General features: G+C 57.2%; 53 protein-coding genes (2 of these 53 running past the window's edge). 34 read left to right on the forward strand and 19 right to left on the reverse strand.

Annotated elements, in window-relative coordinates; all coding sequences use genetic code 11:
* A protein-coding gene (locus tag ACR0DU_RS06330) for an I78 family peptidase inhibitor (protein ID WP_319545604.1) crosses the window boundary here: on the reverse strand, positions 1-25 show its beginning. It extends 263 nt beyond the left edge of the window; 25 of the gene's 288 nt are visible here — the first part of the coding sequence; it begins with the start codon at positions 23-25; the stop codon falls past the left edge of the window.
* A 128-nt stretch (positions 26-153) separates the two neighbouring features.
* Between ACR0DU_RS06330 and ACR0DU_RS06335 the strand changes: the two genes are divergently transcribed.
* Positions 154-1266, forward strand: a complete 1113-nt coding sequence (locus ACR0DU_RS06335) for an S-(hydroxymethyl)glutathione dehydrogenase/class III alcohol dehydrogenase (protein WP_480873111.1) — start codon at positions 154-156, stop codon at positions 1264-1266.
* Positions 1267-1319: 53 nt separating this feature from the next.
* On the opposite strand, the gene ACR0DU_RS06340 is transcribed toward ACR0DU_RS06335, so the two are convergent.
* The gene (locus ACR0DU_RS06340; protein ID WP_010438376.1) at positions 1320-2258 is read right to left on the reverse strand and encodes a DMT family transporter; all 939 of its coding nucleotides are present in this window, start codon (positions 2256-2258) and stop codon (positions 1320-1322) included.
* A gap of 197 nt (positions 2259-2455) precedes the next feature.
* Between ACR0DU_RS06340 and ACR0DU_RS06345 the strand changes: the two genes are divergently transcribed.
* On the forward strand, positions 2456-2923 hold the full coding sequence (locus ACR0DU_RS06345) for a DUF1203 domain-containing protein (RefSeq protein WP_480873112.1): 468 nt from the start codon (positions 2456-2458) through the stop codon (positions 2921-2923).
* Here ACR0DU_RS06345 and ACR0DU_RS06350 read toward each other — a convergent pair.
* Positions 2920-3912, reverse strand: a complete 993-nt coding sequence (locus tag ACR0DU_RS06350) for an ABC transporter ATP-binding protein (protein WP_170780359.1) — start codon at positions 3910-3912, stop codon at positions 2920-2922. The genes ACR0DU_RS06345 and ACR0DU_RS06350 overlap by 4 nt on opposite strands.
* Positions 3913-3999: 87 nt before the next feature.
* Between ACR0DU_RS06350 and ACR0DU_RS06355 the strand changes: the two genes are divergently transcribed.
* The 3 genes from ACR0DU_RS06355 (at position 4000) to polA (ending at position 7797) form a co-directional block, all read left to right on the forward strand.
* A complete protein-coding gene (locus tag ACR0DU_RS06355) occupies positions 4000-4185 on the forward strand; it encodes a zinc-finger domain-containing protein (RefSeq protein WP_010438384.1) in 186 nt (61 codons plus the stop codon).
* A gap of 43 nt (positions 4186-4228) precedes the next feature.
* On the forward strand, positions 4229-4891 hold the full coding sequence (locus ACR0DU_RS06360; protein WP_480873114.1) for a YrbL family protein: 663 nt from the start codon (positions 4229-4231) through the stop codon (positions 4889-4891).
* A 104-nt stretch (positions 4892-4995) separates the two neighbouring features.
* Positions 4996-7797, forward strand: coding sequence for a DNA polymerase I (gene polA, locus ACR0DU_RS06365; protein ID WP_480873116.1), 2802 nt, complete (start codon positions 4996-4998; stop codon positions 7795-7797).
* A 36-nt stretch (positions 7798-7833) separates the two neighbouring features.
* Here polA and ACR0DU_RS06370 read toward each other — a convergent pair whose 3' ends face one another.
* Positions 7834-8064, reverse strand: coding sequence for a DUF2798 domain-containing protein (locus ACR0DU_RS06370; RefSeq protein ID WP_010438389.1), 231 nt, complete (start codon positions 8062-8064; stop codon positions 7834-7836).
* 71 nt (positions 8065-8135) lie between these two features.
* Positions 8136-8891 carry a hydroxypyruvate isomerase family protein gene (locus tag ACR0DU_RS06375; RefSeq protein WP_480873117.1) on the reverse strand — a complete coding sequence of 252 codons (756 nt, stop codon included), beginning with the start codon at positions 8889-8891 and terminating at the stop codon, positions 8136-8138.
* Positions 8892-8986: 95 nt separating this feature from the next.
* On the opposite strand from ACR0DU_RS06375, the gene ACR0DU_RS06380 reads away from it, so the two are divergent.
* Positions 8987-10045, forward strand: a complete 1059-nt coding sequence (locus tag ACR0DU_RS06380) for a DMT family transporter (RefSeq protein ID WP_480873119.1) — start codon at positions 8987-8989, stop codon at positions 10043-10045.
* Here ACR0DU_RS06380 and ACR0DU_RS06385 read toward each other — a convergent pair.
* Positions 10003-10581: a DUF1285 domain-containing protein gene (locus tag ACR0DU_RS06385; RefSeq protein WP_480873121.1), complete on the reverse strand. Its 579-nt coding sequence runs from the start codon at positions 10579-10581 to the stop codon at positions 10003-10005. The two genes, ACR0DU_RS06380 and ACR0DU_RS06385, sit on opposite strands and share 43 nt — an antisense overlap.
* Before the next feature lie 64 nt (positions 10582-10645).
* Between ACR0DU_RS06385 and ACR0DU_RS06390 the strand changes: the two genes are divergently transcribed.
* From ACR0DU_RS06390 to ACR0DU_RS06415, 6 genes are all read left to right on the forward strand, one after another.
* The gene (locus ACR0DU_RS06390; protein ID WP_170774624.1) at positions 10646-11653 is read left to right on the forward strand and encodes an AAA family ATPase; all 1008 of its coding nucleotides are present in this window, start codon (positions 10646-10648) and stop codon (positions 11651-11653) included.
* Positions 11650-12525, forward strand: coding sequence for a DUF58 domain-containing protein (locus tag ACR0DU_RS06395; RefSeq protein WP_480873123.1), 876 nt, complete (start codon positions 11650-11652; stop codon positions 12523-12525). The genes ACR0DU_RS06390 and ACR0DU_RS06395 overlap by 4 nt, the downstream gene beginning before the upstream one ends.
* A complete protein-coding gene (locus ACR0DU_RS06400; RefSeq protein WP_480873125.1) occupies positions 12522-15284 on the forward strand; it encodes a DUF4159 domain-containing protein in 2763 nt (920 codons plus the stop codon). The genes ACR0DU_RS06395 and ACR0DU_RS06400 overlap by 4 nt, the downstream gene beginning before the upstream one ends.
* Positions 15281-17323 carry a hypothetical protein gene (locus tag ACR0DU_RS06405; protein WP_480873127.1) on the forward strand — a complete coding sequence of 681 codons (2043 nt, stop codon included), beginning with the start codon at positions 15281-15283 and terminating at the stop codon, positions 17321-17323. The genes ACR0DU_RS06400 and ACR0DU_RS06405 overlap by 4 nt, the downstream gene beginning before the upstream one ends.
* A gap of 67 nt (positions 17324-17390) precedes the next feature.
* On the forward strand, positions 17391-19604 hold the full coding sequence (locus ACR0DU_RS06410) for a response regulator (RefSeq protein ID WP_480873129.1): 2214 nt from the start codon (positions 17391-17393) through the stop codon (positions 19602-19604).
* Between the two features lie 9 nt (positions 19605-19613).
* On the forward strand, positions 19614-20075 hold the full coding sequence (locus ACR0DU_RS06415; RefSeq protein WP_480873131.1) for a VOC family protein: 462 nt from the start codon (positions 19614-19616) through the stop codon (positions 20073-20075).
* Here ACR0DU_RS06415 and yaaA read toward each other — a convergent pair.
* The 3 genes from yaaA to ACR0DU_RS06430 all read right to left on the reverse strand — a co-directional run bounded on the left by yaaA (position 20066) and on the right by ACR0DU_RS06430 (position 23275).
* A complete protein-coding gene (gene yaaA / locus ACR0DU_RS06420; RefSeq protein ID WP_480873133.1) occupies positions 20066-20836 on the reverse strand; it encodes a peroxide stress protein YaaA in 771 nt (256 codons plus the stop codon). The genes ACR0DU_RS06415 and yaaA overlap by 10 nt on opposite strands.
* A 33-nt stretch (positions 20837-20869) precedes the next feature.
* Positions 20870-22909, reverse strand: coding sequence for a DNA helicase RecQ (recQ, locus tag ACR0DU_RS06425; RefSeq protein ID WP_480873135.1), 2040 nt, complete (start codon positions 22907-22909; stop codon positions 20870-20872).
* A gap of 78 nt (positions 22910-22987) precedes the next feature.
* Complete coding sequence (locus ACR0DU_RS06430) at positions 22988-23275, reverse strand: YggT family protein (RefSeq protein ID WP_010438415.1); 288 nt, start codon at positions 23273-23275, stop codon at positions 22988-22990.
* Positions 23276-23404: 129 nt separating this feature from the next.
* Here ACR0DU_RS06430 and ACR0DU_RS06435 point away from each other — a divergent pair, with 129 nt between their 5' ends.
* The 10 genes from ACR0DU_RS06435 to smpB all read left to right on the forward strand — a co-directional run bounded on the left by ACR0DU_RS06435 (position 23405) and on the right by smpB (position 31561).
* Positions 23405-24772: an MFS transporter gene (locus ACR0DU_RS06435; RefSeq protein ID WP_480873137.1), complete on the forward strand. Its 1368-nt coding sequence runs from the start codon at positions 23405-23407 to the stop codon at positions 24770-24772.
* Positions 24769-25632, forward strand: a complete 864-nt coding sequence (gene mepA / locus ACR0DU_RS06440; RefSeq protein WP_480873139.1) for a penicillin-insensitive murein endopeptidase — start codon at positions 24769-24771, stop codon at positions 25630-25632. Before ACR0DU_RS06435 ends, mepA begins: the two co-directional genes overlap by 4 nt.
* A complete protein-coding gene (locus tag ACR0DU_RS06445) occupies positions 25605-26492 on the forward strand; it encodes an esterase-like activity of phytase family protein (RefSeq protein WP_480873141.1) in 888 nt (295 codons plus the stop codon). Before mepA ends, ACR0DU_RS06445 begins: the two co-directional genes overlap by 28 nt.
* A gap of 91 nt (positions 26493-26583) precedes the next feature.
* Positions 26584-27231: a queuosine precursor transporter gene (locus tag ACR0DU_RS06450; protein WP_010438419.1), complete on the forward strand. Its 648-nt coding sequence runs from the start codon at positions 26584-26586 to the stop codon at positions 27229-27231.
* A gap of 263 nt (positions 27232-27494) precedes the next feature.
* A complete protein-coding gene (arfB, locus tag ACR0DU_RS06455; RefSeq protein ID WP_170471545.1) occupies positions 27495-27914 on the forward strand; it encodes an alternative ribosome rescue aminoacyl-tRNA hydrolase ArfB in 420 nt (139 codons plus the stop codon).
* Between the two features lie 60 nt (positions 27915-27974).
* Entirely contained in the window at positions 27975-28721 is a 747-nt protein-coding gene (locus ACR0DU_RS06460) for an SDR family oxidoreductase (protein ID WP_480873143.1), read from the forward strand.
* Between the two features lie 82 nt (positions 28722-28803).
* Positions 28804-29817 (forward strand): P1 family peptidase, encoded by a 1014-nt coding sequence (locus ACR0DU_RS06465; protein ID WP_480873144.1) that lies wholly within the window; start codon positions 28804-28806, stop codon positions 29815-29817.
* Positions 29818-29930: 113 nt separating this feature from the next.
* Positions 29931-30344 (forward strand): c-type cytochrome, encoded by a 414-nt coding sequence (locus ACR0DU_RS06470; protein ID WP_010438429.1) that lies wholly within the window; start codon positions 29931-29933, stop codon positions 30342-30344.
* 147 nt (positions 30345-30491) lie between these two features.
* Positions 30492-31034 carry an isopentenyl-diphosphate Delta-isomerase gene (idi, locus tag ACR0DU_RS06475; RefSeq protein ID WP_010438432.1) on the forward strand — a complete coding sequence of 181 codons (543 nt, stop codon included), beginning with the start codon at positions 30492-30494 and terminating at the stop codon, positions 31032-31034.
* Positions 31035-31078: 44 nt separating this feature from the next.
* Positions 31079-31561 (forward strand): SsrA-binding protein SmpB, encoded by a 483-nt coding sequence (gene smpB, locus ACR0DU_RS06480; protein WP_480873145.1) that lies wholly within the window; start codon positions 31079-31081, stop codon positions 31559-31561.
* On the opposite strand, the gene glpK is transcribed toward smpB, so the two are convergent.
* The 3 genes from glpK to panB form a co-directional block, all read right to left on the reverse strand.
* Positions 31558-33036: a glycerol kinase GlpK gene (gene glpK / locus ACR0DU_RS06485; protein ID WP_480873147.1), complete on the reverse strand. Its 1479-nt coding sequence runs from the start codon at positions 33034-33036 to the stop codon at positions 31558-31560. The two genes, smpB and glpK, sit on opposite strands and share 4 nt — an antisense overlap.
* A 70-nt stretch (positions 33037-33106) precedes the next feature.
* Positions 33107-33958 carry a pantoate--beta-alanine ligase gene (panC, locus tag ACR0DU_RS06490; protein WP_480873149.1) on the reverse strand — a complete coding sequence of 284 codons (852 nt, stop codon included), beginning with the start codon at positions 33956-33958 and terminating at the stop codon, positions 33107-33109.
* Complete coding sequence (panB, locus tag ACR0DU_RS06495; protein WP_480873150.1) at positions 33955-34809, reverse strand: 3-methyl-2-oxobutanoate hydroxymethyltransferase; 855 nt, start codon at positions 34807-34809, stop codon at positions 33955-33957. Before panB ends, panC begins: the two co-directional genes overlap by 4 nt.
* A gap of 170 nt (positions 34810-34979) precedes the next feature.
* Here panB and ACR0DU_RS06500 point away from each other — a divergent pair, with 170 nt between their 5' ends.
* The 6 genes from ACR0DU_RS06500 to ACR0DU_RS06525 are packed head-to-tail and all read left to right on the forward strand — an operon-like array spanning position 34980 to position 42392.
* On the forward strand, positions 34980-36467 hold the full coding sequence (locus ACR0DU_RS06500) for an ABC transporter substrate-binding protein (RefSeq protein WP_480873152.1): 1488 nt from the start codon (positions 34980-34982) through the stop codon (positions 36465-36467).
* Positions 36468-36485: 18 nt separating this feature from the next.
* Complete coding sequence (locus ACR0DU_RS06505) at positions 36486-37505, forward strand: hypothetical protein (RefSeq protein WP_480873154.1); 1020 nt, start codon at positions 36486-36488, stop codon at positions 37503-37505.
* Between the two features lie 40 nt (positions 37506-37545).
* Complete coding sequence (locus ACR0DU_RS06510; RefSeq protein ID WP_170471567.1) at positions 37546-38493, forward strand: ABC transporter permease; 948 nt, start codon at positions 37546-37548, stop codon at positions 38491-38493.
* A complete protein-coding gene (locus tag ACR0DU_RS06515; RefSeq protein WP_170541983.1) occupies positions 38490-39305 on the forward strand; it encodes an ABC transporter permease in 816 nt (271 codons plus the stop codon). The genes ACR0DU_RS06510 and ACR0DU_RS06515 overlap by 4 nt, the downstream gene beginning before the upstream one ends.
* A complete protein-coding gene (locus ACR0DU_RS06520; RefSeq protein ID WP_480873155.1) occupies positions 39302-40900 on the forward strand; it encodes an ABC transporter ATP-binding protein in 1599 nt (532 codons plus the stop codon). The genes ACR0DU_RS06515 and ACR0DU_RS06520 overlap by 4 nt, the downstream gene beginning before the upstream one ends.
* A gap of 40 nt (positions 40901-40940) precedes the next feature.
* Positions 40941-42392: an aldehyde dehydrogenase family protein gene (locus ACR0DU_RS06525; RefSeq protein ID WP_480873156.1), complete on the forward strand. Its 1452-nt coding sequence runs from the start codon at positions 40941-40943 to the stop codon at positions 42390-42392.
* Here the strand turns inward: ACR0DU_RS06525 and pncB are convergent.
* Complete coding sequence (gene pncB / locus ACR0DU_RS06530) at positions 42389-43681, reverse strand: nicotinate phosphoribosyltransferase (RefSeq protein WP_480873158.1); 1293 nt, start codon at positions 43679-43681, stop codon at positions 42389-42391. The genes ACR0DU_RS06525 and pncB overlap by 4 nt on opposite strands.
* A 164-nt stretch (positions 43682-43845) precedes the next feature.
* Between pncB and ACR0DU_RS06535 the strand changes: the two genes are divergently transcribed.
* Entirely contained in the window at positions 43846-44376 is a 531-nt protein-coding gene (locus tag ACR0DU_RS06535) for a hypothetical protein (protein ID WP_010438464.1), read from the forward strand.
* Between the two features lie 3 nt (positions 44377-44379).
* On the opposite strand, the gene pncA is transcribed toward ACR0DU_RS06535, so the two are convergent.
* Positions 44380-44973, reverse strand: a complete 594-nt coding sequence (gene pncA, locus ACR0DU_RS06540) for a bifunctional nicotinamidase/pyrazinamidase (RefSeq protein ID WP_480873161.1) — start codon at positions 44971-44973, stop codon at positions 44380-44382.
* A 96-nt stretch (positions 44974-45069) separates the two neighbouring features.
* Here pncA and trhO point away from each other — a divergent pair, with 96 nt between their 5' ends.
* Positions 45070-45975, forward strand: a complete 906-nt coding sequence (trhO, locus tag ACR0DU_RS06545; protein ID WP_480873162.1) for an oxygen-dependent tRNA uridine(34) hydroxylase TrhO — start codon at positions 45070-45072, stop codon at positions 45973-45975.
* 63 nt (positions 45976-46038) lie between these two features.
* Entirely contained in the window at positions 46039-46539 is a 501-nt protein-coding gene (locus tag ACR0DU_RS06550) for a potassium channel family protein (protein WP_120981283.1), read from the forward strand.
* A gap of 6 nt (positions 46540-46545) precedes the next feature.
* Here the strand turns inward: ACR0DU_RS06550 and ACR0DU_RS06555 are convergent, their stop codons facing one another.
* The gene (locus tag ACR0DU_RS06555) at positions 46546-46875 is read right to left on the reverse strand and encodes a hypothetical protein (protein ID WP_170780267.1); all 330 of its coding nucleotides are present in this window, start codon (positions 46873-46875) and stop codon (positions 46546-46548) included.
* Positions 46876-47065: 190 nt separating this feature from the next.
* Between ACR0DU_RS06555 and betB the strand changes: the two genes are divergently transcribed.
* The 3 genes from betB (at position 47066) to ACR0DU_RS06570 (ending at position 52431) form a co-directional block, all read left to right on the forward strand.
* Positions 47066-48520 (forward strand): betaine-aldehyde dehydrogenase, encoded by a 1455-nt coding sequence (gene betB, locus ACR0DU_RS06560; RefSeq protein ID WP_480873165.1) that lies wholly within the window; start codon positions 47066-47068, stop codon positions 48518-48520.
* A 120-nt stretch (positions 48521-48640) separates the two neighbouring features.
* On the forward strand, positions 48641-51082 hold the full coding sequence (locus ACR0DU_RS06565; protein ID WP_480873167.1) for a GcvT family protein: 2442 nt from the start codon (positions 48641-48643) through the stop codon (positions 51080-51082).
* Complete coding sequence (locus tag ACR0DU_RS06570; RefSeq protein ID WP_480873168.1) at positions 51079-52431, forward strand: MmgE/PrpD family protein; 1353 nt, start codon at positions 51079-51081, stop codon at positions 52429-52431. The genes ACR0DU_RS06565 and ACR0DU_RS06570 overlap by 4 nt, the downstream gene beginning before the upstream one ends.
* Positions 52432-52550: 119 nt before the next feature.
* Here ACR0DU_RS06570 and ACR0DU_RS06575 read toward each other — a convergent pair whose 3' ends face one another.
* The 4 genes in view from ACR0DU_RS06575 to ACR0DU_RS06590 are tightly spaced (at most 46 nt apart) and all read right to left on the reverse strand, a layout consistent with a single transcriptional unit that may run on beyond the window.
* Positions 52551-54671 carry a hypothetical protein gene (locus tag ACR0DU_RS06575; protein ID WP_480873170.1) on the reverse strand — a complete coding sequence of 707 codons (2121 nt, stop codon included), beginning with the start codon at positions 54669-54671 and terminating at the stop codon, positions 52551-52553.
* Between the two features lie 23 nt (positions 54672-54694).
* Positions 54695-55564 carry a flagellar motor stator protein MotA gene (gene motA, locus ACR0DU_RS06580; protein ID WP_170541948.1) on the reverse strand — a complete coding sequence of 290 codons (870 nt, stop codon included), beginning with the start codon at positions 55562-55564 and terminating at the stop codon, positions 54695-54697.
* A 46-nt stretch (positions 55565-55610) separates the two neighbouring features.
* Entirely contained in the window at positions 55611-56204 is a 594-nt protein-coding gene (locus ACR0DU_RS06585) for a MotE family protein (protein ID WP_170780273.1), read from the reverse strand.
* On the reverse strand, positions 56201-56511 hold the 3' portion of the coding sequence (locus ACR0DU_RS06590) for a hypothetical protein (RefSeq protein ID WP_170780274.1). Its footprint extends 151 nt past the window's final position; only the last 311 of its 462 coding nucleotides appear in the window; the start codon falls outside the window, past its right edge; its stop codon occupies positions 56201-56203. The genes ACR0DU_RS06585 and ACR0DU_RS06590 overlap by 4 nt, the downstream gene beginning before the upstream one ends.

Here is a 56511-nt window from a genome sequence, read left to right on the forward strand (position 1 = left end):
TCAGGATCGGAAAAAAACGGTACATTGGCGCAGGACTTTCTGGTGGTGTCGTTTCTGAAATATCAAAGATTTAGCCAACCTGTCACGAAAGTGCAGTTGAAAAAACCCTGCAATTGACGCAGGGTCGGGCAAAATGACAGGGAGATATGCACCATGCGAACCCGTGCAGCCGTTGCCGTTCAGGCAGGCCAACCTTTGGAAGTGATGGACGTGAACCTTGAAGGCCCCAAAACGGGTGAGGTTCTGGTCGAGATCAAGGCGACAGGCATCTGTCACACCGATGAATTCACCCTGTCTGGGGCGGATCCTGAGGGCCTGTTTCCCGCCATTCTGGGCCACGAAGGAGCAGGTGTGGTGGTCGAGGTTGGTCCGGGCGTGACCAGCCTAAAGCCGGGTGACCACGTCATTCCGCTTTACACTCCTGAATGTCGTGAGTGTGAATACTGCCTGCACCCAAAGACCAATCTGTGCCAGGCAATCCGTGAGACGCAGGGCCAAGGTCTCATGCCCGATGGCACTTCGCGTTTTTCGACGCTGGATGGTGATCCGATCCTGCACTACATGGGCTGCTCGACATTCTCGAACCACACGGTTCTGCCTGAAATCGCACTTGCCAAAGTGCGCGAGGACGCGCCGTTCGACAAGATTTGCTATATCGGCTGCGGTGTGACCACCGGTATCGGTGCGGTGATCAATACTGCCAAGGTGGAAATCGGCAGCCGTGCCATCGTGTTCGGATTGGGCGGTATCGGCTTGAACGTCATTCAGGGTCTGCGTCTTGCCGGAGCTGATCAGATCGTCGGTGTCGACCTCAACCCGGCCAAGGTGGAAATGGCCACCAAGTTTGGCATGACTGATTTCGTGAATCCGTCTGAAGTGGAAGGCGATCTGGTGCCTTATCTGGTTAACCTAACCAAGGGCGGCGCGGATTATACCTTTGACGCCACCGGTAATGTTGGCGTGATGCGCGCTGCACTTGAGTCGGCCCACAAAGGCTGGGGTGAATCGATCATCATCGGCGTGGCGCCTGCAGGTGCCGAAATCTCGACCCGTCCGTTCCAACTGGTCACCGGTCGTTCTTGGCGTGGTACCGCATTTGGCGGCGCGCGTGGCCGGACCGACGTTCCGAAGATCGTCGATTGGTACATGGACGGAAAAATCGAGATTGATCCAATGATCACACACACCATGGGCCTGGATGACATCAACCACGGCTTTGACCTGATGCATAAGGGTGAGAGCATCCGATCGGTCGTCGTTTACTAAGGCTTTAAACCAATCGAACAAGCAGATGCGGCGCGCTTTCGGGCGCGCCGCTTTCATTCTCCCGGTCGTGTTGCGCCTGTGTCCGAGCGTGGGGATCGCACGCGCAATACCGGCGTATTGGCCGAAGTCGTGTTCGCCCGGCTTTCACGCCAAACCACAAAAACACCAGAAGCGATGATGATGCTTGCGCCGACCGCGACCCAGATATCCGGGTGTTCGCCAAAGAATATTACGCCGAAAATCGTAGCCCAGATGATTTGGCTGTACTGACTGGGGGCAACGGCCCCTGCCGGAGCGGCTCGGTAGGCGAGGATGATCAGGTGTTGTGCAATCACTGAGAGCACGCCGACCAATGCCATCATCGCCAGATGCAGCAGTGAGGGTGGTTGATACACTGCTGGTTGGGCGATGCTCATGACCACAATGGCGAGCAGCATCGGGTAGAGGATCAGAACAGCCGACCGCTCTTCATTGCCGATCTTGCGGACCAGAACCGAGGCGAACGCGCTGCAGAAGGCTGCGGACAGGGCGGCAAGATGGCCCAATGTAATATCAGTTGCGCCTGGGCGCAGGACGATCAGGACACCGATCAGGCCGACACCGACTGCAGCCCATCTCTGAGCGCGGACCACTTCGCCAAGAATTGGGATCGAGAGGACGGTAACGATCAGAGGGAAGGAAAACAGCAGCGAATAGACCTCGGCCAACGGCAGGACCGAAAAGGCGTAGAACGCGCAGGACATCGCAGTGACCATCAAGGCGGATCGCAGCAACACCAGCCAAGGGTGGTGCGGCAAGAAGTTGCCAGTTGTTCTGTCAGCCAGAATAGTCACTGCCATCGGAACGAACGAAAACAAAGTGGCAAAGAAAATAATCTGCAATACCGAATAGGTACCGCCCAACACTTTGATGAACACATCATGGGTGGCAAAGACGGCAAAGCCCAGGAACGCAAAGGCTAGCCCACGAAGGGTGGAGTTCTGAGCGCTCATGTCAGAGGCCTCAATCACGGAAGAATTCGTTTGGGGTGTTTGTTGGTTGCTTAGACTCAATTTGCCGCGACGGGTAGCCCTAATATTACCGCTAACATCTCTTGGCAAGCTGCATTGCAAAATTTGCAATGCGCAGGAAACGGGTCGAACCAGCGGTAAGCGATGGTCATGATCTCTCAAAATCAAGGAGATACATCATGTACAGGATTTCAGCGTTACCGACCGAACAGGTTCAAGCCTACCGTTTCGGCAGGCCTGATGGTTATGGAAACCCGCCAGAGCGCGCAATTTCTGACGGTGGGGGAAATCCTTGCCGTCATTGCTTGAAATACATACCAGAGGGCAAAGAGATGCTAGTACTAGCGTATAGGCCCTTTGCGGATACTCAGCCCTATGCGGAAACCGGCCCGATCTTTCTATGTGCCGAACCTTGCGCGCGCCACGAGGATGAAGATGGGGTTCCCGAAACGCTGATCAGCTCGCCGAACTACTTGATCAAAGGGTATGGATCGGACGATCGTATCGTCTATGGTACCGGCATCATTGCGCCTCAAGCGCAGTTTCAGGAAGCGGTAGCGAACATATTTGATCGTGCCGACGTTGCATACATCCATGTCCGATCAGCGCTGAACAACTGCTATCACGCGCGGATCGATCGTGCCTAAAGTTTGACGCGGTGCATCCCGCGACGCGGTTGGTTCGGGTCGTCGACTGGCAGGTCGTCGGCCCGGCTGGACGTGAGAGCGAGGAACACATCCTCAAGATCGGCCTCTTCGGTTCGCACATCCTGAATGCGGATACCGGCCTGACGTACTGCCTCCAGTACCTGCTCAGCCGTGGTCAGATTGCTGTGATACTGTAGCACAAGATCGCCATTCTCACGTTGTGCCGCAGTCACGTTTTCTGCCGTTGGAAGAGCCTGAATAGGGCGATCCGGCACAATCACCATTGTCCTGCTGTCCATGCGGCCCAACAGATTGGCGGTGCTGTCCTGCGCGATCTTTTCGCCGTGATTGATGATGGCGATCTCATCACACATCTCCTGCGCTTCTTCCAAGTAATGCGTGGTCAGGATGATGGTCATGCCCTGTTCGTTCAACTTGCGCACATTGGCCCACAGCATCTGTCTCAGTTCTATGTCCACGCCAGCGGTGGGCTCATCCAACACTAGAATCTTCGGATGATGCACCAACGCCTTCGCCAGCAGCAGACGCCGCCGCATGCCTCCCGACAGCGTGCGGGCATAGGCTTCGGCCTTATCGGCAAGCCCTACGAGGTCAAGGATTTGGTCGCTGCGCCGGTCTGCCTTGGGAATACCGTACAGTCCGGCCTGAACCTCCAATGCGCCGCGCGGTGTGAAAAACGGATCCAGGTTCAATTCTTGCGGCATCACGCCAATGGCGGCGCGGGATTGGCGCGGGTTCCGATCCTGATCAAAGCCCCAGATCGAGACGCTGCCCGAGGTTTTGACCACCAGCCCCGCCAGAATGTTGATAAGAGTCGATTTACCGGCGCCGTTAGGGCCAAGCAGGCCGAACACTGATCCCCGGGGCACTGTCAGATCGATACCTTTCAGCGCCTGTTTCTCGGGCTGGCCCTTGCTGCCGCGATAGGTCTTGCGCAGTGATTTGATTGTGATTGCCGCATCGGACATGTGGCCCTTGCCCCCGGATTGCTCATCGCTCATAAACGCACCTAATACATGCCCGCGAGGCCGACAACCAAAGAAGGATCGCCAGCCGTGACCATCGAAGCGCCGGAAACCAAAATCGTGGAAACCACCCGCGTCGCCTGTGATGGCGGCGAGGGCGCGCTCGGCCATCCGCGTGTCTGGCTGCAGATTCCTGAAGACACTGGTTGGGTCGAGTGCCCTTATTGCGATTGCAAATACCTGCTGCGCGGTGCGATCTCTGGCCAGGACGCTTAAGGGCGGCCAGACGGCAGGCGGTCGTAATTGGCGAGGATAGATGATGCTGTTCACAGCCAAAACGATTGACCTTTCCGAGAGCCAGCCAATTGCCAACGGGACCGTACGCAGTGTCTTTGATTTTCCCGGACAACCCAACCTTCTGATCAAGGTTTTCACCCGATCTCAAGACCGCGTTTCGCACAGGCTTGGCAAGCGACTGGTGTGGGGACTTTTCCCCGAGGCGCAATATCGCAGCACCCTGAAAGAACTGGAATGCGAGCTTCGCGTGTCGCTCAAACTCGGGGTGGATATTGAACGCTCCCCCCTGTCCAGAATGTTGGGCGTGGTTCAGACCACGCGCGGGGCGGGCGTGGTTGTGGAGCGCATCGCAGGCCTTGATGGCGGGCTTGCGCCCAAGCTTAGTGAAGTCAGTCGCGGCGGGTTGGACGCCACGGCGTTGGAGGCGCTAAATGTCTTTGTCGGGCAGATGTTCGACCTTCATATTGTCGCGCGCGACATTAAACGCTCGAATATCGTATTCGGGACGCGGGGCGCCGGCCCAGCCTGTTTTCTGATCGACGGATATGGGGAGCGGAACCTCATCCCGCTGCGCAGCTTGTCCCGACATCTAAATGATCGCTCGCTGAACAAACAGTTTGCGATGATTGCGCAAAAAGCAGGTTTGACGTGGAATGCGGATAAGCGCAATTTTTCGAATAGCTAAGGCCAGATTTCGGGCAAATTAGGTCGCAACGAATTGGCCAAGCGGCCTCGTCTTTCGTTCAGCCCTTCTGTACAACTTGGCGCAACCCAGCGCAGGAGCCTCATATGACTAGCACCCAATTCGGAAAAGGCTGCCATCTGCATCTCATTGATGGATCAGCTTTTATCTTCCGCGCCTATCATGCGCTGCCGCCTTTGACGCGGAAATCGGATGGGTTGCCGATTGGGGCCGTGTCGGGATTCTGCAATATGCTGCAGAAATATGTCGAAGGAAATTCCGGTCCTGATGCGCCGACTCATGTGGCAGTGATTTTTGACAAAGGCTCGCACACGTTTCGGAACGATCTGTACGACCTTTACAAAGCCAATCGTGAGTCGATGCCCGAGGATTTGCGCCCGCAGATGCCCCTGACTCGCGAAGCCACGAAGGCCTTCAATATCGCCTGCAAAGAGCTTGAGGGGTACGAGGCCGATGACATCATCGCCACCCTCGCCGTTCAGGCGCGTGAGGCCGGTGGGCGGGTGACCATTGTCAGCTCTGACAAGGACCTTATGCAGCTGGTGGGCGGCGGTGTTGAGATGCTGGATGCGATGAAGAACAAGCGCATTGATCGCGATGGAGTCGTCGAGAAGTTCGGCGTCGGACCCGAACGAGTTGTGGATGTGCAGGCTTTGGCCGGGGATTCGGTGGATAACGTGCCGGGTGCCCCGGGCATTGGCGTGAAAACGGCGGCGCTGTTGATCAATGAATATGGGGATCTCGAAACCCTGCTTGATCGCGCTGAAGAGATCAAACAGCCCAAGCGTCGTCAGACCCTGATCGAAAAGCGCGACCAGATCGAGCTGTCGAAGAAGCTGGTGCAGTTGGACGAAAACACCCCACTAGATTTCACGCTGGATGATTTGGAGGTGAAAGATCCCGATGCAGAGACCCTGCTGGGTTTTCTCGCTGAGATGGAGTTCCGCACCCTCACCAAGCGCATCGCCGACAAGCTGGGGGCCGAAGCCCCGGTGATCGCAGATGCCCCAGCGCCTGTTGAAGCGGAAGAGGCCGAGGCCCTGCCGTTTGACGCCTCGAAATACGAATGCGTGCGCGATGCTGCTGCTTTGCAGAAATGGATCGATCAGACCTATGAGCGTGGCTGGATCGCGGTAGATACAGAGACCACCGGCCTGAATGAAATGATCGCCGATCTGGTGGGTATCTCGCTATGTGTAGAGGCCGGTGAGGCCTGCTACATCCCGTTGACCCATCGCGAAAGCGCGACCGATGATCTGTTTGGCTCGGATGCGCTGGCCGATGGACAGATGCCGATGGATGAGGCTTTAAACCTGCTGAAACCGATGTTTGAGGATCCAACGATCCTGAAGATCGGACAAAACATGAAATACGACGCCAAGATCTTTAAGCGATACGGCGTCGACGTTGCCCCCATCGATGACACGATGCTGATGTCATACGCCATGCACGGTGGTGAGCATGGGCATGGCATGGATACGCTGTCGGAACGCTATCTGAGCCACACGCCGATCCCGATCAAGCCATTGCTGGGGTCCGGCAAGTCGGCGATCACCTTCGACAAGGTTCCGATTGACGAGGCTACGGCCTATGCCGCCGAAGACGCGGACATCACGCTGCGCCTGTGGAAGCTGTTCAAGCCTCAATTGCATCAGGTGCAGGTGACCACGGTTTACGAAACCCTCGAACGTCCATTGGTGCCGGTTCTCAAAGAAATGGAGATGCATGGCATCAAGGTCGACCGCGATGTTCTCAGCCGGATGTCAAACGCATTTGCGCAGAAAATGGCCGGGTTAGAGGCTGAAATTCACGAATTGGCTGGTGAGAGCTTTAACGTTGGTTCGCCTGCGCAGCTGGGCGAGATTTTGTTCGACAAGATGGGGCTTGAGGGAGGTAAGAAAGGCAAAACCGGGAAATATTCGACCGGGGCCGATATCCTGGAGGATCTTGCCACCGAACATGAACTTCCCCGTCGGGTGTTGGACTGGAGGCAGCTCTCCAAGCTGAAGTCAACCTATACCGACGCGCTGCAAACACATATCAACCCGGATACAGGCCGGGTGCACACGTCTTATTCGATCACCGGGGCGAACACTGGCCGTCTGGCCTCAACTGATCCCAACCTACAGAACATCCCGGTACGGACGGAAGAAGGGCGTCGCATTCGTGAGGCGTTTATTGCCGAGCCGGGCAATGTGATGGTCAGTTTGGACTACAGCCAGATCGAGCTGAGGATATTGGCTCATATTGCGGATATTTCGACCCTGAAGCAGGCGTTTTCGGATGGTTTGGATATTCATGCCATGACCGCATCCGAGATGTTCGATGTGCCATTGGATGAGATGACGCCTGATATCCGCCGTCAGGCAAAGGCGATCAACTTTGGCGTGATCTATGGCATCTCAGGTTTTGGCCTGGCCCGTAATCTGCGCATACCGCGCGCCGAGGCGCAGGGGTTCATTGATCGCTATTTCGAACGTTTCCCAGGCATTCGGACCTATATGGAAGACACTGTCGCATTCGCCAAAGAGCATGGCTATGTGCAGACTCTGTTCGGGCGGAAGATCCATACGCCAGAAATAAACGCAAAAGGCCCGCATGCAGGCTTTTCACGCAGGGCCGCGATCAACGCTCCAATTCAGGGTACGGCGGCGGACGTGATCCGCCGCGCGATGGTGCGGATGCCTGATGCGATCAACGGATTGCCCGCCAAAATGTTGCTGCAGGTTCATGACGAACTGTTGTTCGAGGTGGCTGAGGATGCCGTGGATCAAACGATCTCAATCGCGCGCGATGTGATGGAGGGGGCGTCGGACCCAGCTGTCAAACTGGACGTTAATCTGTCTGTCGACGCCGGTCAGGGTGCAAACTGGGCCGAAGCGCACTAAGGGCGGCGCTGCTTATCAGGCCCTCTTTGCAGCGGGTCAGGCCTCGGGCCTGACCAGGCGCGCGATTAGTCGTTTTACGGATGGTCCCAGCGTCAGGATTACTGTGAAGGCGATTGGCCAGCAAAATGCCCATGAACCCATCCAATCCGCGAAAGTCGACGGACCGAAGCCAATAGCCTTGACCGTTGCGATTCCCGTGACGACGCAAGACATCAGGCCCGACATGATCAGGGCGAACAAAGCATTGGCAAATCGGGCGGGGATCATGAGTGCTGTCCTTGGGTGTCGACGTTTTAATTGCGACATTTCAGGAAGAAAATCCAGCCTTCTTCATGGCTCTACTGACGTAACCAGATCAAAGTGTCTTCGGTTCGCCGAGTTGAGGGCGTGTATTCGGCGCTGACCCAACCCTGATAATCTGATTGATCCATCGCCCGGAACAGGGCTGCGAAATCTATTTCACCTCGTCCGGGTTCCGAACGATCTGGCGCGGCCCCTATCTGGGCGTGGAAAACCCGAGCCTTGAAGCGGTCCCAGATTGTAAGTGCGTCGCCGTGGATCATTTGCGCGTGAAAGCTGTCATATTGCAGGCCAACATTTGGCCGTACAACGTGATCGAGAACGTCTGCGGCAAGCTCATAGTCATTCAGGAAGTAGTCAGGTTGTGAAACGGGATTGAGCGGCTCGATCGTGAACATTTGGTCGGGCGCGAAATCTGCGGCCCATCGCAGGTTTTCAACAAAGCACGCAAGTGCTTCTTCTCCCGAGGCGTATCCCGCCATTATATGGATATATTGAGGCTTTAGAACTTTGGCATAGCGTAGAACGCGTCGGATGTCGGATTGAAACCGGGCTGTGCCACCGGGAACGGCCGCATATCCCGGCTCGCCACCGGCATAGTTTGGCGGTGGAGCGTTGATCAGCACCAGATCAAGCCCGTTTGCCAATAGCGCCCTGCGGGTTTCCTTGGCGGCCAGATCGTAAGGAAACAGAATTTCAACCGCCGTAAACCCGGCCTGTGCGGCGGCTGAAAACCGGTCGAGATAGGGCAACTCTGTAAATAACAGCGAAAGATTGGCGGCAAATTTGGGCATTGGGTGCGCGGTCTCCTGAGTGTCTGAGCATATCGACCAAGTTAGGCGGCTAAAAGAGACGGAAAACGACAGTTTGTCGAAAATCGGCCAGATCAATGGCTTCGAATCAGAAAACCTTTGGTTCAAGCGGTGCCTCGGTGCAGGGGGCTGCGTCAACAAAAGGTCTGAATACGATGGCAATGAGCCCTGAACCCGCGCGCGGGAACACCCTTGCTGTATCCGATAACAGTCAAGCCGCGTTTGCCGGGAACACGTTAGCGGTTGCATCAATGTTGACCTGGGCGGCGGGGTTTCCAGCCGCCGAAGTTTTACTGCAAACCTGGCCGCCAATAACGCTGTTTGCGGCGCGTATGATACTTGCGGTTCTGGTGATGATGCCGATCTGGATACTGTTGGATGGGCCAGCGCGCGTTCTGCGCGCCCGCTGGGGGCATGCTTTTTTTGTTGGCGGTTTGGGGATTGGAACAGGGATGCTTCTAATCCTGGTCGCGCAAAAGCTGACCGACCCGGTCACGGTTGCTATCATCGCTTCTTGCGCACCTCTGATCGCGACGCTGTTGGAACTGGCAGCAGGGACACGACGATTGAGGTGGAAGTTTGCGCTAGGCATGGGAATTTCGATCATAGGCGGATTGATTGCGACCAGCGCCGTCGCTCCTGCGCAGTTGGGGATCGGTGCGGTTTGCGCAGTGGTGTCGACCGCGATGTTTTGTTGGGCCAGCATGGCAACGGCGCGCGATTTCCCCGAGCTCAGCCAGCTGGGCCGTTGCACAATAACGCTTGTCGGAGGGTTGCTGACCGCGGTCGTACTGTTGCCGGTAGCCGGTTTTCTGGGGTTTGAAGTCATGCCCACACGGTCGGTCGACGCAGCACAGATGGGAATGTTGGTTTTCTATGCACTGTTCTCACTGGGCCTGAGCCAATTTTTCTTCATCGCATCTGTTGGGAAATTGGGAGTGGCGCTGGCCTCATTCCATATCAACATCGCGCCATTTTACGTGATGGTGATCATGATGGCGTTGGGAGAAGAGTGGAACTGGACCCGTGCGCTGGGTGCAGCGATCGTGGCGCTGGCGGTGGTGTTGGCACAAGACCGAAAGCCGCGACCGGTTCAATCTTCAAGTGCAGCAGAGGCGATCAGCGGGAAAAACTGACCTTCGGACCAGACCCCGAACCAACCGTCATGATGGTTGCCGATCTCAACCAATCGGTAAAAGCTCTTGCGATCGATGCGCGCCTCCAGGTTGTCGCGAACCAATAAGTAGGGTGACGGCTCATCTGTTTCCGCATCAAATACAATGCGGATTGGGTGATTGGGCCCGGCAGTGGCTGTATCGCCCACCTGCGTGGTAAACGTCAGGCGCTGGGCGTCGCTCTCACCATCCTGATCGAAATCGACGGCGACGAACGGCGCATCCTCGACGGTGATTCCCACCTTTTCGACCGGGGTAACCAGAAAATACTTGCCCTCTTCTTTCTTAAGAATTGAGGAAAATAGCTTCACAAGCTCGAACCGGGTGATGGGTGACCCTAGATAACTCCAAGAGCCATCTTTTGCGATCCGGATGTCCAGATCGCCGCAAAACGGAGGATTCCATAGGTGAACGGGCGGTAAACCCCGTGTTTTGGCCGCTTTGACCGAAGCCGCCAGGCCGTCTGGCGAAGGGGTCACGGGTTTTTGTCCGCTCATTGCTTTTGCCATTTCCTCTCAGCGCGATACACTTCAATCATAACAGTCCACGGAAGGGAACCTCATGTCCGAACCTGCCGACCTCGTGTCCGAGATCGAAGCGCTGGAAAACAAGCTGCAAGAGGCCAAAGCCTCGATCACCCGCCGCTTTATCGGGCAGGAAAAGGTCGTCGATTTGACCTTGACCGCCTTGTTGTGCGGCGGTCACGCGTTGTTGATCGGATTGCCGGGGCTTGGCAAGACACGGCTGGTCGAGACGCTATCGACGGTCATGGGCCTTCATGGCAATCGCATCCAGTTCACCCCGGACCTTATGCCAGCGGATATTCTGGGATCCGAAGTATTGGACACAGCCGAGGATGGCAGCCGCCATTTCCGGTTCATTTCCGGCCCGATCTTCTGCCAGCTGCTGATGGCGGATGAGATCAACCGCGCCAGCCCCCGGACCCAATCGGCGCTGCTGCAGGCGATGCAGGAACGCACGGTGACCGTTGCAGGAGAGGATAGGGACTTGGGCGTGCCATTCCATGTGCTGGCCACGCAGAACCCGATTGAGCAGGAGGGGACCTACCCGCTGCCCGAAGCTCAGCTGGACCGTTTCCTTGTGCAGGTTGATGTGGAATATCCGGATCGCCAGACCGAACGCGACATTCTGCTGGCCACAACCGGTGTCGAAGAAGCAGAGGCGCATCAGATTTTCACTAAGGAAGAATTACTGGCCGCACAGGTTCTGTTGCGCCGGATGCCGGTTGGAGAGTCGGTTGTCGAACTGATCCTCGATCTGGTCCGTGCCTTCCGCCCGGATGAGGCAGGCGCGTCCGAGCGGGTGAGGGAAACCGTCGCTTGGGGCCCGGGCCCGCGTGCTGCGCAGGCGCTGATGATGACCGTACGTGCCAATGCGATGCTGGAAGGTCGACTGGCCCCCAATGCCGAGGATGTGCTGACCATGGCGCGTCCGGTTCTCAGCCACCGCATGGCGCTGAACTTTGCAGCCCGAGCACGGGGCGACAGCCTGTCTGACCTGATCGAGTCCACCGCTGCCGGTCTGGTCCGTACCGAGGCTGCGGCGTGAACGCCGCCCAGACCCTACGCGAACGATCCGAGGCCGAGGCGTCCCGGCTGCCGCCCCTTTTGGCGCGCGCCGAACATCTGGCCGGAACCGTGTTATTAGGAGATCACGGTCGCAGACGCTCGGGTCTGGGGGATGATTTTTGGCAATACCGTCCAGCGCAAATCGGCGACAGTCGCCGGATGATTGACCATAGGCGCTCGGCCCGTGGCGACCAGCAGTTTGTGCGCGAACGTGAATGGCAGATTGCGCAGTCGATCATGCTTTGGGTCGATCAGGGTGCGTCGATGCGGTTTGCTTCAGACAAGACCTTGCCAACCAAGATCGACCGCGCCCGCCTGCTGGGGCTCGCAACGGCCATCCTGCTGGTGCGTGGCGGTGAACGCGTTGGTTTGACGGGAACAACCCTGCCCCCACGCAGGGGTAATGCACAGATCATAAGATTGGCGCAGGCCTGGTCTGAGGATTCGCAAACCGATTATGCTCCACCCGAACACCGCGTGATGATCCCGCATGCGCGCGCGGTGTTCATCTCGGATTTCCTAGGGCCGCTGGATGAGGTTGAGTTGGCGCTTACCAAAGCAGCCGACCGAGGTGTTCGCGGCGTTCTAATGCAGCTTCTGGATCCCAGCGAGGAGTCCTTTCCCTATTCCGGGCGTACCATCTTTGAAAGCGTCGGCGGCACTGCCCGGCATGAGACTTTGAAAGCTGCGGACCTACGAGATCGCTATCTGGATCGCCTTGCACGGCGTAAAGACGCATTGACGCATCTTTGCCGCGCGACCGGCTGGCAGATGGGGCTACACCATACGGGTGACAGTGCACAATCGGCTCTATTGTGGCTCTATCGCGCCTTGGATGGGAGTGCGCAATGACAGTTCTGGGGGGCATTGGCTTTACCGCGCCTTGGGTGCTGCTGGGGCTTCTGACCCTGCCGATCCTTTGGTTGATCCTGCGCGCTGTCCCACCAGCGCCCATCCGCCGCCTGTTCCCGGCTGTGACGTTGTTGTTGGGCCTGAAGGATGACGAAAGTGTCTCGGACCGCACGCCGTGGTGGCTGTTGCTGCTCAGAATGCTGGCGGCAGCGGCAATCATCATCGGGCTGGCAGGGCCGGTATTTAATCCTTCGCGTGATGAGACCGGATCCGGGCCGTTGCTGCTGGTGCTGGATGCCAGCTGGGCAGGTGCGACGCGCTGGTCATCGACGCTGGATCAGATTGATGCACAACTGACCGAAGCCGGCCGTGCTGGTCGCCCGGTCTCGATCTTACGCCTGACCGAACCTGAGCCCCCTGTGTTTCAGGCCGCCGAAGCTTGGCGCGGGCGATTGCCAGGTCTTACACCGATGCCTTGGCAACCTACCGAAGCACAGATTCCCCAAACTTTGGCCGCACTGGAGCAGGTAGAAGGTGGTTTTGACACCCATTGGTTCTCTGACCAGTTGGCGTTTGAGGGTCATGATCGTCTGGTTTCGGCCCTGCAGGGGCGGGGCGAAGTGATCGTTTATCAATCCCCCGCATCCGCGACCGCGATCCTGCCTGCAACGTATCAGGACGGAGCGATCCAGCTTCGCGTTCTACGTGCCAATCCGGGCCCAGCCGAAAGCGTTACTGTGCTGGCGCAAGGGCGCGATCCAGCGGGCGCGATGCGCGTGCTGCAATCCACGTCACTTGAGTTTGAAAGCGGCTCTACACAGGCGCAAATCGATCTCGCGCTGCCCTCGGAATTGCGCGCTCGAATTACACGGTTCGAGCTTCAGGGCCAGCGCTCTGCCGGTGCGGTGACCCTAACAGATGACAGCCTGAGGCGGCGCGAAGTGGCGCTGATTGCGGGCACGCTGAACCGCGAAGGGTTGGAGCTGCTTTCACCACTCCACTATCTGACACAGGTGTTGATCCCAACCGCTGATTTTGTTGAAGGAGGTTTGACCGAAGTCCTCCCCGCCAACCCGGATGTGATCGTGCTCGCGGATGTAGCGAGGCTTTCTGATTCAGAACAGGCTGAGGTCATTGAGTGGGTTGAACAAGGCGGCCTTCTGCTGCGCTTTGCTGGACCGCGTATGGCCGCAAGCGATCTGGGTCGAGATGAAGAAGATGATTTGCTGCCGGTGCGTCTGCGTAGCGGTGGCCGTTCCGTCGGCGGCGCGATGAGTTGGGGCGAGGCCAAGGGTTTAGCGCCGTTCTCAGAAAACTCGCCATTCTACGGGCTAACCATACCCGAGGATGTCACGGTAACAACTCAGGTGATGGCACAACCAGACCCTAATCTGGCCGATCGGGTGATTGCGTCACTCTCCGATGGTACGCCTTTGGTTACCCGCAAACCCTTAGGATTGGGGCAGGTGGTGCAGTTCCATGTTACGGCGGATGCGGAATGGTCAAGCCTGCCACTATCTGGCCTATTTGTGGAGATGTTGGACCGGCTGGCCGTCGCTTCTGCCGCCAAATCTCGGCAAGAGGCGCAGATGCAGGGAACAGTGTGGGAGCCGGTTCAGATACTGGATGGTTTTGGTACTCTGACCGATGCCGGAACATTGGCCGGCGTGGATGGGGTCGAGCTGGTCTCGGGCCAGATCGGACCAGACTTGCGCCCGGGCCTTTATGAAAGCGGCAAGCAGAAACTTGCACGGAATGTGTTGGCCGAGGATGCGGTGCTGACGCCACCCGTTTGGCCCACCGATGTCCCGATCCGGGGGCAGAATATCACAACAGAGACTCCGTTGGCGGGTCTGTTGCTTAGCCTTTCGCTTGTGCTGTTGACGATTGACGTGATCGCGTCATTGGCTCTTTCCGGACGTTTGGGTCTGGCGCGCGCGGCAGCCGTGATGCTGGGCGCATTGCTGGTTGTTCAGGATGCGCAGGCGCAGACGCCGGATGATACCGATTTCGCGCTGAATGCGACGCGGGAACTCGTACTTGCGCATGTGCTGACGGGCGATGCGCAAGTAGATGATATCGCGCTGGCTGGGCTGCGCGGGCTCGTGCAAACGCTGCATTATCGCACCTCGGTCGAGCCTGCTGATCCCATCGGAGTCGATCTGGAACGCGATGAGCTTGCGTTCTTTCCACTGCTTTATTGGCCGATCACAACCGATCAGCCGCAACCTTCGGCCGAGGCCTATGCCAAGCTCAACGCCTATCTGCGATCAGGCGGGATGATCCTGTTTGACACGCGCGACGCCGACATCGCTGGCTTCGGGGCGTCAAGCCCCAATGGGCGCAAGCTGCAGCAATTGGCTGCGCCGCTAAATATTCCCTCATTAGAGCCGGTTCCGCGTGATCATGTTCTCACTCGCGCCTTTTATCTGCTGCAGGATTTCCCCGGTCGCTATTCCGGCACCGAAGTCTGGGTCGAAGCCGCGCCGCCGAATGCCGAGCAGATCGAGGGGATGCCGTTCCGCAATCTCAATGACAACGTGACTCCGGTAGTGATCGGGGGCAATGACTGGGCCGGGGCCTGGGCGGTGGATCGCAACGGTCAGTCCCTGTTGCCTGTGGGTCGCGGCTATGCTGGCGAACGGCAACGTGAACTGGCCCATCGCTTTGGCGTTAATCTGGTGATGCATGTACTGACCGGAAACTACAAATCCGATCAGGTCCACGTGCCCGCCCTTTTGGATAGGTTGGGGCAATGACCGGTACCGTCATCTTTGATCCGCTGATCCCATGGCCCGTCTTGGCCGTTGTCGCCGCCATCGCGCTTGCCGGGGTAGTGCTGGCGCTCTGGCGTGGCTTGTCGGGTTGGGCGTTGCGTGGTTTGGCGGCTTTGGTTGTCCTCTCCGCACTTAGCGGTCCAGTATATCAGGTCGAAGATCGTGCACTGCTCACCGATATCGTGCTGATGATCGAAGATGAAAGCGCCAGCCAAACCCTGTCGGATCGTGCCGAACAGACCATTCAGGCCGCAAACGAGCTTGCGGCTGAAATCGAAGCCCGCGACAATACCGAGCTACGCCGCATACGGGTTGGTGACGGCGACGGGGATGAAGGCACGCAGGTCATGGCCGCTCTGAACGCGGCCCTCGCCGAAGAACCCCGGGCGCGGATTGCAGGCATCATCGTGGTCTCAGACGGTATAGTGCACGACGCGGACCAAGCTCCTGACCTACCTGCGCCGATGCACTTGTTACAGACAGGGCGTGCGAGTGATTGGGATCGCCGGCTGATCGTGCGCAATGCACCTGCCTTCGCCATAATCGGAGAGCCTGTAACGCTTACCTTGCGCGTCGAGGATACCGGCGTAGCGCCTGTCGGTGTCACAAACGCCCCGCTTGAGATCTCGGTCGACGGTGCTGAGCCTGAGCGCTTCACCATTCCCATCGGTGTGGACGTAGAGTTGCCGATTACCTTGCCGCATGGTGGGCGAAACGTCATCCAGTTCTCGGTTCCGCAGGCCGAAGGCGAGTTGACCGAACGCAACAACACCGCGCTTATCCAGATGAACGGCGTGCGGGATCGTCTGCGCGTCTTGCTGGTATCGGGCGAGCCGCATCCCGGCGGGCGCACGTGGCGCAACCTGTTGAAATCCGACAGCTCGGTTGATCTGGTCCATTTCACCATCCTGCGGCCACCAGAAAAGCAGGACGGCGTCCCGGTGGATGAGCTCTCACTGATTGCCTTCCCAACGCGAGAGTTGTTTCTGGAGAAGATCAATGATTTCGACCTAATCATCTTTGACCGCTACAAACGGCGCGGCATCCTGCCTGCGATCTATCTGGATAATGTTGGCGACTATATCGTCAATGGTGGCGCGGTGCTGGTCGCTGCTGGCCCTGATTTTGCCACGGCTGACAGCCTGTACCGATCCCCTCTTGGGCCGGTCCTGCCCGCAAAACCCAGTGCGCGGGTTTACGAGGAACGATACGTGCCCATGGTCACCGATCTGGGCCAGCGTCATCCGGTTACCGCTGATCTGGGCGATGCTGAGACTTGGGGCGCATGGCTGCGCCAGATCGATGTCAGCCAGCTATCCGGCGACATGCTCATGACCGGCGTGGATGACCGTCCGTTGCTGGTACTGGATCGCGTCGGCGAAGGACGTGTGGCGCTGATGGCCTCTGATCACGCTTGGCTGTGGAGCCGCGGTTTTGAGGGCGGTGGCCCCCAGTTGGAGCTACTCCGCAGGCTGGCCCACTGGATGATGAAAGAACCCGAGCTTGAGGAAGAGGCGCTGTGGGCCGAAGCGAATGGCCAGTCGATGCGTATCATCCGCCAGACGCTGGAGGATGAGGTTGGCCCCGTGACCGTTACCCGCCCTAACGGCGACACCTTGGATATCACGCTGAACGAGGTCTCGCCTGGTCGGTTCGAGGCGCAGTATTTCGGCCCCGAAATTGGCCTTTACCAACTGGAAGAGGGTGAGCATTCCGCCGTGATCGGCCTGGGCCCTGCCGCACCCAAGGAATTCGAACGCACGATCGCAACCGATGAAATCCTAAGCCCGGTTCTGGCCAGCCTGCGCGGCGGTTCGATTCGGGTGGAAGAGGGCCTGCCCTCAATCCGGAACGTCCGTGTGGGCCGACCGGCAGCAGGACGGGGCTGGATTGGGCTGACACCGCGCGACGCCTACGAAACCCGCGATGTTACACAGGCCGGGTTGCTTCCCCCCTGGCTGGTGTTGCTGCTGGCCGGTGGGTTCCTCTTGGCCGGTTGGTTGCGCGAGGGGCGTCGCTAGCGCGGCTTAAGCACTTTTTCACGCTCTCCCGCGATGCTCTGAGCAGATTATCGCGGGAAAATTTTACATGAGTCTTGCTGAGAAACTGGCGCGGGAACGGCGCGCGCGATTGGCTGCTGAGCGCCTGTTGCATCTGAAACAGGCCGAGCTCTCTGCCGCCAACCGCAAACTGGGGCGTCATGCCATCGCTCTGACACGTCAGATCGATGAGACTCAGGCCGAGGTTGCGACGGTTCGCGATGAAAACGAAAAGGTCAAATCAGATCTGACCGTAGCCAATGCCAAGATAGAGGTGGCTGAACGTCGCCTTTGGCACTCGATCCAGACCATCCCCGACGGGTTTGCATTTTTCGATGGCAACAACACACTGATCGGTGCCAATGCCGCTTACCTTAGCGTTTTCGATGGGCTGGAAGAGGTCGCACCGGGGATCAGCTATCCGCGTATTCTTGAGATTCTGACCCATGAAGGGATCGTGGATATCGGCGCGGAAAAGATCGCGAACTGGCAGGCCCGTATGCTCGCACGCTGGGCGCAACCGCACCCCGAACCTCAAGTGATCCAGCTGTGGAACGGCCAGTATATCCGGTTGATCGATCAGCGGGGCCACGGCGGCGACGTGCTGAGCCTTGCGCTGAACATCACCGCCTCGGTCCGGCATGAGGCCGAACTGAACGCCGCGCGTGAACGGGCCGAGGCTGCCAACCGCGCCAAATCCGCCTTTCTGGCAAATATGAGCCATGAGATTCGCACGCCGATGAACGGGATCGTTGGCATGACCGAACTGCTGACCGAAACTCCGATGAACGAAGAACAAAGGCTCTATTTCAGCACAATTCGTAATTCGGGCGAGGCACTGCTGGCCATCATCAACGATGTTCTCGACTATTCAAAGATCGAGGCCGACAAGTTGACGCTGCACCCCGAGCAGTTCGATTTTGAGCGCTGTATCCTAGAGGTCGCTATGCTGTTGCAGCCTAGCGTACGCGACAAAGGCCTGACTTTGTTAGTGGATTATGACCTGTTCCTGCCCACGCTTTTTGTAGGTGATCCGGGGCGGATTCGTCAGATTCTGACCAACCTCGTGGGGAACGCGGTGAAGTTTACTGCACAAGGCCATGTATTGATCCGTGTGACAGGCGTACCAGACATGACCACAGAAAGCTGCGATATCCACGTAGCCATCGAGGATACGGGCATCGGGATTGAGGCTGACAAGGTCCCGCACATCTTTGGTGAATTCAATCAGGTCGAGGATGCCCAGAACCGCCAGTTCGAAGGCACGGGTCTGGGGCTGGCGATCACCAAGCGTCTGATCTCGATGATGGGCGGTGTCGTTTGGGTCGAAAGCGATGCGGGCAAAGGATCTTGCTTCGGTTTCCGCATATCGTTGCCCACTGCTGAAGGTCCGCAACCTATTCCACCCGATTTGGCGGGGCAATTGGGGCGTGTTTTGGTGGTCGAAGATATGGCCGTCAACCGTGCCATCCTGACCAAGCAATTAGACCGCCTCGGGTCTCAGGCGCTGACCTGTTCGACGGGGGCCGAAGCGCTGGCTGCAATGGACAAAACGATTGATCTGGTCCTGTGCGATCACGATCTGCCAGACATGGATGGGTTGGAGCTTGCCACCACTCTGCGTGACAAAGGATGGGGTGATCTGCCAATCGTGGTGATGTCGGCCAATCCCGGTGTGTTCCACGCCGATCCGGCCCATCGGCTCATTAACGGTGTGTTGCAAACACCCATCCCGCGCGCCGAGCTGTATTCGCGGCTGATGGCGCTGGGCGCGCCTGTATTCAAGCCGGATCGCAGCGACGACTGCGCCTCTAATCTCGAGACTAATGCACAAGTTCCGCAGGAGCAGAGGCTGATGCGGGTTCTGGCAGCCGAAGACAATCGAACCAATCAGCTGATCCTTCGAAAGATGACCAAGGAGCTGAACATCGATTTGAAATTCGTCTCCAACGGGTTGGAGGCGGTCGAAACCTTCGCCAGCTTTGATCCGGATCTGATCTTCATGGATATCTCGATGCCCAAGATGGATGGCAAAGAGGCGACAGGTGAAATCCGGCGACGCGAGATCGGAACGGACCGACATGTTCCCATCGTGGCCCTGACGGCCCACGCCATGACAGGGGATGACCAGGGCATACTGGCGGCGGGGCTCGATCATTACCTGACCAAACCGTTGCACAAGAAACTGATCCACAAGATGATACTGGAACATCGACCGTCCGGGGCTTGTGCGGTCGGTGCAGAAGATGAAAGTACGGAATAGGATCGATTTATGTCAGATGAGCGCGGTTTTCGTCCCCGAGGATTGGGCGAGATTGCAATTCGCTGCGCCGATATGGAGGCAATGGTGCAATTCTATGAGAAGGTGATCGGGTTGCAGCGGCTGCAAGGCGACCATAACAGCGCCATCACCTTTTTTCGCATCGCCGAAGGGTTCGGCGGGCATACACAGGTGCTGGCCCTGTTTCACCAATCTGTTGGCTCTGAGCGTGGACCAGAGCAGACTGGCGAGACAGTGCCAGTAACAGGGGGCGCTTCGGCCCTGCACCATATCGCGCTGTCGGTGCCCTTTGCCGAGCAGGACGCGGTCATGCGCTGGTACGACCAAATCGGCCAGCCCTATCGGGTTGAGCATTTCGGCTGGATCGGTTGGCGCGGCATCTTCACCCAAGACCCCGAGGGGAACACGGTGGAACTTGTGGCTTACGATCCTTCGATGCTTGATCAGGCCTGATAGGGGCGTACAAACACGGGTTTGTCGTCTTCCGACAGATCGGCCCGGTATTCGTACCCGCCGCTATCAAAATCCAGCAGGCCTTTGGGGTCGGTCAGTCGATGTTGAATGATGTACCGGGCCATCGCACCACGCGCCTTCTTTGCAAAGAAGCTGACGATCTTGGGGGTGCCGCCCTTGTCCTCCATGAATACCGGTGTCACAACGTGTAGCTTCAGCGCTTTCAGGTCGACCGCACCGAAATACTCCTGGCTGGCGCAGTTCACCAGAACTTTGCTGCCAGCCTCAGCAGCTTGGGCGTTCAACGCCTTGCTCAACTGATCGCGCCAGTATTCATACAGGTTCTTGCCACGGCGGGTTTTCAGCTTGCTGCCCATCTCAAGCCGATAAGCCTGAATGGCGTCCAACGGTCGTAATACGCCGTAAAGGCCGGACAATATGCGCAAATGATCCTGAGCCCAGGCCATTTCGTCAGCATCCAGCGATGTGGCCTCAAGCCCCTGATAGGTATCACCTGCGAAAGCCAGCGCGGCGGGGCGCGTAATTTCTGCCTCGGGTGCGTCTGAGAATACCCGGTACCTGTCGCGGTTCAGGCGGGCCAAGTCGTCGCTCAGATCCATTAGTTTTTTTAGATCGCCCAAGGTCAAGTTGCGTGCAGTCTTCGACAAGCGGATTGCGTCGTCCTGAAAATCGGGTTGGGTCACTTGGACGTTTCGTTCTACCCAATCCAGCCGCTTGGCCGGGGAAATCACTACCAGCATATCCGCCCTCGTTTCTTGCCTGTTGGCTCGTATCTAGCCCGCTTGCTGCAGCACGTCCAGAAACGCCGCGCCAAACCTTTCGTGACGACGGTCGCCCAGAACCTGCTCCATCGCTCGTGGATCATCCGGGCGCAATTGCGCCACCTTGGCCAGTTGCGATGCCGAACAGCTCAGTGGTTTGTCGATCCCGTCGGGGCCTCGCGACAATTGTGATTGAACCTCAAGCAACTGATCGTAGATGTCGCCCTGATCGCGGCCGGCAAGCTTGCGCCGTGCCGGGTGCAACTCTTCTACCGCGCCGATCAGCACCTCAAGGAAGGTTGCACCATAGCGCTCCAACTTTTTTGCCCCAATGCCGCTGATCCGGGCCATATCGTCCAGATTTGCGGGTCGGGACTCCGCCATTTCGATCAGGGTGCGATCTGGAAAGATGACATAGGCCGGAACCCGCGCGACCTCGGCCAGTGCGCGCCGCTTGGCCTTGAGCGCCGAGAGCAGCGGCGCGTCTTCCTCGGACACCATCGCCTTGACCGCGGGTCGCCGGGTGGCTTTGCGGATGGTATCCTTGCGTAGGTCGATCTGTGTCTCACCTTTCAGGATCGGTTTGGCGGTTTCGGTCATGCGCAACGCACCGTGGCGTTCAGGATCGGGACGGACCAAATCGCGGCCCATCATCTGCCGAAAGATCGCCTGCCATTGCGGGCGCGACCAGTCTTTGCCGATGCCGTAGGTTGACAGGTTGTCGTGTCGCCGCGCGCGGATTTTGTCGGTCTCATTGGCCAACAGGATGTCGATCAGATGACCCGCGCCGAACCATTCTTCTGTGCGCAGAATAGCGGACAGGGCCATGCGAACCGGCGTCGTGCCATCGAACACTTCAGGAGGGCTGTCGCAGAGATCGCATTTGCCGCAAGGTTCGATCTGTTCTCCGAAATACCCGAGCAAGGTCTGGCGGCGGCATTTCAGTGCCTCGGCCAATCCAAGCAACGCATTCAGGCGTGCATGATCCGCCATCCGCCGCTCAGGTGGGGCGAGCCCTTCGTCGATCTGCGACCGGCGCAGTCGGATATCGTCGGGGCCGAATAAGGTCAAGGTCTCGGCGGGGCCGCCATCGCGGCCAGCGCGTCCGATTTCCTGATAATAAGCTTCAATCGATTTCGGCAGATCGGCATGCGCGACCCAGCGGATGTCGGGCTTATCGATGCCCATGCCAAACGCGACAGTGGCGACGACGATCAGCCCGTCCTCGCGGGCAAAGCGGGTCTCGACGCTGCGCCTATCTTCGGCTTCCATCCCGCCGTGGTAGTGGCAAGCCGAATGCCCTTCGGCGCGAAGCGCTTGTGCCAACACTTCGGTTTTGTTTCGGGTGCCACAATAGACGATGCCGGATTGGTTCTTGCGGGCGGCTGCGAAGTCGAGGATTTGTTTGCGCGGTCCATCCTTGGCGGCAAAGGCCAGATGGATATTGGGTCTGTCAAACCCGCGCAGGAATTTACGCGGCTCAACACCGTCGAACAGCTTTTCGACGATCTCTTCCTGCGTTTCCGCATCCGCTGTCGCTGTAAATGCGGCGAGGGGCACGCTCAAAGCGCGACGCAGCTCTCCGATCCGCAGGTAATCAGGGCGGAAATCATGGCCCCATTGGCTAACACAATGTGCCTCGTCCACCGCGATCAGATTGACGTTGATCCTACGCAGCATCCCCAGCGCCGACCCGGCGGCCAGACGTTCCGGGGCCATGTATAGAAGTTTCAGCCGCCCGGCCTCCAACGCCTCCCATACCGCATCGGTTTCTTCAGGGGTGTTGCCAGAGGTGAGCGCGCCGGCCTCAACACCGGCCTCCTGCAGCCCACGCACCTGATCGCGCATCAGGGCGATGAGCGGAGATATAACCACGGTCACGCCGTCTCGCAACAACGCAGGTAGTTGGAAACACAGGGATTTACCACCACCGGTCGGCATGATGGCCAGCACGTTTTCGCCCGCGGTCACGGCATCGACGATCTCTTCCTGCCCGGGGCGGAAGTCGTCGAATCCAAAGACGTCTCGCAACAAGGGTGCGGAGTCGAACATGCGCCGGAGGGTCCTGTACTAAGGTTTATCTGCTCTTAAGACAGGACCATCACATACTAAGATTCGGTGAACAAGAGGTCAGTAGAAATAGACCGCATTGTTGATCAGGATGATCCGCAGGGCATAGACCCCGATCAACACGACCAGAGGCGTCAGATCCAGACCGCCCATGTTGGGCAGGATGCGACGGATGGGGCTATAAATCGGTTCTAATATCCGGTTCAGCCCATACCAGATTTGCGCCACCAGTTGCTGGTGCAGGTTAAGAACCTGAAAGTTGATCAGCCAACTCATGATCACATGGGCAAGAATGATGAACCAGACAATGTCTAGGATCAAAAGCAGGATTTGGATCAGCGACAGCATGGACACTCCGTTCGTCAATTGCCCAGAGACCTAAGCGCGCCTGCGCCAAAGAGCAAGTCTGCAGCAACACAACGCTTGCGAATTACCGCAAAGCCCCCTCTTATGAATTCAACAAGAACAGGGGCAGAAATGGCGGAAATTTCCAAGCGCAAGCGCATCTGGGGCTGGTGGTTTTTCGACTGGGCTTCGCAGCCCTATCACACCTTGCTGGTGACCTTTGTATTTGGCCCATATTTTGTAAGTGTTGCTGCACAGTATTATCTGACATCAGGTCTGGTGGAGGAGGCTGCCAAGGCGCAGGCGCAGGTTGTCTGGGCGAACGGCATGACCATTATCGGGCTGATCATTGCCTTTGGTGCGCCATTGCTGGGTGCGATGGCAGATGTCTCGGGACGGCGTATCCCTTGGATATTTGGATTTTCGCTGATGTACGCGGTGGGATCCGCGGCGCTTTGGTACACGATGCCTGATGGCTCGAATATGTGGCTGATGATTTCGGCCTTTGGGCTGGGCTTTGTGGGGGCCGAATATGCGCTCATCTTCATCAATTCTCAGCTGCCCGATTTGGGGGATGACAGTGAGGTCGGTGAGATCTCGGGATCAGGTTTTGCGTTTGGCTATTTCGGAGGATTGCTGTCGCTGGCGATTATGCTGGCACTGTTCGTCGAGCAGCCCAATGGCAAAACCCTGATCGGGATGGACCCGATGTTCGGTCTGGATGCGGCAACGCAGGAAGGTACTCGGTTTGTCGGGCCCTTCACAGCCGGGTGGTTCATCCTGTTCATGGTGCCGTATTTTCTTTGGGTCAGGGACGACACGAACACTGATAAACAAGGCAGCGTGGGCGAAGCCTTGCGGTTGCTGGGAAAATCAGTCGCTGCCTTGCGTCATCGGGTGAGCCTGGCGACATATCTTGGGTCGTCGATGTTCTACCGCGACGCTCTGAACGGGCTATATACCTTTGGTGGAACATACGCTGCGCTGGTCCTGGAATGGGATATCGTCAAGATCGGTGTGTTCGGGATCGTCAGCGTACTGGCTTCGGCCATCTTCGCATGGGTCGGCGGTAAGATGGATCGGAAATACGGCCCTAAACCAGTGATACTGGTCGCCATATGGGTTTTGATCTTTGTCTGCCTGACGGTTGTGTCGATGGATCGAACACAGATTTACGGAATTTCATTGCCCGAAGGCTCTGGCCTGCCGGATATGGCGTTCTTCGGGTGCGGAATTCTGATTGGCGGTATGGGAGGTATCCTGCAATCGGCTAGCCGATCTATGATGGTGCGCCATACTGATCCCGCCACTCCGGTTGAAAGTTTTGGGCTTTATGGGCTTTCGGGTCGGGCAACCGCCTTTGCAGCGCCACTTTTGATCGGGATAGCAACGGCAGTGACCGGTAGTGCAAGACTAGGGGTGTCACCGATCATTCTGTTGTTTATTCTAGGACTAGTCCTGATGCGCTGGGTGAAACCGGAAGGGGATCAGAGCAGATGATTTTATTACGTTTTTTAGCTGTCTTAACGGTGATGACACTTGCAGGCGCGGCAGGGGCGCAACCGCTGGCCAAGCAATTGTTCGGGGCTCAGAAGGTGGGGTCTCAGCAAAAATCAGCGGCTTTCGGCAGTTATTCGCGCGGGTGCGCTGCAGGGTCGGTGCAATTGCCCGAAACTGGGCCAACATGGCAGGCGATGCGCCTGTCCCGCAATCGCAACTGGGGGCATCCGCAGGCGATCGACTATGTGCAGGATCTCAGCCGGTTTGCCGCGAAACAGCCGGGGTGGAATGGTCTCTATATCGGGGATATCAGCCAGCCACGGGGCGGGCCGATGACATCGGGCCATCGTTCGCATCAGTTAGGTCTGGATATCGATATCTGGATGCTGCCGGGCGACAACATGCGCCTTAGCCGTAAAGCGCGCGAGAATATCTCGTCCATATCCTTACGCCGCGCGAACGGCGCCTATGTGAACGGCAACTGGACCAAGCAGCATCATGCGGTGTTGCGCGAAGCCGCCAAGGACAAGCGCGTTGCCCGGATCTTTGTGTTCCCTGGTGCCAAGGTGCAGATGTGCAATGACGAGAAGGGCAACAAAGCCTATCTGCGTAAAATCCGGCCGTGGTGGGGACATCACTATCATTTCCACGTGCGGCTGAAGTGCCCGAAAGGGTCGAGAGGTTGTGTCAATCAGGACCCGCCACCCAAGGGCGACGGTTGCGCCGAGGCGCAGCAATGGGTGCGCAATATTCTGAACCCTCCGCCGCCTGATCCGAATGCGCCTGCGCCAAAAAAACGTCGCGAGTACCAATTGGCTGATTTGCCCCAGCAATGCACAGCTGTCTTGCAATCCAACTGATCACGGCGCTGCTGCTATTTGGAGGGTCTGTTCAGGCGGTGGAGCTTAAGCAGGCTTCGCTGCTCGGCAGCTATGACTGGCGCAATAACGCCGACTGGTTCGGAGGGTTTTCGGCCGTTCATATCTCGGAGAGCGGGCAGAGCATGATCGCAGTCATTGATCGGGCAACACTGGTCAGGGCGCGGATTGAACGAGACCGATATACAATCAGCGATATCCAAATCCTTGACCAGTGGCCGATCCTGTCCAGCAAAGGCCGCGTGTTGAAGGGAAGGGCTGGTGATTCCGAAGGGATCGCCGTTGCCCCGGACGGCAGCTATTACGTCTCATTCGAAGGGGTCCATCGGGTGGCGCATTACGCCGCCCCCGGCGCCAATGCGCGGGTTCTGCCACGTCCGCGAGAGTTTCTGAATATGGAACTCAACCGCTCATTCGAAGCGCTGGCGATAGATGAAGAAGTGCGGCTGTACACACTGACCAAAAAGGCTCGCACCATACGGGGTGATATTCCAGTCTATCGCTGGGATGGCACAAACTGGTCAGCACCTTTTGTACTGCCGCCTCGTGGAAAGTTCCTGCCGGTTGCAGCTGATTTCGGGCCTGACGGGCGGCTCTATGTGCTCGAACGTGGGGTGGCTTTCATTGGCTTCCGCTCACGCTTGCGACGCTGGGTGATCACGGACGACGTGCCCAAGGCCGAAGAAACGCTGTTTGAAACCGATACAGGGACCCATGACAATCTGGAAGGTCTTTCGGTCTGGCGCGATCAGGAGGGGCAATTGCGCGCGACCATGGTGTCGGACGATAATTTCCTGTCATTGCAACGGACAGAAGTGGTTGAATACCTGTTGCCCGATTGACAGGTCGTTATCAAAGGTCTAAACGCACGGCCTGCCTTGGGATGAGCCTGGGGCCAAGTCGCCGCTACCTTGTCAAAACGGGCATCTGAAAATGCAACGCAGCTTTATTCCCGGCATCATTGCCATGGCCGCCATTGTCGTGGCCTCAAACATCCTGGTCCAGTTCCTCATCTTTGATGGGCTGTTGACCTGGGGTGCTTTCACTTATCCGCTGGCCTTCCTGGTCACGGACATCATGAATCGCGTCTATGGTGTAGGTCCGGCCCGCAAGGTCGTGTTTGCCGGTTTTGTCACCGGTATCATCTGCTCGCTGATCGGCAGCCAGATCATGTTGCAGGGTGACGGCTTCACCTATGCCGCCGTACCGCTGCGGATTGCCGTCGCCTCGGGCACCGCGTTCCTGATCGCACAACTGACCGATGTCACCGTGTTCAATTCACTGCGTGGCGGACGCTGGTGGCGCGCACCGCTGGTCTCGACGCTGGTTGGGTCCGCACTGGACACCGCGCTGTTCTTCACCATCGCCTTCTCGGCTTCGGTCACCTTCTTTGGTGCCAATGCTGACGCTGCCATCAGTTGGGCGTGGGAGCCTGTGCCATTCATGCTGTCTGGCCCGATGGCGCCGCTCTGGGTGACACTGGCTTTCGCTGACTGGCTTGTGAAACTGTCACTGGCTTTGATCGCGTTGATTCCGTTCAAAGTGATCGTTGCCCGCTTGACCGCTGCACAGCCTGCGTAAAAAAGTTCTTTGAGATTGGCACAAGTTGTGTCACGCTCCTTTCTAACCGCAACAGATAGAAAAGGAGGTGATCCAGTGTCGAGAAAGAGATTGGAGAGAGGTGTCGGAACAACCGGGGGGATCGCCTGTTAAGGCAGCCCTTGGCGGAGCGCTCGCTCCGGCTGGTCGATTGATCTAACCGACCCCACCTCCTGAACTTTCGAAGGGCCGTCCCACTGGGGCGGCCCTTTCTGTTTTTACCTGTGCCTAGTATGGTCTGACCCATGTTGCGCATCAACGACGATATCACCCTGCAAGACTGGGAAATGACGGAAAGCTTTGTGCGGTCTTCTGGTCCGGGTGGGCAGAACGTGAACAAGGTATCGACAGCAGTTGAATTGCGGTTCGAAGCAGCGCGCTCACCCTCCTTGCCCGACCCGGTCAAAAATCGATTGAAACGTATTGCTGGTCGGCGATGGACTAAGGACGGAGCGATTGTCATCCAATGCGAAGAAACCCGTTCCCAGGCCCGCAACCGCGAGATTGCGCGCGCCCGGCTGGGGGAACTGATTGCCCGCGCCTTGGTCAAACCCAAGCGTAGGATTGCAACGAAACCGACCTATGGCTCGGTCAAGCGTCGATTGGCAGCCAAAAAAGCACGCGGCGATGTAAAGGCGCTGCGGGGCAAAGTGTCCGAAGAATGAACTGGCATCTCGGCTCTTGGTTGATAGTCTGTCCCGCAACAAGGGCAGGAGGGCAACAACATGAGGCTGGAGGGTAAAACCGCAATCGTGACCGGTGGTGCATCCGGGTTCGGTGCGGGAATTGTGCAAAAGTTCCTTTCCGAAGGTGCCCGCGTTATGATTGCCGATATCAATGGCGATGCCGCCCGCGATATGGCCGCTGCATTGGGCCAGGATGCCATTTCTCAGCAAGTTGACGTCTCGGATGAGGACTCCGTTCAGGCCATGGCTGATGTCGTACAAAGTGTTTTCGGATCGCTTGATGTTCTGGTGAACAATGCGGGCGTGACTCATTTGCCAACGCCACTGGAAGAGGTCAGTGAAGCTGACTTCGACCGGGTTTTTGCAGTGAACATGAAATCTGTCTACCTGACAGCGCGCGCTTTTGTGCCGGGCATGAAGGCGCGCGGTATGGGCGCGATCCTGAACGTGGCCTCAACAGCAGGTCTGTCGCCGCGCCCCAATCTGAATTGGTATAACGCGTCCAAAGGTTGGATGATCACGGCAACAAAAACGATGGCGGTGGAACTCGCCCCATCGGGCGTACGTGTCAATGCGATCTGTCCGGTGGCAGGAGAAACGCCTCTGCTGAAATCCTTCATGGGCGAAGACACACCGGAAATTCGCGCCAAGTTCCTCTCGACCATCCCGCTGGGCCGCTTTTCGACCCCTGAAGACATGGCCAACGCCGCCTGTTTCCTGTGCTCGGACGAGGCCAGCATGATCACGGGCACCGCGCTTGAGGTGGATGGGGGCCGATGCATCTGATCTGCTCTTCATTTGGCCATAAATATCCCCGCCGGAGGCAGCGCGCCGCGGCGCGCTTATCTGCCCAAAATTAGAGGTTTCGATGACACCCGGCCCCAAAAACCTGATCACCGATGTCCCGGGCCTGAAGGTCGGCAATGCGCAGGATGATGCGTTGAAATCGGGCACAACCGTCTTGACTGCGGATCACCCTTTCACGGCTTCGGTGCATGTTATGGGTGGGGCGCCGGGCACGCGTGAAACCGATCTCTTGGCGGCCGACAAGTCCGTTGACCGGGTTGATGCGATTGCGCTTTCCGGTGGATCGGCCTTTGGGCTGGATGCCTGTTCGGGTGTATCCGATGCCTTGCGCACAGAGGGGCGCGGTTTTGTAGCTGGTTCGGCCATCGTCCCGATTGTGCCGGGGGCGATTCTGTTCGATTTGCTTAATGGCGGAGATAAAGACTGGGTCGAAAACCCCTATCGCGCGCTGGGGAATGCCGCGTATCTGAACGCCTCACCAGAATTTGAACTGGGGACTGCCGGGGCCGGAACCGGCGCATTGGCGGCAATGCATAAGGGAGGACTGGGCTCAGCCTCGCTAGTACTTGAGGATGGAACAACTGTTGGCGCACTGGTTGCAGCCAACCCGCTGGGCAGTGTGAGTACGCCGGGAGATCGGTATTTTTGGGCGGCACCATTTGAGGTCGATTCCGAGTTTGGCGGGCATGGCCCGGATCCGGCCTCGGGTCTTGGCCGCATCCACACTAGCCGCAAGGCGGAAGCCATGAAACCAGCCCAACCAGATCGGACAAACACAACCATTGCTATCGTTGCGACCGACGCTGCACTGACCAAACCGCAATGTCAGCGAATGGCGGTGGCTGCCCATGATGGCATCGCCCGCGCCATTGTTCCCGCGCACACGCCCGGCGATGGAGATCTTGTATTTGGCCTCAGCACAGCTGCCCGTGAAGTTGAGGTCGAAGCAATGGCGATGATCGGCCACGCGGCCTCAATCTGTCTGGCGCGGGCGATTGCGCGCGCGGTCTATTTGGCGTCACCCAGTGCAGGCGATCTTCTGCCCTGCTGGTCTGCCGTACATGACTTAAGTTAAGGACGAACTAGTCTCTGCTGTGACACAGTGCCCTCGCGCGGCAATCTGCGCGTTGACTCTCTGCTGCGCCAAAGGTCCTTTCTGTGCAGCCAATTCGTATCGGAGCAAAAGCTATGAATCGTATCCTTGCCACCGCAATTGCTGGTCTGCTGGCCCTTCCCGCCTATGCTGAAGGTGACGCCGAAGCTGGCAAGAAAGCCTTTAACAAATGCAAATCCTGTCACCTGATCGCTGATCCCGCCGGTGAAGTGATCGTCAAAGGCGGCAAGACCGGACCGAACCTCTATGGTGTTGCGGGTCGTACCGCCGGCACTGTCGAAGGGTTCAAATACGGCGACAGTATTGTCGAAGCGGGTGAAAACGGCTTGGTCTGGGATGAAGAGACTTTTGTTTCTTACGCCCAGGACCCCAAAGCGTTTCTTAAAGACTATCTGGGTGAAACCTCGGCCAAGTCAAAAATGACCTTTAAACTGAAAAAGGGCGCTGAAGACGTTTACGCTTATATCGTCAGCGTTTCGGGCGAATAACCAGGTTCGTCTAGATCATGTACAATGGTGCGAAAGGCCGCAGCCCCTGCGGCCTTTCGTGCGGTTGAATGATGCCTCCATCGGCGTCACTTTGGATAAAAACCGGTATGACTTTGAGCGCCGGGATTCGCCAACAGGAGACGACAGATGGGAATCATGATCCCGGCCTGGGTTGAAGGCGAACTGACCCCCGTTGACAAGCTTGAGGCACACGAGAAAGGCCTCAAGCACAAGGCCGTATCAGTCTTCGTTGTGCGCGGAACTGAGATTTTGCTGCAGCGCAGGGCGATGGGCAAATATCACACGCCGGGTCTTTGGGCGAATACCTGCTGCACACATCCAGATTGGGAAGAAAGCGCCTCGCATTGCGCGGTACGTCGTCTGCGCGAGGAGCTGGGCATTACCGGACTATATCCTGAGTATCGCCACAAGCTTGAATATCACGCCGACGTTGGCAATGGCATGGTTGAGAACGAGGTGGTCGATGTCTTTCTGGCGCACGTGCGTGGACCATTGAAAATCGAGCCTAATCCTGACGAAGTGATGGATATTCGTTGGGTCGACTATCACGATCTGCTGGCTGAGGTGAAACGGCACCCGGACCGTTTTACGCCATGGCTCAAGATTTATTTGCATAACCACGCGGATACGATCTTTGGACCTGACTTGATTATCTCAGCCAAATCGTAACGCTGTCTTGCAAGGCGCTCGCAAGCGGAATACATCAACGCGTCATGGCCAAGCAGAAGCAGAAAACTGACCCGAATTACAAAGTGATCGCCGAAAACCGGCGTGCGCGCTTCGATTACGCGATCGAAGACGATATCGAGTGCGGCATTGTTCTGGAAGGGTCCGAGGTCAAATCTCTGCGCGCGGGCGGGTCGAACATTGCTGAAAGCTATGCGTCGGTTGATGACGGAGAGCTGTGGCTGATCAACTGCTATATCGCGCCCTATGAACAGGCGAAGGTCTTCAAACACGAAGAACGCCGCCGCCGTAAGCTGTTGGTGTCGCGCAAGGAGTTGGCAAACCTGTGGAACGCGACTCAGCGCAAGGGTATGACGCTGGTGCCGTTGGTGCTGTACTTCAACCACAAAGGCCGGGCGAAGCTGAAGATCGGCATCGCCAAGGGTAAGAAACTGCACGACAAGCGCGAAACACAGGCCAAGCGCGACTGGTCACGCCAGAAACAGCGTCTGATGAAGGACCACAGCTAGAACGCCATGGTCGCCTGAACGGCCCGCTGCCAGCGCGCATAGGCCGCGTCTCGGTCGGCCTCGGCCTTCTGGGGTTCAAACCGACAGTCAAGATCCCAGGTTTCGGCGAATCCTGCCTGATCCGGGTAGACACCTGCTTTCATTCCCGCCAGCCATGCGGCACCCAGCGCGGTGGTTTCCTGCATCACCGGGCGGTCGACCGGAGCGCCCAGAATGTCCGAAAGCCCCTGCATGGCCCAGTCCGATGCGCTCATTCCGCCATCGACGCGCAGGATCACGTCAGCCTCGGCCCCCCAATCGCCCTGCATTGCGTGCCATAGGTCGCGGGTTTGGAACGCGATGCTTTCCAGCGTGGCGCGCGTGATTTCGGCGCGGCCTGAGTTGCGGGTCAGGCCAAAGATCGCGCCGCGGCAATCGGGTTTCCAATAGGGCGCACCGAGGCCGGTGAAAGCCGGAACAAGCACGACATGCTGGGTCGGATCGGCCTGAGCCGCCAGCTCACCGCTTTGCGGCGCCGCCTCGATAATCTGCAAAGCATCGCGCAACCATTGCACCGCCGCGCCCGCGATGAAGATCGAGCCCTCAAGCGCATAGGTTTTCTGCCCGTCCAGCTGATAGGCAATAGTGGTCAGCAGGCGGTTCTTTGATTCAACCGGCTGCGCACCGGTATTGAGCAGCGCGAAACATCCCGTGCCGTAGGTGGATTTCATCATGCCCGGCTGGAAACAGGCCTGCCCGATGGTGGCAGCCTGTTGATCCCCTGCCACGCCGAGAATCGGGATTTCACTGCCAAACAGGGATGTTGATCCGAAATCTGCGGCACAATCCCGCACATCGGGCAACAAGGCCTGGGGGATGTCCAGCAAGTCACAAATCTCGCTGCTCCATTCCCCTTCATGTATGTCGAACAGCAATGTACGGGCCGCGTTGGTGGCGTCGGTGGCGTGCATGCGCCCTTCGGTCAGTCGCCAGATCAGAAAGGTATCGATAGTGCCGAAAAGCAGCTCTCCAGCGGCGGCACGGTCGCGCGCGCCTGGCACGGTATCCAGAAGCCATTTGACCTTTGTGCCCGAGAAATAAGGGTCCAGCAGCAGCCCCGTCTGGGCGGTCACGTCATCTTCGCACCCCGCTTTGCGAAGACGTTCGCAAATTTCAGCAGTGCGCCGGTCTTGCCAGACAATCGCGTTGTGAATCGGGGCACCGGTGGCGCGATCCCAGATAACTGTGGTTTCGCGTTGGTTGGTGATCCCAATTCCGGCGATCTGGCTGGCGGCAACACCCGTGGATTCCAACACCTCCCGGCAAACGGTCAGGACGCTGTCCCAGATTTCTTCGGCATCATGTTCGACCCAGCCTTCCTGCGGGAAATGCTGCGTAAACTCGTGCTGCGCAGTGCCGACGCGCTGCATTTGCGCGTCAAACAGGATCGCACGAGACGATGTGGTGCCCTGATCGATTGCCAGAATATAGGTCATGCCTGCGCCCCTCCCGCATTGGTTTTGCGGGACTTTAGCGCAAACAATGCCAAACGTGCCAGAGGGGAAATCAGACCTTTGACACCGGCAGATTATCGATCAGCCGCACGCCTTCAAGCATGGTCGCCGCGAACAAGCGCGCCGGGCGGTCGGCGTGGGCTAGCGGGTCCAGCGTATCGGCACAGCGGAGTTGGAGATATTCCACCTCAGCGAAACCGGCGGCCAGCAGTTCAGCCTGGGCTTGCGTCACCAGCGAGTTGAACGCCTCACCATTCTCCAGAGCCTGAACAAGTGCGCGCATGATGCGATGTTTTTTAGCCGCAATTACCAACCCCCGATCTGACAGTCTCTGGTTGCGCGAAGACATGGCAAGACCCGAGGGCTCTCGTACCGTCGGACAACCAATCACCTCGATCGGAATATCCAGATCGCGGGCCATCCGTCGGACGATCATAAGCTGCTGATAGTCTTTTTCCCCGAAATAGGCTCGATCCGTCTGCGATTGCAGGAACAGTTTGGCGACAACGGTCGCCACGCCATCGAAATGGCCCGGGCGAAATTCACCCTCCATTGTGTCAGTCAGGCCCGAAACCGATACTGTGGTGGCGAACCCCTCGGGATAGATCTCCTGAGGGTCGGGTACGTAAATCGCATCAACGTCATAAGGGGCCAGCTTCTCGGCGTCTTCCTGTTCGGTGCGTGGATAGTTGGCAAGGTCTTCTGGGTTGTTGAACTGTTTGGGGTTCACGAAGATTGTCACGACCACCCGGTCGCAATCCGCCTTGGCGGCTTCGGCCAGTGACAGATGCCCTTGATGCAGCGCGCCCATGGTCGGGACGACTCCGATCACCTCGCCCTTTTGGCGCCATTCACGGGTCAGTGCACGCAAATCCGCCAACCGACGCAGAATAGGCGCGGTCATGACTTGGACCCTTTTGAAGGGGTCTGATTTGAAGGGGTCTGATCTGCAAAGACATGTTCGTCTGCCGGAAAGCTGCGAGCTCGAACCTCGGTTGCGTATTCTGCAATTGCTGCTTCGGCCAGCGGGCCAAGGTCGGCATAGCGTTTAACGAATTTTGGTTTGAAAGCAGTGAAAAAGCCCAGCATGTCGTCTACCACTAGAATTTGCCCATCACACCCGGCCGAAGCACCAATGCCGATGGTGGGGATCGCAATCTGGGACGTGATCCGGTCAGCCAAACCTTGCGGAACCTTCTCTAACACGACGGAAAACGCACCGGCCTTGGCAACGGCACGGGCGTCGGCCAGTACGGCATCGGCCTGTTTGTCGCGCCCCTGTACCTTGTAGCCGCCCAGCGTGTTGATTGATTGCGGTGTCAAACCGATATGCGCCATCACCGGGATGCCGCGTTTTACGAGAAACCGAATGGTTTCGGCCATCTCCACGCCGCCTTCCAGCTTAACGGCCCCTGCACCGGTTTCGGACATTAAGCGGGCCGCGTTTCGGAAGGCCTGTGCCGGGTCGTGCTCGTAACTTGCGAAGGGCATGTCGATCACCATCATGGCTCTGTCCAGCCCGCGGGCGACGGCCTGACCGTGCATGATCATCATGTCCATCGTCACCCCGAGGGTCGAGGTCAGCCCGTGCAGCACCATTCCGACGCTGTCACCGACCAGGACGAAATCACAATGCGCGTCCATCAACCGCGCCATCGGCGTCGTGTAGGCAGTCAGCGAGACCAGAGGTTCAGTGCCTTTCCGGGCGCGGATATCCTCGGCGTTCGGGGCTTTCTTGCGGGCGGTGGCGCTCATGATCACTCCTCGCAGGGTTCATGTTGCAGTGCGGCATAGCAGATGCGGCAGATGCAAAGAAACCCCGGTTGCGCCAACAATCCCTTGATTGACCCGGGGTTTCTGGCAGGATCGGTCTCAGAACGATCCGTAGTCAGCGGAATAGTCGTATAATGTGGGGAGAGATTTTCATGACAAAGCAGCGCTTTCGCTCATTCGCGTCGGCCTTGGCCCTAGGTTCCAGCCTGTTTGCCACGCAGGCTCTGGCTAAATCCGACATCACCATCGCCATGCAACTAGAGCCGCCGCATCTGGACCCAACCAGCGCCGCCGCTCAGGCAATCGATTCGGTTGTCTACACCAACATCTTCGAAGGTCTGACCCGCTTTATGGGCGATGGATCGGTTGTTCCCGGGTTGGCTGAAAGCTGGGAGATTTCGGATGACGGCACCGTTTACACATTCAAACTGCGCGATGGCGTGACTTTTCATGACGGCACTACGATGGATGCCGAGGACGTCAAATTCAGCCTCGACCGGGCGACAGCAGAAGACAGCGCCAATGCACAAAAGGCTCTGTTTGCTGGGATTGAGACTGTCGAAGTTGTAGATCCTCTGACCGTTCAGGTGACGTTGAAGGAACCGAACGGTAATTTCCTCTTCAACCTTGCCTGGGGTGACGCGGTCATCGTTGCGCCGGAAAGTATCGAGAATATTAAGACCAACCCGGTTGGCACGGGTGCGTTCACCTTTGCCGATTGGGTGCAAGGAGACAGCATCACCCTGAATCGAAATCCCGACTATTGGGGCGATCAGCCCGCGTTAGAGACTGCAACGTTCAAATTTATTTCGGACCCGACCGCCGCCTTCGCTGCCATGATGGCCGAGGATGTGGACGTGTTCGACAATTTCCCTGCTCCCGAGAACCTGCCTCAGTTCGAGGCCGATCCGCGCTTTCAGGTTCTTGTCGGCTCGACTGAGGGTGAGACAATCCTATCGACCAACAATAAACAAGAACCCTTCGACGATGTACTCGTGCGGCAGGCCCTAGCCCATGCCATCGACCGGCAAGCCATCATCGACGGCGCGATGTTCGGTTATGGCACGCCCATCGGCACTCATTTCGCGCCGCACAACCCGGCTTATGTCGATCTGATTGGTAATTCGGCCTACGACCCTGAGAAAGCTAAGGCACTTCTCGCCGAGGCCGGATATCCCGACGGGTTTGAGACCACTCTGCACCTGCCGCCGCCCTCTTACGCTCGGCGCGGGGGTGAGATCATCGCGGCTCAGCTGGCCGAGATTGGCATCAAAGCCGAGATCATTAATGTGGAATGGGCGCAATGGCTGGAAAGCGTGTTCAAAGGCAAGGAGTTCGGCCTGACCATCGTCAGTCACACCGAGCCGATGGATATCGGTATCTATGCGCGTCCTGAATATTACTTCCAATATGACAGCACCGATTTTCAGGCTTTGATGGAAACTCTGAATTCTACCACCGACCCTGATGAACGCACTCGTCTGTTGGGAGAGGCGCAGCGCCTGATCGCAACCGATTACGTCAACGGGTATCTGTTTCAGCTTGCCAAGCTCGGGGTTGCCAAGGCGGGTGTTCAGGGTCTGTGGGAAAACGCGCCCACCGCAGCGATCGACCTGACTGCCATCAGCTGGGACGAATAGACCCTAGGGAGTCCGTGCATGGTCAAGTCAATCTTCGTCGCTCTTACCCTCGCGGCGCAGATCGCTATTACATCTGTTGCTCGGGCCGAATCATCGCTTAGCCAGGCGGTTGAGTTGTGGCTGCAAGGCGACGATGAGCAGGCCCTGCCCATGTTGGCAGAGCTTGCCGTTGAAGGTAACGTAGAAGCGCGCCTGTTACTGGGTCGGATCGAAACATCGGATCTTGGGCCGTCGCCATATCGTCAATCGCTGGGACCCAAACAGTCGCGAAAGCTTTTTCGCCAGAAAGATTGGTCGGCCTTTGGGCAGTCGTGGTTAACGGTCGAGGCACGCGCTGGAAACGAGTTGGCGCAAATCTTACTCCAGGCCAAGCATCCGAACCCCGATCTTGACCTGATCGCAAAACTTAACGCGCTTGGTGAGCATCAGGCCACGGATTATCCAACGCGCATCGTGGCTTTGTATGGTAACGCCAGCATGCGTGAGACGCTGCAGGCCAACGATCAGGTCATGCAGGCCTTGAAGCCCTACTTGGCCTATCTGTCACAAACTCCAGAACCACGCGGAGACGGGCTGGCCGCATTGCGCCACATTCAACCTGATCCGGTCGACGCAAGCTCGGACCAGGCGCTGGGTATAGCGGGTCTTCTGGCGCTTGGGTTGGGGTACGGCGATATCTCCCCGGATAACCCGTGGCGTCAATCGGTAGAGAGCTGGCTGATGTCATCGGAAGAGACACACCCCATTGCCCAACTTTGCAATCAGCAATGTACCGATGACGCTCCGGCCTGCGCTTTTGCATTTTTGGCACTGACGGGCGGGTATTATGAGGCCATCCGGATCGACAGCCCGCTTGAAACGGTGATCCCGCAAGATGAGTTTCTGGATAGTCCGCGCGCCCGGTTGATGGTCCTGCGCCGCGCCGCGCTGGCTCGTACTGAAACCAATCTTGATTGGCTGTCAGAGACTGAGCCCGCCGCCGATCTCTCGGCCTGTGCGATCAAACTGGTCAACGACGAGCGGCAGGCCTACGAGTAGGTGGTGGACCCGCGCAACCCAGACACTTAACCTGTTACCAATGCTACGTTATGCCCTCAAACGCCTGCTGTCGCTGATCCTGAGTCTGGCCGTCGCATCGGTTGTCATCTTCGCGGTGATCGAGATTGCACCCGGTGATCCGGCGTCGTTCATGCTGGGTGTGAACGCGCAGGCAGACACTTTGGCTGCCCTGCGGGCTGAATTGGGCCTCGATGTCTCCAAAGTCGAACGGTATTTCAACTGGGTCGGCGGGATGCTGGTTGGGGATTTCGGCACATCCTACACTTATCGCACGCCGGTGTCGCAGATGATTACGGATCGACTATGGGTGTCGTTGCCGCTGGCGTTGTACGCACTGACCCTGTCCACGCTTATTGCGTTTCCCGCTGGTATCTATGCAGCGGCACGGCGTGGCAAACCGGGTGACTTGGCTGTAATGGGCGCAACGCAACTCGGGATAGCAGTGCCGAACTTCTGGTTTGCAATGATGCTGGTGCTGATATTTGCGATCAATCTGCGCTGGTTCAATGCCGGCGGGTTCGCGGGTTGGGAAAACGGCGTCTGGACCGGCCTGCATTCTCTGACCCTGCCTGCGATCGCCCTAGCCCTGCCACAGGCGGCTATTCTTGCGCGGGTTATGCGATCGGCATTGCTGGACATTCTGGCCGAGGATTTTATGCGTACTGCCCGCGCCAAGGGCCTGTCACGCCGTCAGGCACTGTGGCGACACGGGGTGCGGAATGCTCTGATTCCTGTGCTGACGATCATCGGGCTCCAATTTTCCTTCCTGCTGGCAGGCTCAATCATCATCGAACAGGTTTTCTATCTGCCAGGCCTCGGACGGCTGGTGTTTCAGGCGATTTCTGCACGTGACCTGATCGTAGTGGAATCGGTCGTCATGTTGCTGGTCTTCGCCGTCATCATGGTGAACTTTTTGGTCGATTTGGCCTATGCCGCCGTCGATCCAAGACTGAGGAGCAGGACATGAGCCGCAACCTGATCCTTGGTGCCGCACTGTCCTCGCTGGTGCTTCTGGCAGCGCTCGTATCGTTTGTCTGGACGCCATATGACCATGCCGCGCTCAATATTCCGGCCAAGCTGCAACCGCCAAACGCGCAACACTGGTTCGGCACCGATCATTTCGGGCGCGACATGTTCTCGATGATCATGGTCGGCGCTCGTACCTCGATTGCGGTAGCGTTGGTGGCCGTCGGGATCGGCATGGCGCTGGGGGTCCCCTTGGGCCTGACCGCTGCCGCGCGCAAAGGATCGTGGCTGGACGAAGTCATCATGCGCGGCAACGATTTGGTCTTTGCATTCCCCTCTCTTGTCATCGCCATTCTGATCACCGCTGTCTTTGGTGCCGGGGCCATCAACGCGATCATCGCCATCGGTATCTTCAACATCCCTGTCTTTGCGCGGATCACCCGAGGTGCGGCCCTGTCGCTGTGGGAGCGCGAGTTCATCCTCGCCGCCCGCGTGTCAGGCAAAGGGGCGGCACGCATATCGGCTGAACACATCCTGCCCAATGTCGCCAATCTGCTGATCGTTCAGGGAACGATTCAATTCTCTCTGGGTATTCTGGCCGAGGCCGGGCTGTCTTATGTCGGCCTGGGCGCGCAACCGCCCACACCAAGCTGGGGCAGAATGCTGGCCGACGCGCAGACTATGGTCAGTTTTGCCCCGCATTTGGCTCTGATTCCGGGTTTGGCGATCATCGTGACGGTTCTAGGTCTGAACCTACTGGGTGATGGCTTGCGCGACTGGTTGGACCCTCGGATACGGGTGGCCCGCGCATGAGCTTACTTGAGATCAAGGACCTTTCGCTAACCATTCACGGCACTCAAATCCTGAAACGGATCAACCTATCACTTGCGCCAGGGAGGATTGTGGCTGTGACGGGCGAGAGCGGTTCAGGCAAGTCTATGACCGCCCTTGCCGTGATGCAGTTGCTACCCAACGGGGCTGATGCGGAAGGGGTGCTGCAGCTTGACGGTCAGAACCTGCTGAATCAGTCAGAAGCAGAGATGTGCGCCCTGCGGGGTGCCGCGATCGGAATGGTTTTCCAAGAACCGATGACTGCCTTGAACCCGGTCAAGACAATTGGCGATCAGGTGATGGAGACCATCCTGATCCACAAGACCATGCCCCCCGCCCAGGCGCGCGAACGGGCCGAAGAGGTTTTGGCGCGGGTCGGATTGCCCACCGACCGGTTCCCTATGACACGCTTTCCGCACGAGCTGTCGGGTGGACAGCGTCAGCGTGTAGTGATCGCCATGGCGATTGCGTTGCGCCCCCGGTTACTGATCGCTGATGAGCCGACAACGGCGCTGGACGTGACGACGCAGGCACAAATCCTTGACTTGCTCAAAGGACTGGTGACGGAATACGGCATGGGTCTGCTGATGATCACCCATGATTTGGCAGTGGTTGCTGGCATGGCGGATCAGATCGTGGTTATGCGGCATGGCGAGGTGGTTGAAACCGGCGCAACTGAACATCTGCTACGCCATATGCAACACCCCTATACCCGCATGCTGTTCGAGGCTTCGGGGCATCAGGTCAACCTGCCGGTAGCCCCAGAGCCACGGCCATTGCTGGAAGTCGACAAAGTGGTTCGGGACTACCGCCTGCCCAGAAAGCGCTTGTTCGATGCACCTGGCCATCACCGGGCCGTCGATCAGGTTAGCTTTACGCTGAACCGAGGGGAACGATTGGGGTTGGTTGGTGAGTCTGGCTGCGGAAAATCGACCCTAACACGGGCGATATTGGGTCTCGAAGAGGTGCAACAAGGCCGAATATCTCTGGATGGTCAGCCTGTATTTACAGGCCATAAACCCAATCTGGCAGTACGTCGCAAGATGCAGGTGGTGTTTCAGGACCCCTACGGCAGTTTTAATCCGCGCCACAGGGTTGCGCGCCTGATCACCGAGCCGTTTCACCTACTCGAAACCCCGCCAAACGGGTCCGAACGGCAGGATCGCATTGCCGAAATGCTTACTGCGGTTGGCCTCAGCCCGGATGACTCAAGCAGGTATATCCACGAGTTTTCGGGCGGGCAACGCCAACGGATCGCCATCGCCCGTGCGCTGATCATCCAGCCCGAGCTGATCCTGTTCGATGAGGCTGTCTCGGCCCTCGATGTCTCGGTACGCGCCCAGATCCTCGATCTTCTGGTCGAGCTTTGTGAGACCTACGATCTGACCTATCTGTTCATCAGCCATGATCTGAGTGTGGTTCGCACGATCACCGACCGCGTGCTGGTGATGCAGGCCGGCAAGATTGTCGAGCAGGGTGAAACCGAGCAGGTCTTTACCCAGCCACAGCACCCCTACACGCGAACGCTAATCGATGCAGCGCCCAGTCTGCCAGAGATCGGACAGGGGGCTGCATGATCCATAAGCACCTTATTAGAGCCTACTTTAGGAGTTTCTGATGTCTAACCCCCTCTGGTTCGATCCCAGCCTGTGTCTGATTGATGGTGAATGGAAAAAACCTGCGTCAGGGCAATGCTTGACGCTTGTTAATCCCTCGGACGGTTCTGAAATCTGCCAGATCGCAAGGGGTAACGAACGCGATATAGATGCTGCGGTGCAGGCCGCCCGATCTGCGCGCGATGATGAATGGGGTCGCATGACCGCGCTGGAAAGGGGGCGTGTTCTCACCCGGTTGGGGCAACTGGTTCTGGAACGGGTCGATGATCTGGCACAGCTTGAGGCGATGGATGTCGGCAAACCGCTGACCCAGGCGCGGGCGGATGCCGTTGCCCTGGCGCGCTACTGTGAATTCTACGGCGGTGCTGCTGATAAAGTGATGGGCGAGACCATTCCCTACTTGGATGGTTATACGGTCTACACGCTGCGTGAACCGCATGGTGTGACCGGCCATATCGTGCCGTGGAACTACCCGATGCAGATCATTGGCCGCTCGGTCGGGGCGGCGCTGGCGATGGGCAACGCCTGCGTTCTGAAACCGGCGGAAGAAGCCTGCCTGACCGCATTGGCCTTCGCTCACCTGGCGACACAGGCGGGCTTGCCACCCAGGGCCTTGAATGTGGTGCCCGGACTTGGAGGTGAGGCGGGCGCGGCCCTGTCGGCGCATCCGTGTGTGGATCACATCTCATTCACAGGTTCGGTCACGACGGGAGCACTTGTGCAGCAGGCGGCGGGTCGAAATGTTGTTCCGGTGACACTGGAATTGGGTGGCAAGTCGCCGCAACTTGTCTTCGATGATGCCAATCTGGATGCGGCCCTTCCGTTTCTGGTGAATGCGGGCATTCAGAATGCGGGCCAAACCTGCTCGGCCTCATCTCGCATTTTGGTTCAGTGGGGCGTTTATGAGCAGGTCAAGTCTTGCATGGCCGACGCATTTAGCGAGCTATCCGTGGGACCGGCGATGAACGATCCGCGCGTCGGGCCGTTGATCTCGGAACGGCAAAAACAGATCGTAAACGGTTTTCTTGAGAAGGGCGCAGATTTGACCATCGCCGGACAGGGGCAAATCGTGGAGAACGCACCAGAAAATGGGACTTATGTCCTGCCCACACTCTTTGCTGACGTCCCTCCGGACCATGTGCTTGCGCGGGATGAAATATTTGGCCCGGTTCAGGTTTTGATACCGTTTGAAACTGAGGAAGAGGCTCTAAGCATAGCGAATAGCACCGACTATGGCCTTGTCGCCAGCGTCTGGACGCGGGATGGGGCACGCCAGATGCGACTGGCCAAGGGGCTGCAGTCGGGGCAAGTCTTCATCAACAACTATGGTGCGGGTGGCGGTGTTGAGCTACCTTTTGGAGGAGTCGGTAAATCCGGCCACGGCCGCGAAAAAGGCTTCGAGGCGCTGTACGGGTTCTCACAGCTCAAGACGGTTGCCGCCTATCACGGCTAAACGATCACCTTGATCGCTTTCTGCGCTCCGACGCCAAAAACCCGCTTGTACCGCTCAATCTGATCTGTTGGCCCCATTGCCTTTTCCGGGTTGTCAGACAGCTTCACGGTTGGTTTGCCATTGGCGGACACTGCCTTACAGACCAACGAGAAGGGGGCCAGCGCGTCATTTGGAACAAGCCCGCGAAAATCGTTGGTCAGCAGAGTGCCCCAGCCAAACGATACGTTAGTCTGATCAGCAAACTGGGCGTGCAGCTCGCGAATCTTGTCCACGTCCAATCCGTCCGAGAATATAATGCGTTTCTGAGTGGGGTCTTCACCTCGAGATTTCCACCAATCAATTGCAATCTCGGCCCCGGTTGCAGGATCGCCGCTGTCGATACGTATTCCTGTCCAGCCTGCCAGCCAGTCGGGAGCGCGGTCCAAAAACCCTTTGGTGCCGTAGGTATCAGGTAGAATAATACGCAGATTACCGTCATGTTCTTCATGCCAGTCGCTAAGCACATCATATGGCGCTTGGGCGAGCGCAGCGTTATCTTCAGCCAGAGCCGAATAGACCATTGGTAATTCATGTGCATTGGTGCCGATAGCCTCTACTTCGCGGCGCATTGCAATCAGGCAGTTGGACGTACCGGTGAAGGATGGTCCCAAACCTTCGATCATCGCCTGCACGCACCAGTCCTGCCACAGAAACGAATGCCGCCGTCGTGTACCGAAATCCGCAATTCCCAGCCCCTCAATGTTGCGAAGCTGGGCGATTTTTTCCCAAACGCGTGTCATTGCGCGGGCATACAGCACCTGAAGCTCGAACCGGCGCATCCCGTTTAGAACTGCGCGCGAGCGGAGCTCCATCAGCACAGCCAATGCTGGGATTTCCCACAACATGACCTCGTGCCACTTGCCTTCGAAGGTCAGTTCATACTGATCGCCTTTGCGTTCCAGATGATAAGGCGGCAGACGCAGATTTTCGAACCACTCCATGAAATCAGGGCGGAACATCTGCCGTTTGCCATAGAACGTATTGCCGCGCAGCCAGGTGCTTTCGCCCCGGCTGAGACTGAGGGAACGGATATGATCCAGCTGTTCACGCAACTCACCTTCATCGATCAATTTGGCCAATGGAATGTGATTCGACCGGTTAATGAGCGAAAAAACCACGTCTGTTTGGGGCTTATTACGAAACACTGACTGGCACATCAGCAGTTTGTAGAAGTCTGTGTCTATTAATGACCGCACAATTGGGTCGATTTTCCATTTGTGATTGTAGACCCGCGTCGCGATGTCGACCATGGGGACCTCCTGCGATTTCCGTTGTTAGATCAATCAGCGCGCTGATTGGCAAGAGTCGCTGGATTGGTAACAATGCCCATGACAAGTCACATTGCGGGCATATTGTGAGTATCCCTCACGCTTTAGTGAGGGGGTGGGGATGGTTGAGAGGTTGAATTTGGTGAATGAGTCTCGAGTACGACTTTGACATAGTAGCGATTGCTCCGGATGAGGTTGATCCGGAACATGGACACACAGCGGTAACAGGGCGACCCCCGGTGCGCGCGCAGTTCAGGAATATCAAGACTGCAGATGCCTTGCGGGCGGCTTCACCTAAAATACGTCGCATATTTCTGGAATCTGGCTTCAGTCTAGATACGGTGAGTGACAATCGGTCCACCGGATATTACCGGCCCGAGGATTCCGAGAATCGCGTCGTAATTCTGAAACGGCTTTTTGCAAACATTCGGAACATGGGTGTTCAGGGCGAATATTGCGGCGAGTTTGATTTTCATCACTTCCTGGCGCACATCAGGGCAGCTAAGCCCGGTCATGTTCTCCGCCCGGCACCTGCGCGACCTTTACAAGCCCAAAGCCCCGAGTCGGTACGACCGGAACGGCGCACCCTGGTTGGGCGATTGGGATTTGCGTTGGGGCTGGCTGTGATTTTGTTTGTGTTGCTGAAACTCCTGGCGGAGTACGGCGCAGCGAATTGATCCTCAGGCCAATTTGACACCCGCTTCGCGCATTGATTTCTCGGCGGCTGATAATGATCCATCCATATCTATCGCACGGCACAGACCGGTTCTGATAGTAACGTCAAATCCAAGATGTGCCGCATCTACCGCCGAATAATGGACGCAGAAATCTGTCGCCAGTCCAACCATCGTCAACTGTTCGATCCCGCGCGTCTCAAGATAGCCTTTCAGACCAGTCGGAGTGGAATGATCATTTTCGAAGAATGCCGAATAACTGTCGATGTCGCGGCGAAAGCCTTTTCGGATGATCAGGTCGCCATCGGTACGCAGGTCCGGGTGAAAGGCCGCGCCATCCGAGCCTTGAACGCAGTGATCAGGCCACAGGACTTGTGCGCCGTAGGGCATCTGGATCATTTCGAACGGGGATTTGTCGTCATGTGAGTTGGCGAAAGACGAATGCCCCGCCGGATGCCAATCTTGCGTCAGGATCACCGCATCGAAATCGTCCATGATCGCGTTGATCGGAGCGACGATTTCATCGCCACCCGCAACGGCGAGTGCACCTCCCGGGCAGAAATCATTCTGAACATCGATAACGAGCAGCGCGTGGGACATGTTGGTCTCCTTCAGTTACATAATCGGTATGGCGCGCAGCAGGGATCGTCAATGCTGTCTCTTGTGTGTTTTCATCAGGCGCATTAGATCGCGCACATGTACACAATCGCTGCCCTATACCATTTCACACGCTTCCCTGATCCTGACGCGTTGCGCCCTGCCCTGCACGAGCTTTGCCGCGCGCAATCGGTCAAAGGTACCCTGTTGCTGGCGCAAGAGGGGATTAACGGCACCATAGCCGGCCCCCGCGCTGGGATTGATGCGGTGCTGGCGCATATCCGCGCGCTTCCGGGTTGCAACAATCTGGAATGGAAAGAGGCAACCGCGGACCACCCACCATTTGGTAAGATGAAGGTGCGTCTGAAAAAAGAGATCGTGACGATGGGGCAGCCCGATGTCGACCCACGTGCCAGTGTCGGAAACTATGTTGAGCCCGAGGACTGGAACGATCTGATCCGCTCGGACGATGTGGTGGTGATCGATACGCGCAATGACTATGAAGTTGCAATCGGCACGTTCGAAGGCGCAATAGATCCAAACACGGCAAGTTTCCGCGATTTCCCAGCTTGGTGGGAAGAAAACAAAGAGAGATTTCACAACAAGCGTGTCGCCATGTTCTGCACCGGCGGAATTCGATGTGAGAAGTCCACTAATTATCTGCTGGGACAGGGCGTCGAGGATGTCTACCACCTGAAAGGTGGCATCCTGCGCTATCTCGAGGAGATGCCACGCGAAGACAGCGCGTGGCAGGGTGAGTGTTTTGTCTTCGACAATCGCGTTTCAGTTGGTCATGGGCTGGTCGAAGGCCCACACAAGCTTTGCCATGGCTGCCGCCGCCCAATCCTGCCTGAAGATGTAAAGCGCCCTGAATACGAACATGGTGTATCTTGCCATCGATGTGTTGATGAGACGTCCGAACAGGACAAGGTACGGTTTCGCGAGCGGCAGAGACAAATCCAGCTGGCCCGCGCGCGAGGTGAGGAACATCTGGGGTCAGATTGAATTCATCTTGCGGGCTATGCCGAAAAACGGATGATGCCTTTGGGCCTGCCTGATGGAGCGGATATGACTCACGAACCCAGAACCCTGGAAGAATGGAAATCCACCCTATTGGCAGCCTTAGGGCTGGTTCTGGCTAGTTTCCTCGCTTGGTACGGTTTGTCGCGTCTGAATGAAACCACCGCGGGTGACACGATCGGTACGATTGCATCGGTTGGGCTGGTGGTCTGGATGGTTTCGCAATCCTACTACTACATAACCCAGGTGAAATCCCCGCGCAGGATACTGTTTTTGATGGGGGTGTCCTTCATTCAGGTCGTGCCGTTCCTATTTGCCGCGGTCTACGGTGCCTTTGGCTATGAGGATCATTGTGTTGTCGGCGCCAAAGGACCGGCAGATATTCTGTATTTTTCGTACGTTACCTTCACCACGGTCGGATATGGCGACATGTCCCCAACAGGCCTATGCCGTGGGTTGGCCGTGGCCGAGGCGGTTACGGGCTATATCCTGTTGGGCATGTTTGTAGCCGCAGCCGTGGCGCTATACGCGCGCAGCCATAGCAAGTAGACCAGCTTATTTGTTGTGATCGATCCATCGAGACATCAATTGTCTGTCGCGGAAACACTCGGATGGGATCGGACGCCGTTTAGTGCGCGAAATACGCTCCGCAAACGCAACCTGCTTGCCCGTTGGGTAGTTTGCGAAAGGCGACGGGTCATGCGGCTTATGGGCCGATATCCAGTCTGATAGTGATTTACGGTCGTGTTGCGCTTCGACAGGAATCTCAAGCGCGGACTTTTGTGCAATCGCGCGGGCATAGCGCATCTGCCGATCTGTCACAGGCAACAGGTGATAATCGTTTGACGTGCCGCCAAGTGCGGCTTTTCGCATGTTCTGGGCCATCGGGGTTATCCTCTGACTATGTGGAACATAAATAGAACATTAACCTTTCATTTCAAGAGAAGGCCATTTGGATTCGGCGAGAACATGCCAATCATTGGATTTATTGACTGGTCAATCAATGAAAGCTAATTCTGTCGTCAACACACACCTCCCCTTGCACAGGGGTGATCCGAAAAGAGAAGGATTCGGCATGAAATTTCAGCCCAAGGCCAGCCATTTCATCAACGGCGAATATGTTGAAGATACCAGAGGCACCCCAATCGACGTTATCTATCCAGCCACCGGTGAAGTTATCGCGCGGCTGCATTCTGCAACACCTGAAATCGTAGAACAGGCTCTAAACAGTGCAAGATCGGCTCAGGCAAGCTGGGCCGCCATGTCGGGCACGGAACGGGGCCGGGTCCTACGGCGTGCGTCAGACATCATGCGGGATCGCAATCGGGCGCTTTCAGTTCTCGAAACCCACGACACCGGCAAACCACTGCAGGAAACACTTGTGGCGGACGCGACCAGCGGCGCAGATGCTTTGGAATATTTCGGTAGCTTGGCAGGGTCTCTGACCGGCGAACATATCCCATTGGGGGGTGGCGATTTCGTTTATACGATCCGCGAGGCATTGGGTGTCTGTGTCGGCATTGGCGCGTGGAACTACCCGACCCAGATCGCCTGTTGGAAAGGTGCCCCAGCGCTGGCTTGTGGCAACGCGATGGTTTTCAAACCGTCCGAGACCACGCCTCTGTCGGCCTTACAGGTGGCCGAAATCTTGATCGAGGCGGGCGCGCCAGAAGGTATCTACAACGTGGTGCAAGGCTATGGTGATGTCGGGGCCAGCCTGGTTACCGATCCGCGTGTGGCCAAGGTCTCGCTGACGGGGTCGGTTCCAACAGGCCGCAAGGTCTATGCGGCTGCAGCCGATGGCATGAAACACGTCACCATGGAGCTGGGCGGGAAGTCCCCGATGATCGTTTTCGATGATGCAGATCTCGACAATGCGGTCTCGGGTGCGATCTTGGGCAATTTCTATTCTTCGGGGCAGGTTTGCTCCAACGGTACGCGCGTCTTTGTACAAAAGGGTATCAAGGAAGCATTTCTTTCGCGTTTGTCCGAGCGTCTGGACACCGCGAAAATTGGTGATCCGCTGGATGAGGAGGTCAATTTTGGCCCGATGGTCAGCGAAAACCAGATGAATATTGCGCTGGGCTATGTCGAAAAAGGTAAAGCCGAGGGTGCGAGGTTGGTCTACGGCGGCGACAGGATCGCAGGTGACGGGTTCTACATGCAGCCCACAGTTTTTGCCGACGTCACCGACGATATGACAATCGCACGAGAAGAGATTTTTGGACCTGTGATGTCGGTGCTGGATTTTGAAACCGAAGAAGAGGTGCTGGCGCGTGCCAATGATACCGAATTCGGTCTGGCTGCCGGTGTCTTCACCAATGACCTGACCCGCGCCCATAGAATTGTGGCGGGGTTCGAAGCTGGCACTTGCTATATAAACACCTATAACCTCGCCCCGGTTGAGGCTCCGTTCGGTGGGTCCAAGATGTCGGGCGTGGGGCGCGAGAACTCGAAACTGGCGATCAACCACTTCAGCGAGATGAAGACAGTTTACGTTTCGATGAACGATGTCGAGGCCCCTTATTGATCAAAACCGGTCATTCAGGTTCTGTTCCCGACATTTCGCGTCGGGAACAGAGCATAACCTGACATATGGCTGTGGCTGACTTTCCTGAGAGCACTAAGTTCGCAGACAGGAGATCAGACCATGAAGACCCACGCTCAGGCCGTCGTGATCGGAGGAGGATTGGTTGGCTGCTCAATCCTCTATCATTTGGCCAAGCTTGGTTGGACCGACGTGGTTCTGTTGGAACGCGATGAGCTGACCTCGGGCTCGACTTGGCATGCGGCAGCGAACATCCACGGCCTGCATGACAACAACAACATCACCCGCATCCAGCACTATACGATGAACCTGTACAAAGTGCTGGAGAAGGAAACCGGGCAGGGCTGTGGGGTTTTCCAATCTGGTTCGTTGTATCTGGCGCAAACCGAAGATCGCGAACATCAGCTACGTCTGCAGGAGGCGAAAGCTCGGTTCTACGGTTTGAACTTTTATGAGATCAGCCGCGAACAGGCGAGTGAACTTCACCCGTTGGCGCAGTTTGACGACATCCGTTGCATCATGTTCGAACCCGATGGCGGCAATGTCGATCCGTCCGGGGTTACCCAAGCCTACGCTGCGGGTGCGCGGGAAATGGGGGCCACAATTGAGCGGTTTTGCCCTGTAATAGGGACTGAACAGCAATCCGATGGCTCTTGGATCGTGCGCACGGATAAGGGGGACATTCACACTCGATGGGTTGTGAATGCGGGGGGCCTGTGGGGGCGCGAAGTGGCTGCAATGGCGGGCATCGAACTGCCACTGCAACCGACCGAGCATCAGTACTTCGTCACTGAAGCCATCGACGAAGTGGCTAATCTGGGGCGCCGCCTACCGTCGATCGCTGACCGGGATGGAGAATATTACTTCCGCCAGGAAGGCAACGGCCTTCTGATCGGCGCCTACGAGAAAGACATGCGGTTTTGGGCCGAAAACGGCACGCCGCTGGATTTTGCCCATGACCTGTTCCCAGACGATCTGGACCGGATCATGGAAAATGTCATCCGCGCCACAGAACGGGTACCGGTCGCTGCCACGGCGGGCGTCAAACGGGTGATCAACGGGCCGATGATCTGGTCTCCTGATTCAAACGCAATCTGGGGCCCAGTGCCCGAGCTGCAGAACTATTTCTGCTGCACCGGCATCATTCCCGGCTTCTCGCAATCGGGCGGGCTGGGTCTGCTGTCTGCGCAATGGATGATAGAAGGCGAGCCGCAATACGACATGTTTGCCTGGGATCTAGCCCGGTTCGGCGACTGGGCCGACAAGGCCTTTACCAAGGCGCGGGTTGAGGATGTATATACTCACCGTTTCGCCATCCATTTCCCCAATGAGGAGCGCAGCGCGGGACGTCCCGCGCGCCTGCGCCCCGCCTATGAAATGCAAAAGGATAGGGGCGCGGTCTTTGGCTTGAACTGCGGCTGGGAACATCCGCTGTGGTTTGCCGATCAGCCCGGTGTACAGGAAACCAACGGGTTCACCCGTCAGAACTGGTGGGAACCGGTGGGCCGCGAGGTGCAGATGCTGCGCGATCATGTGGGTGTGATCGACATCTCGAACTTCGCCAATTACGTCGTGAAAGGCCCAGGTGCTTATGACTGGCTGGATCGTCTGGTGGCCAACAAGGTCCCGACCGAGGTAGGTCGTTCGTGCCTGACGCCCCTGATTTCGGTTCGCGGCGGCGTGGCTGGTGACTTTACCATCACCAAGGTAGCTGATGAAGAATATATGATGATCGGCTCGGGTATGGCCGAGCGTTATCATCAGCGGTTTTTCAACATGATCGACTTGCCCGAAGGCACCACGTTCGAGGTCGCCACCGATCGCATCGCAGGCTTCAACGTGGCTGGGCCCAAGTCGCGCGAATTGTTACAGCGTCTGACCAATGCGGACCTTTCAAACGACACGTTCCGCTTTATGCGCTCGCGCACAATCAAGGTGGCCGGTATCGCTTGCCTGGCCATCCGTGTCAGCTTTACTGGCGATCTGGGGTGGGAGCTGCATTGCGCGGAATCAGATCAAACCAGCCTCTATTCAGCGCTATTAGAGGCTGCGAAAGATCTGGGCGGTGGCCCGGTTGGCGGTCGAGCGTTGGGATCGTTGCGCATCGAAAAGGGGTATGGCTCGTGGGGGCGAGAGTATTCTCAGGAATACTGGCCACAAGAGGTTGGCCTGTCAGGTCTGATCAAGTTGGACAAAGAATTTCTGCACAAAGATGCTTATCTACGGGTCAAGGATAACGCCCCGCGCGAGGTACTCTCGATATTCGAGGTCGATGCGGACAAAGCCGACGCCACTGGCGGCGAACCGATCTTCACCCCCGACGGTACCCCGGTGGGCCGGGTAACTTCCGGCGCATATGGGTATTCGGTCGGCAAATCCCTGGCCCTGGGTTACGCCAACCCCAAAGCCGCAAAACCCGGAGACACGGTCGAGATCTTCATCCTTGGAATACCACACAAAGCTAAACTCCTTTCAAAGCCGCCGTTCGACCCCGCCGGAAACAGGTTGCGCGATACGAAAACCGTTGCGGAGCCAGTGAAATGACCAACGTTTTTGACCGGGTTGCCGAGTTTGCTCTGAACTGCACCGCCGAAGACATTCCCGACACAGCCCGCGAGACAGCTGCGTATTTGTTGCTGGATACGATGGGTGTTCTGATCGCTGCAGGATCGATGCAGGCCGGTGGGATCGCCCGGGATACCGCAGCGTTGCTTTTTGCAAGTTCAGAGCCTGATTTTAGCGCTCGGATGCTGTTCGACGGGCGGTGCGCCAGTCTTGCAGGTGCAGCTTATGCAACTGCCAGCCAAACCGATAATCTGGATGCCCATGACGGGTTCAATCCCGTCAAAGGCCACATCGGAGTTGCCATTGTTCCGGCGCTTGCTGCGTTGGCCGAACAATGCCCGGAACTGTCGGGTCGTGAGGCTCTGGCGGCTATGATCATCGGGTATGAAATCGCGGGTCGGGCTGGCCTGACCCTACACGCAACGGTCAGTGATTATCACACTTCCGGTGCTTGGAATGCGTTGGGCGTGGCTGCTTTGGCGGCGCGTTTACGCCGTCATGCCCCAGATCAACTGCGACAGGCGTTGGGGATTGCGGAATTCCACGGGCCACGCAGCCAAATGATGCGCGAGATTGCAAATCCAACAATGTTGCACGACGGTTCCGGTTGGGGTGCCCTGGTGGGGCTGTCATCTGCCATTCTGGCCGAGCGCGGATTTACCGGAGCACCTGCAATCACGATCGAGGCGAAAGAGGCTGTTGCATTCTGGGACGATCTTGGTTGGGTCTGGCAAGTTGAGCAGCAATATATCAAGCCCTATCCAATCTGCCGTTGGGCACATGCATCAATTGACGGTGTTCGGATGCTGATGCAGGAACACAAGCTGACATATCAACAGATCGCAGCCATCCGCATCAACAGCTTTAGAGAAGCAGCTTGTTTGTATTCTGGCCATCCTCTGACTACCTCACAAGCTCAATACTCGTTGCCATTTGCTGTAGCGGTTCAGGCAGTTCACGGCCGCATTGGCGTGGAACATATCTCGGGCGAAGGCCTGTCTGATCCAACGGTCGCAGAGATAACAAAGCTGATTAAGGTCAAAGAGAGCCCGCGTCACTCTGCCCGTTTCCCAGCAGGACGATGGGCAGATGTCGAGATCGAAACCTTGGAAGGATCTGTTTATCATTCAGGTGATATCAACGCGCGCGGTGGTCAGGAAAATCCCCTGAGCAAACAGGAGATCACCGATAAATTCACCGAATTTGCAGCGCCAGCTGTGGGTGGCGATCGGGCCGCCCAGATCCTTGCGGCCACATTGAAGTTGACCCAGCCCGGGTCGAGCTTTTCCAATCTGTCTGCCCTGATATACGACCCACCCACATGTTGATACCGCGCCACGCCGAATTAGATTGGATGATCGAGAATCGCCAAGTTAGAGACTGACCCAAGGTGTTATGCGAATGACCAACTCTGAAACAGCATAACCACTGGGCACTGCGGGTCCGATCAATTCAATCCGTCTGTTTGCACGATTTCAAGCATATCAGAAATTTGCGCGCGGGCATTGGCGCTCTCCTTAATAAGCGTCTTGGCATCTGTCAGAGGTTTGTCAGATTGCCGTTCAATCGGTTGATCTAACGATATTCTGATTCGATTTAGATCGCTGAAGACATTCGAATCCTCGGCATCAATCTCATTCGTGCCCGCCAACCAAGATAGGCGGTCGGCAGCCTCGATCTGACCAGTTTCTCTTAACAATTCCGCCGCGGCGTTGAAGTTTTGCACCCGCGCCAAAGCTTGAGCCCGCATTACTCGCGCGTCGTCCGAGGGATCTTCAGACAATTCTAGCAAAGCCTGGCGAGGATGGTCGCTTAGTAGAGCTGAACGCGCCCGAATCCGGGCACGCTCGATAGCATGGTTCTGATCGCCTGACGGGTCTGTCCATTCCCGGGCAGCGTTCGAAAATCCAAGCTTGACCAACCTATGCGCCACCGATGTAGCCGTATCCACGCTCAGGGTAATGCGAGTTTTCTCCTTCAGTCCGATTATGTAACGCAGGAAGGTGATGTCATCCGCCCGCTCAGCAAGCAGTTGCAGCACCTGATCTCGCGTGCGGCGCCAATCCTTATCGTCAGGTGCATTTTGGATATGATGCATGGCACCATCGAACTCCTGCGACATTGACAACGCAAGCACATGAGTGCGCGCCATCATGGGCCCGAGTTCGGAGTTTCTGAGTTCACGTGCGTAACCTGCCGCTAAATCGAGATCTTTGGGTGGAATCGGACCCCGATCGGCCCATTTTTTTTCGATCAACCGCGCCAGCGCCAGAGGCGCTTCCTTAGAAGCACTTGGGGTGGCGAGGACTTCAGTCAAGTGAGCACTCGCGGTACCTGCATTACCTTCGGCATCGGCGATCGTGGCCTTGGTCAGGGTCACGTCGGCCGTTTCAGCGGTCATCACTCTATCGACCGAACGCAAAATACGCCGCGCTGCTTCCAGCCGCCCGGCTGTTGCCAGCAAGTCTGCCAGAGTCGACCCGAGTTGCCGCCTAAGGTGTTCGGGAAGCCGGTTGAATGCTTGCTCGATTATGTTCAGCTGTGCCTCCGGTGCCAGTTTCTCCTCGGCCAGAAGTGCCCATAGCGCTGCAGCGCTTTCGCAGCTTTGTTGACCCGCAAATGAGTGCGGTTCAGACGCAGTCAAACCATCGAGAGTAGACGCCATCACCGAAACACGTTGTTGCTCTGCCGTCGTTCCTGGCAGCAGATCTAACACCTGCAGCGCTTCGGCTCCGAATCCATAATATGTGTACAGCTTGGCCAGATTCAGGGCCTTTTCCTGATCGAGTCGATCAAACTCCTGGAATAGCCCCGTTCGCAGTTGCACTACCTGCACCACAAATGGTTCGGGGCCTGCCCAGGAGTCGAACTCCAGTTCAGCATCGGTGATACATTCAAATTTGGCATCGAATTCCGGAAGTTCCAGATTTTCGAGAGCCCGGGCGTCGTCCAGAACTGAAGACAATCGTAAATTGGGCGCTTGTGCGTCTGAGGTTCTCAAAGGTCCAAAAGGAGCGGATTGTCTGCGCCCAATACCAGCAAGTGTGAGGTCAATAACCTCACGATCTGCGCTTTGTAATATGCGGGATATCAGCTCGTCCTCAAAGTTTTGATGACTCATTTGCAACAAGGGCAACGTCAGCGCAGTTGCAGGGATGCGTACTGGAGGCGGAGCTTGCTTTGCGATGTCCGGGTGAAGGTCTGTCACCACGTCGATTTTTTGAACCGCAACCGGAATGAATTTACCGGGCGAGATGTCCACGACCACCATAGTTTGTTGATGCAGAAATGCGGTGGCGACACATTCACATCCAAAGACCATCTTCAGAGCTCCACCTGAACTAGCCTGAGTTAGAGACTGAAGTCTTTTGCTGGTCAGCCGGTCAAATACGGTTCCGGTATCGAATGTGGCGCCTTTGATAGCAATATTCAGATCAGCACCGCGTTCGTTTGGAGTCATAACCCAATCGGTGCCGGCAGGCACTTGTATCACCAGACGGGTGTATCCATCGTGTTCGCCCGAGCGAACACGCAGCACCTGCGCTGACACACTGGTGCCAAGGGTCAATAAAATTAATGTCAAAGCCCGTATCATGCAGCCGCCTGTTTGATTTCTTTCAAGGCCTCTTCAAGCTCCGAAAAATTTGGGCGGTTGTGGGTTGGCGTGTTTTGGCGTCCGACCTCGATGCACATCGCAGCGTTGTGATTGTGCAGATTCGCGACCAGAACCTCCTTGATGAGTTGATAAAAATGGTTGTCTTCTTCAACTACAGCTTTCAGTTTGCCAGCAAACGGACCGACCAAACCATAGGCAAGAAAAACGCCCAGAAAAGTGCCGACCAACGCGCCGCCGATGAGCTTTCCCAGCACCTCTGGGGGCTGGTCGATCGAACCCATGGTTTTGATAACGCCTAGAACCGCAGCTACGATACCAAGAGCAGGCAGGCCGTCGGCAACGGTTTGCAAGGCATGGCTCGAGTGCATGGCATGGTGGAAATTTGCCTCCATCCGTTTTTCAAGTACCTCTTCGACTTGATGCGGGTCGTCATAGTTCATCGCGGCTGAACGCATGGTGTCGCAGATCAGGTCCACGGCTTCTTTGTCGGCTTTGATCTTGGGATAAGCTGAGAAAAGCGACGAGTTTTCAGGCTCTTCGATGTGTTGCTCGGCCTCAACCGGGTTTGCGCGCGCGATCCGGATCAACGAGAACAACAGGCAAAGCAGATCACGATAATCTTCGGGCTTCCACTTCGCGCCTTTGAACACTTTGCCAATATCTTTCGCGGTGTGTTTGACCCCACCCATGTCGTTACTGATCATAAAAGCACCAATCGCGGCGCCTCCGATCATCATCATTTCATACGGTAATGACTTCATGATAATCGCCATCTTGCCGCCAGCGGCGAGATATCCGCCAAAAACCATGACGAAGATAACAGCAATTCCGATGAGTCCGATCATAAGTGATCTCCGGCGTTAAGGTGGGAGAAGTGGTTGCCCATCAGCATTATTCCTGTGGGGCGCGGGCGTTGCGCCCAGCCATTATGACGCTGATACCATAGGCGGCCTCGGGGCTGAGACCGGCCATCACATTGGCGGCAGCCTCCGGTGGCATGCGTGACAGGAATCCGGCGGCGAATACTGCATCCATCGTTTCGAACAAGGCCGCGGCATCCTTTGGTTTCATGCTTTGGTAAACATCAGTCAGTTGCGTCAGGTCGTTTTCGGCGGCCGTTTCGGCAATTGCGACGGTCTCACGCAGCGCCTCTTCGGCTTCCTGCAGCATGGCCAACCGGGTCTCAATAGCCTGATCTGCGATGTCCAGCGCGTGTTCTCGATCGACAATCATGCTCTCCCGCTGATTCAGTTCGACTTCGCGGCGTAGCAGTTCTGTTAGCAAAACTTGCAGATCCGCAGCGCTGGTCTCAATGCGCTCCGACTTGATTTGCTCTGCCAAGGCCGGATCAGTCCCACGCGCCACCGCAGGCCCAGCCTCAAGCCCGATCCGAATGATGGCAGACCCGATCATCAGCAAGGAGATGACGGTCAGAACTCCTCCGCGCGGGCGCTGGTCACAATTCATTTTTCTTTGGCGGATCATTGGCCCGACCCGCTTGACGCTGCAGCATGCCGAAAGAACATCAAGCCCTCGGGCTTTGTTACGGGTATTAAGGATATGGGCTCAGAATTTTCAGGAACAGTTTCTTCGACAGCGTCCACGTCAGATTTTTCCTGCGCGTGCTCTTCGGGCTGCTCAGGGCTTGGTTGGTCTTCCTGTACGACATCGTGCATCGAGGCCATCATCAGTTCCAGGCGCTGCGCTACCAACTCCGCCCGTTCAGTCAAAGTCTGCAGGGCAACCCCGGACTCGTCGGAAGACTGACGGGCGCTATCGAGCGATTTTCGCA

The sequence above is a fragment of the Ruegeria sp. G2 genome (genome assembly GCF_056533505.1).

What these genes read in the sequence shown, in the direction of transcription:
- ACR0DU_RS06375 (WP_480873117.1), bottom strand. Translation starts at nt 8,891, where the DNA reads ATGCCCAAATTTGCCGCCAATCTTTCGCTGTTATTTACAGAGTTGCCC.
- ACR0DU_RS06500 (WP_480873152.1), top strand. Translation starts at nt 34,980, where the DNA reads ATGACAAAGCAGCGCTTTCGCTCATTCGCGTCGGCCTTGGCCCTAGGT.
- ACR0DU_RS06410 (WP_480873129.1), top strand. Translation starts at nt 17,391, where the DNA reads ATGAGTCTTGCTGAGAAACTGGCGCGGGAACGGCGCGCGCGATTGGCT.
- ACR0DU_RS06380 (WP_480873119.1), top strand. Translation starts at nt 8,987, where the DNA reads ATGGCTTCGAATCAGAAAACCTTTGGTTCAAGCGGTGCCTCGGTGCAG.
- ACR0DU_RS06565 (WP_480873167.1), top strand. Translation starts at nt 48,641, where the DNA reads ATGAAGACCCACGCTCAGGCCGTCGTGATCGGAGGAGGATTGGTTGGC.
- ACR0DU_RS06510 (WP_170471567.1), top strand. Translation starts at nt 37,546, where the DNA reads ATGCTACGTTATGCCCTCAAACGCCTGCTGTCGCTGATCCTGAGTCTG.
- ACR0DU_RS06340 (WP_010438376.1), bottom strand. Translation starts at nt 2,258, where the DNA reads ATGAGCGCTCAGAACTCCACCCTTCGTGGGCTAGCCTTTGCGTTCCTG.
- mepA (WP_480873139.1), top strand. Translation starts at nt 24,769, where the DNA reads ATGATTTTATTACGTTTTTTAGCTGTCTTAACGGTGATGACACTTGCA.
- yaaA (WP_480873133.1), bottom strand. Translation starts at nt 20,836, where the DNA reads ATGCTGGTAGTGATTTCCCCGGCCAAGCGGCTGGATTGGGTAGAACGA.
- ACR0DU_RS06430 (WP_010438415.1), bottom strand. Translation starts at nt 23,275, where the DNA reads ATGCTGTCGCTGATCCAAATCCTGCTTTTGATCCTAGACATTGTCTGG.
- ACR0DU_RS06460 (WP_480873143.1), top strand. Translation starts at nt 27,975, where the DNA reads ATGAGGCTGGAGGGTAAAACCGCAATCGTGACCGGTGGTGCATCCGGG.
- pncB (WP_480873158.1), bottom strand. Translation starts at nt 43,681, where the DNA reads ATGGTCGACATCGCGACGCGGGTCTACAATCACAAATGGAAAATCGAC.
- motA (WP_170541948.1), bottom strand. Translation starts at nt 55,564, where the DNA reads ATGATCGGACTCATCGGAATTGCTGTTATCTTCGTCATGGTTTTTGGC.
- ACR0DU_RS06585 (WP_170780273.1), bottom strand. Translation starts at nt 56,204, where the DNA reads ATGATCCGCCAAAGAAAAATGAATTGTGACCAGCGCCCGCGCGGAGGA.
- pncA (WP_480873161.1), bottom strand. Translation starts at nt 44,973, where the DNA reads ATGTCCCACGCGCTGCTCGTTATCGATGTTCAGAATGATTTCTGCCCG.
- ACR0DU_RS06385 (WP_480873121.1), bottom strand. Translation starts at nt 10,581, where the DNA reads ATGAGCGGACAAAAACCCGTGACCCCTTCGCCAGACGGCCTGGCGGCT.
- smpB (WP_480873145.1), top strand. Translation starts at nt 31,079, where the DNA reads ATGGCCAAGCAGAAGCAGAAAACTGACCCGAATTACAAAGTGATCGCC.
- ACR0DU_RS06400 (WP_480873125.1), top strand. Translation starts at nt 12,522, where the DNA reads ATGACAGTTCTGGGGGGCATTGGCTTTACCGCGCCTTGGGTGCTGCTG.
- ACR0DU_RS06520 (WP_480873155.1), top strand. Translation starts at nt 39,302, where the DNA reads ATGAGCTTACTTGAGATCAAGGACCTTTCGCTAACCATTCACGGCACT.
- glpK (WP_480873147.1), bottom strand. Translation starts at nt 33,036, where the DNA reads ATGACCTATATTCTGGCAATCGATCAGGGCACCACATCGTCTCGTGCG.
- polA (WP_480873116.1), top strand. Translation starts at nt 4,996, where the DNA reads ATGACTAGCACCCAATTCGGAAAAGGCTGCCATCTGCATCTCATTGAT.
- idi (WP_010438432.1), top strand. Translation starts at nt 30,492, where the DNA reads ATGGGAATCATGATCCCGGCCTGGGTTGAAGGCGAACTGACCCCCGTT.
- ACR0DU_RS06445 (WP_480873141.1), top strand. Translation starts at nt 25,605, where the DNA reads ATGCACAGCTGTCTTGCAATCCAACTGATCACGGCGCTGCTGCTATTT.
- betB (WP_480873165.1), top strand. Translation starts at nt 47,066, where the DNA reads ATGAAATTTCAGCCCAAGGCCAGCCATTTCATCAACGGCGAATATGTT.
- trhO (WP_480873162.1), top strand. Translation starts at nt 45,070, where the DNA reads ATGTACACAATCGCTGCCCTATACCATTTCACACGCTTCCCTGATCCT.
- ACR0DU_RS06360 (WP_480873114.1), top strand. Translation starts at nt 4,229, where the DNA reads ATGCTGTTCACAGCCAAAACGATTGACCTTTCCGAGAGCCAGCCAATT.
- ACR0DU_RS06550 (WP_120981283.1), top strand. Translation starts at nt 46,039, where the DNA reads ATGACTCACGAACCCAGAACCCTGGAAGAATGGAAATCCACCCTATTG.
- ACR0DU_RS06450 (WP_010438419.1), top strand. Translation starts at nt 26,584, where the DNA reads ATGCAACGCAGCTTTATTCCCGGCATCATTGCCATGGCCGCCATTGTC.
- ACR0DU_RS06505 (WP_480873154.1), top strand. Translation starts at nt 36,486, where the DNA reads ATGGTCAAGTCAATCTTCGTCGCTCTTACCCTCGCGGCGCAGATCGCT.
- ACR0DU_RS06335 (WP_480873111.1), top strand. Translation starts at nt 154, where the DNA reads ATGCGAACCCGTGCAGCCGTTGCCGTTCAGGCAGGCCAACCTTTGGAA.
- ACR0DU_RS06345 (WP_480873112.1), top strand. Translation starts at nt 2,456, where the DNA reads ATGTACAGGATTTCAGCGTTACCGACCGAACAGGTTCAAGCCTACCGT.
- ACR0DU_RS06350 (WP_170780359.1), bottom strand. Translation starts at nt 3,912, where the DNA reads ATGTCCGATGCGGCAATCACAATCAAATCACTGCGCAAGACCTATCGC.
- recQ (WP_480873135.1), bottom strand. Translation starts at nt 22,909, where the DNA reads ATGTTCGACTCCGCACCCTTGTTGCGAGACGTCTTTGGATTCGACGAC.
- ACR0DU_RS06465 (WP_480873144.1), top strand. Translation starts at nt 28,804, where the DNA reads ATGACACCCGGCCCCAAAAACCTGATCACCGATGTCCCGGGCCTGAAG.
- ACR0DU_RS06555 (WP_170780267.1), bottom strand. Translation starts at nt 46,875, where the DNA reads ATGGCCCAGAACATGCGAAAAGCCGCACTTGGCGGCACGTCAAACGAT.
- panB (WP_480873150.1), bottom strand. Translation starts at nt 34,809, where the DNA reads ATGAGCGCCACCGCCCGCAAGAAAGCCCCGAACGCCGAGGATATCCGC.
- panC (WP_480873149.1), bottom strand. Translation starts at nt 33,958, where the DNA reads ATGACCGCGCCTATTCTGCGTCGGTTGGCGGATTTGCGTGCACTGACC.
- ACR0DU_RS06405 (WP_480873127.1), top strand. Translation starts at nt 15,281, where the DNA reads ATGACCGGTACCGTCATCTTTGATCCGCTGATCCCATGGCCCGTCTTG.
- ACR0DU_RS06515 (WP_170541983.1), top strand. Translation starts at nt 38,490, where the DNA reads ATGAGCCGCAACCTGATCCTTGGTGCCGCACTGTCCTCGCTGGTGCTT.
- ACR0DU_RS06415 (WP_480873131.1), top strand. Translation starts at nt 19,614, where the DNA reads ATGTCAGATGAGCGCGGTTTTCGTCCCCGAGGATTGGGCGAGATTGCA.
- ACR0DU_RS06435 (WP_480873137.1), top strand. Translation starts at nt 23,405, where the DNA reads ATGGCGGAAATTTCCAAGCGCAAGCGCATCTGGGGCTGGTGGTTTTTC.
- ACR0DU_RS06535 (WP_010438464.1), top strand. Translation starts at nt 43,846, where the DNA reads ATGAGTCTCGAGTACGACTTTGACATAGTAGCGATTGCTCCGGATGAG.
- ACR0DU_RS06525 (WP_480873156.1), top strand. Translation starts at nt 40,941, where the DNA reads ATGTCTAACCCCCTCTGGTTCGATCCCAGCCTGTGTCTGATTGATGGT.
- arfB (WP_170471545.1), top strand. Translation starts at nt 27,495, where the DNA reads ATGTTGCGCATCAACGACGATATCACCCTGCAAGACTGGGAAATGACG.
- ACR0DU_RS06570 (WP_480873168.1), top strand. Translation starts at nt 51,079, where the DNA reads ATGACCAACGTTTTTGACCGGGTTGCCGAGTTTGCTCTGAACTGCACC.
- ACR0DU_RS06370 (WP_010438389.1), bottom strand. Translation starts at nt 8,064, where the DNA reads ATGATCCCCGCCCGATTTGCCAATGCTTTGTTCGCCCTGATCATGTCG.
- ACR0DU_RS06390 (WP_170774624.1), top strand. Translation starts at nt 10,646, where the DNA reads ATGTCCGAACCTGCCGACCTCGTGTCCGAGATCGAAGCGCTGGAAAAC.
- ACR0DU_RS06470 (WP_010438429.1), top strand. Translation starts at nt 29,931, where the DNA reads ATGAATCGTATCCTTGCCACCGCAATTGCTGGTCTGCTGGCCCTTCCC.